Genomic DNA, 57,671 nt, shown 5'->3' with positions numbered 1-57,671 from the left:
CAGGTTGCAATTACAAAAATAATGGTGATTCTATGGAACCTAAAAATAAAGTAGAATCTAAAAAAGTTGATCCAATAGAAGAATCGATTAAGAAAATGACTCTTGAAGAAAAAATAGGACAATTAATTTTTGTAGGTATTGATGACACAGTGATAAGTGAAAAATCAAAAGAATTAATAAATAAGTATAAGGTAGGAGGTATAATACTATTTAAAAGAAATATAGTAGATTCGGAACAGACTATAAAGCTTATGAATTCTCTAAAAAATGAAAATTCTAAAAATCCGGTTCCTTTGTTTTTAGGTATTGATCAAGAGGGAGGAAAGGTTTCTAGAATTCCTGAAGAGTTTATAGTTACTCCGACAGGTAGAGAGATTGGTAGTACTAATGATAAAGACTTTGCTTTTAAGATAGGGAGTATTCTAGGAAAACAAGTAAGCTATTTAGGACTTAACTTAGATTTTGCTCCTGTCCTAGACATATATAGTAATGCTAAAAATACTGTAATTGGTGATAGAGCTTTTGGGAAGGATGAAAACGTAGTGAGTAATATAAGTACAGAAGTTATAAAGGGGATAAATTCTCAAAATATAATACCAGTAGTTAAGCATTTTCCGGGGCATGGAGATACAGTGGTAGATTCACATGTAGGTCTACCTAAGATTGATCATGACTATGAGAGGCTTAATAATTTTGAATTAGTTCCTTTCAAGAGAGCTATAGAAAATAATATAGATATGTTAATGGTAGGACATATATTATTAACTAAAGTAGATAGTGAAAATCCAGCGACAATGTCTAAAACTATAATTAGTGATATACTTAGAGGAGATCTAGGATTTAAAGGGGTAGTTATAACTGATGATATGGTAATGGGAGCTATAGTGGAAAACTATAGTATCGAAGATGCATCGATAAAGTCTATACAATCAGGTAGTGATATAGTACTAATTGGACATGGATATGAAACAGTGGTAAAAGTTGTAGACAATTTAAGGAAAGCTGTACATGATGGAAATATATCTGAGGAAAGGGTTAATGAGAGTGTATATAGGATTCTTAAGGTTAAAGACAAGTATAATTTAAACAACAATAATACATTGAGTGACGTAAATAGAATTAAAGATATAAACAATGAATTAAATAATACCCTTAAAGAAGTAAGGTAGAGGTATAGATGATAGTATCTACTAATAAATTAGTAAATATATCTTGTACAAAAAATGCAAATAGTTTAGTATATTAAATAGATATAGACTAAGTATATTAAAATAATAAATAAGGGGAGAATTTAAAATGAAAGTAGAAAGTTTTGAATTAGATCATACTAAAGTAGTAGCACCTTATATAAGAAAAGCTGCACTCTATAATGGACCAAAAGGTGATGTAGTATCAAAGTTTGATTTAAGATTCATTCAACCAAACAAAGGTGGTATGAATATGTCAGGAATACATACACTAGAGCATCTATTAGCAGTATATTTAAGAGAAGAAGCATTAGGAGAAGATATAATAGATCTTTCACCTATGGGATGTAGAACAGGATTTTATCTAACTACATGGGGAGATAAAAGTGAGAATGACATAAAAGTACCACTAGTAAATTCTTTAAAGAAAGTATTAGAGACTAAAGAGATACCAGCAGCAAATGAAATACAATGTGGTAACTATAAAGAGCATTCGTTAGAAGAAGCTATTGAATATGCAGAAAGCTTTGTAAAAAACATATAAGGAATAATTATTCACAACATAAATTATAAAGCCGGGAAAACATGATACATTTATACAACGATTGTAATAATTATTCATAATTATATAGTTTGTAAAAATACTAAAAAGGGTAGATTATAGAATTTATTTATAATCTACCCTTTTGTTACATATTAGAAATCATATTTTTTAGTATATTACTAGAATTCTCAACAGCAATATATTTAAATTTTTCAAAATCCATATGAGCTCCTGTATTTGCATTGTCGGAAATGGAACGTATAACTATGAAAGGTATATTGTTTAAATAACAAGTATGAGCTATACTTCCTCCTTCCATTTCACAAGCAAGAGCATTAAATTCTTCTGATAACCATTTTATTTTTTCAACATCAGCAACAAACTGATCACCAGTTGCTATTCTACCTATGTATGACTTATGCTCTGTTATAGATTCACATACTCCTTTAGCTAAATCTACTAATAATTTATCCGATTTGAAATCAAAAGTATCTAATCTAGGAATTTGACCAACTTTATCTCCAAAAGCAGTAGCATCCATATCATGTTGAACTAGGCTATCCCCAATTACGATGTCTCCTGGAACAATATCTTTGCCTATACCTCCAGCAATACCTATATTAACAATTTTTGAAACTCCATATTCTGATATTAGTACTTGAGTACATATTGCCGAGTTCACTTTACCTATTCCACAAACTACAGCAACAATTTTTTTACCTAAAAGATCTCCAACATGAAACTCCATGTTAGCACGAACTTCTGTTTTTTCTTTTTGCATTTCTCTAAGAATTACTTCTAATTCTTCATTCATGGCAACTATAATTCCTATGCTCATATTAATTCCTCCATAAAAGTTATTGTAAAAGCTATTTTTAATTATAACAGATATAGAATGAAAGAACTAACTATTTTTAATAACCCAAGCAGTGCACCATTCATTAGAAGTACAATGATCATTAAGTTTATATCCGTGAGACTCAATAAAACTTATAACTTTATCAAAACTCCAAGAAACCAGCCCAGATACTAATAGCTTACCGTTTTTACTAAGCTTAGAATCTATAAATTCCATCATAGATTGAGTTTCCTGACCACCTATATTTATAAACACATAATCGTAAATGTTATCAATTTTAATATCTTCTTCTATAACATCTCCTACTATAATCTCTATATTATTTAAATCATTGAGACTTGCATTAAATTCAATTTCATCTCTTACATCTCTTATATCAATTGAAGTTACCTTTGATGCCCCTTTAATAGAGGCAGCTATAGAGAGTATTCCTGAACCTGTACCAATATCTAAGACCGTTTTATTTGAAAAGTCTTCTTTTAATATATATCTTAGGCAATCCTGAGTAGTTTCATGAAGACCGCTTCCAAAAGCTCCTTTGTGTACAAAATTAATTTTGTTATTATTATCTTCATTCTTACAATCGTTAGGGTGGCCTATTATCCAGCCATTATTTAAATCTATAGCTTCAATTTTAGGTTCAAAATCTATAGGATCAGACTTTTTTACTTTTAACTCATCTATATTCAAGTCTAAGATATCCTTTATTAAAATAACCTGAGAATCAACTAAATCTTTATCGTCAGAATCAACTACTATGACTAAATCTACTAGCTCACCACTTTTTTCTTTGTAGTCATATCCGTATTCATCGGTAACTATAACTATAGGTGAATTATAATATACATTATATATTTCATTGATCTGAAGTTTTTCTATATTATCATCCACTATACTTAGAGGACATTTGATCGATATTTCGTACATGAAAACACTCCTAACATAAGTTATTAGATTCGAAAGCTAAATTATTTCATAATTTATATACACGATTAAATATTACCATGATCAATTTTTATACTACATTTAAATATTATACACTACTCAACTATGTAAAGAAACGTACAAGGAAAAAATTATAGATTTCAATTGTTTATCTAATTACTGGTAATAACGAGAATATCACATAGGGGAGATAGAACCAAAAAATAATATCAAAGAATTAAAAAGCACTAGTACAGATGAGATAATTGGAACTCTATATGGACAATAGTATAGTGATAAGAAACATCTTTGCTATAAAAAGATAAAACTTATTTTAGCATAATAGGATATATGAATTTAATTTTACTATGGATTGATTTATCATAGTTAACATAATATAATTATGATAAATTATATTAAAAAGTAAAAGTTAAGTATGTATTACAAATACTTAACTTTTACTTTTTATATTGTATTCATTATAAAATTAATTAACTCTTACAGCTTTAACAAAATTGTTAGAGAAGTAATAGTCACTTCTACTAGTAATTACGATTTTCTTTTTAGAATAACTAGCATGTATGTACTTATTATCATCTAAAGCAATACCAACATGTCCTACTAGTCCCGGTGTATTTTCGAAAAATACTAGATCACCGGCTTGAATATCTTCTTTATTAACTACAACTACCTTGTCTTTATGAGAAGCAAGCTTGTCCATAATAGCCTGATCCTTAGCAATTCTAGGAATATCAACTCCTACGTTGTTTAATACATACTTAGTAAATCCTGAACAATCAAATCCATTTGGACTGATTCCTCCATTTACATAAGGAACATTTATATACTTAAGAGCTTCTTCTTGAACTTTAAATCCAAGTGGAGTTTCTTCCTCTTGAACAGGTTGTACTATTTCTTGTTGTTCCATAGGTTCATTAGTAGTAGCATATGACGATGTACCACTAATTACAGAGCAAGCCACTATAGATATACAAGCCATCGAAAGCCCTAATACTTTTTTATATGATTTTACTTTATTGTCTTTAGTATTTTTAAAATTAACATTAATCAAATTGTTTACCTCCTAAGGTATTAATATTTGTAAAAAGTTATTGTTTATAATTATAACAGAAGGTTAAAAAAAATTCAATAGAATTGTTACAAAAAAGAAACAAAGATATAATAATTATTACAAAATGATAAAAAGTGATTTCAGAAAAACATCGTATTCACAATAAAGTGGGATAAGGCTATATATGAATATGTAAAAGTATATTATAGTTATTAGACTTTAAAAAACATGTAACTTAAATCATAAAATGATTTGAGATAGCAGCATTATGAATGTAAGTTAACATAATAAAATTACAGGCAATAAAACCTGAAAAAAGGATAGGGAATAGAGGGGAAGAGTTTAATTAAAAAACGACAGTATTCTCTAAAGTGATATAAGAAATAAATGTAAATGAGAAACATTTTTTCGCTTGGGAAAATAAAGGAGTATTGGTACTGAAAATATCAGATCGAGTCTAATTGCATGTTAAATATACATAATTAGATAATGATTTCATTTAGACATTGTAGATACATAATGGAATGTCGATTCAAATCGCTATAAATGTACTGTATTTAAGTTTTAATATGCGAATCATGTATTTATATGTATTAATAAAAACAAGCCATATATAGTTAAAACTAGAGCTTATTTTTTTGAAGAGATTAAACAGAAAATAATTTTGGCTTAAAAAAGAGGAAATTAGGACATAAATATAGAAATCTAATTAAACAAAATGTATATTTTGTTTAATTAGAGCATAAAAATAGAGTAATAGTATAGAAAGGATGATTGTAAATGATAGATATGTATGAACTACCCCTTGTACTTGAAGATTTCTTAAACTATATAGATACTATTAGAGGCAAGTCTGAAAATACTGTAAAAGAATATCACTATGATCTAAGAACATTTTTAAGATTCTTAAAGATTAGATATAGGTTAGTAAAAAGGGATATTCCCTTTCAAGAAATTGATATTACAGATATAGATATAGACATTTTGAAAAAAGTTAATATCCAAGACCTTCATGCCTTTATATCTTTTGTAGATAGAGAGATGGATAACGGAAACCATGCTAAGGCTAGAAAAGTTGCAAGCTTAAAATCTTTTTTTAAATATTTAAATGGTACAGTAAAATTAATAGATGAAAATCCAGCTCAAAATTTAGAATCACCAAAAATAGACTATAGACATCCAATATATCTAAGATTAGATGAAGCAAAGGATTTTTTAGACTCTATAGATGGAGAGTTTAAAGAAAGAGATTATGCTATTATGACTCTATTCTTGAACTGTGGGCTTCGTCTTTCTGAATTAGTTAGCATAGATATAGATAAAATTAGAGGTGACACTTTAACTGTAATAGGTAAAGGTAATAAGGAAAGAACTGTATACTTGAATGATGCTTGCATAAATGCTCTTAATAAATACATTCAAGTTAGACCAAATGAAAACTTAAGAGATGAAAAAGCATTGTTTATTAGCAAAAGAAAAAATAGAATCAGTACACAAACAGTACAGTATGCAGTTAAAAAATATATAGAGAAAATAGGACTTGATAAAAGTAAGTTTTCACCCCATAAGTTAAGACATACTGCTGCTACTTTAATGTATAAGCATGGAAATGTAGATATAAGAGCTTTGCAGCAAATATTAGGACATGAAAATGTATCTACTACACAAATATATACTCACGTAGATGATGAAGTTCTCAGAAAAGCTGTTAAAAAGCAATCCTTTATCAGAAAATTAATTAACCATAAAAACATTATGTAAATATGAAATTAATTAAGAGCACTTTCGTGAAATAATAATAGGATTTTACAGTATTCTTAATTAATTTTTAAAACCTCTCTAACTTACCTGATTTTACAGTTTCTATAGTAAGACCATAGACTTTCTTACAGTGAGTTTTCCCTCTATTGATATTAAAAAGAATTTAGTAGTCCCACCTATTATCTTTCCTTCTGCGTTTATACCTACAGTTCGTATTAGTTTACATGTGAAAATTATGATATCTAGTTCTACTTCCCTATCTCTAATTTCTAATAATATATATAATTCAACCTTAGTGGCTAATTAGGATAAATATTTATAAAACTAGGTATGATACTTTAACTGTTAAGTTAAGCGAATAAAAAACAGAAATTTATTCAAATAAAAAAGAGCCCTAATTAGGACTCTTTTTTATTACCTTAATCTGTTGAATATTACTTAATGTTATTTTTATAAAATTGATATAATCCATCGATATCAGAACTTGACAATAAGTCAATTGCACTTTTAATATCTTCTTCTGGCCATTCCCACCATTTCATTTCTAACAGAAGCTCAATATCAGATTCTTCAAATCTTTTTTTGATAAATCTAGCAGGATTACCACCTACAATTGTATATGATTCAACATCTTTTGTAACGACTGATCTCGAGGCAATAATTGCACCATCACCAACTTTTATTCCTGGCATAATCATAGCTTCAGATCCAATCCATACGTCATTTCCTATAATTGTGTCACCCTTTGGTTTATAGGATTCAAGAAATTTTTCTTTAAAAGGATATACTGTAATCCAATTCGGATTATGGTTATGATTTCCACCCATCATAAATACAACTCCACTAGCAAAACAACAGTATTTTCCTATCTTTATCTTATCTAAAACCCATCCATAGTCTTCTATTGGATTATACATCTTTTGAGATTTTTCATCGCCCCAAATATATCGAACACAGATATCTTCAAACTCTCCACCTGCATAGTAACCAGAATAATAAGAATAATCTCCAACTTCAATAAGCGGATTTTTCACCTTGTCTTTCAGATATTGCATTTCAGTCCAATGCTTAAAAGGATTTTCTAACATAATCAAATACCTCATTCCTAAATAAAATTTTAACACTAAAAATTATTTAAGAATAATATTAAACAGCCACATTTTTAAACTTTTTTAATCTTTTATACATTTAAATCGGCCTCCTATAAAAAATTATATCTTATATTATGTATTTTGGCAACTTCATCATGCTTTTGACTTTTAAGTTTTGACTTATAGATTATTAAGATACTATATAAAAAAATCAAGTAAAGTATTCATTTTAACGAAAGTATACACTGAATAAATTTTAACATAAAGGCGTCTATAAAAATATTATGTAAAGCAACGATGATTAATTAAGAGTACTTAAAAACAATAGTACTCTTAATTAATCATTTAATTTCTAGTTATCTTTGAATCTTAAAAAAACGTACCTGATTTTATAGCCTCTACAGTAAGATCATCCGCTTCTCCATAATGATCTCTTTCTTTTATAGTTGTTAGAAAGAACTCTCCAACTTTATCTAGTATCTTCCCCTCTTCTTCAGAAAGATTGAATTCAGCTATAGTTTGTTCCCTAGAAGCTTTTTGCGCTCCTTCATATATGAATATTGGAAGATCTGTTACATCACCCGGCATCATATCAAGTCTATGGTGACATTCAACTCTAAAATTTAACATGTATTCTAATAAAATATCAGTATTAACCACTATAATAGCTCTCCTCTCTTTAATTTAGTTTAAATCACAATATATATAATTTATCAAATAATTTCAATCTATTCAACTACTTTTATACTAGATAGATTTCGTAGCTATTAAATTCATACTATAATTTCAAAATTTTCTGAAAACTATCATAAATTATGTTATTATATATTCTAAGTACAATTATTTAGAAATGGAGGAATTGCAAATATGAGTTTTAAATATATAAATAAAATACCAAGTCCTGAAGAAATAATAAATGCTATACCTTTAGAAAAATCACTAGTAGATATAAAATCTAAAAGAGATAAGGAAATAAGAGAGGTTTTTGAGGGAAAAAGCAACAAATTTATACTTGTAATAGGCCCTTGCTCCGCTGATTTCGAGGACTCAGTTTGTGAATATGTAAATAAATTATCACTAGTTCAAGATAAGGTAAAAGATAAGATATTAATGATACCAAGGATATATACGAATAAGCCTAGAACCACAGGAGAGGGTTATAAAGGAATGATGCATCAGCCTGATCCTAATGAAAAACCTAATGTAACAGAAGGTATAAAATCTATAAGAAAAATTCATATAAGAGCAATAAAAGAATCTGGTCTTACTTCTGCTGATGAAATGCTTTATCCAGAGAATTATCCTTATGTTGCTGATCTTTTAAGTTATGTAGCAATTGGAGCTAGGTCTGTAGAAAATCAACAACATAGACTAACTGTAAGTGGCATGGATATTCCTGCTGGTATGAAGAATCCAACTAGTGGAGATATAAGTGTAATGTTTAACTCTATAAAAGCGGCACAAATATCTCATAATTTCATATATAATGGATACGAAGTTGAGACGTCTGGAAACCTACTAGCTCATGCTATTCTTCGTGGTGCAGTTAATCAACATGGTGATTGCATACCAAATTATCACTATGAAAATCTAGCACTAGTTGCTGAGGAATATGAGAAAAGAGGTTACATAAATCCTGCAATTATAATTGATACAAATCATTCTAATTCAATGAAAAAATTCGATGAACAAACTAGAATAGCTAGCGAAGTTATTCATAGTAAACTTCACTCTCCAGCGTTAAATAAATTAGTAAAAGGACTTATGATAGAAAGCTATTTAGTTGATGGAAGACAAGACTCTCCGGACGTTTATGGTAAATCTATAACAGACCCTTGTCTAGGATGGGAAAAAACAGAAAAATTAATATATGACATAGCTGAAAAATTATAGTGAAAAATTTATAAATTTCACAACAAAAGAAGACCAATTATTAAATTGATCTTCTTTTGTTGTTTCGGGGATGTAAAGGGGATGTGTATATATAACATATATAACATGTTATATCCTTTATTTATAAAACTATAAATACGAATGAAATTTTCAGAACCTATGTTCGTATTTATATCAATTATAATAAAAGTATAAGCTGATGTCAATGAATTTAAAAAATTAAAATCGAACAAGTGTTTTGAACATTGCTTGAATATATGTTATAATGATATAAATTATAATTGTGAGGTGCTGATACTATGTGTGATGATTTGTCTTTTAAACAAATAGAAATATTAGAATTTATAAAAAAAGAAACTCGGACTAAGGGCTATCCTCCATCAGTGAGAGAAATATGTACAGCTGTAGACTTAAAGTCAACATCTAGTGTTCATGGACATTTAGAGAAAATTGAAAAAAGAGGATACATAAGAAGAGATCCTACTAAACCAAGAGCAATAGAAATTTTAGATAAGAATACAGACCTCACTTTATATGCTAAAAAAGAAGTTGTAGATGTTCCAATTGTAGGATCTGTAACTGCGGGAGAGCCTATTCTGGCTATAGAAAATATAGAAGATACATTTCCTTTGCCTGCTAATTTTCTAAAGGGAGCTAATAATCCTTTTATGCTAAGGGTAAAAGGAGAGAGTATGATAAATGCGGGTATATTTGATGGAGATTTTATTTTAGTTCATCAGCAAAATACAGCTGATAATGGAGATATAGTTATAGCTCTATTAAATCAAGAAGCTACAGTTAAAAGATTTTTTAAAGAAAAAGATTTTGTAAGGTTGCAGCCTGAAAATGACCAAATGGCACCTATATTAACCAAAGAAGTTACTATTTTAGGTAAGGTTATAGGATTGTTTAGAAAATTATAATAAAAAACATAACTATAGATTAGCATCTCGCTAAACTAGGGTTATGTTTTTTATTAGCTTTGTCAAATTTAAATTATGTTTACAAGTCCACTGGTATATAGATTATTTAAACTTTTCATTACACCTAACTTACAATGCTCATAAGTAAGTCCACCCTGATAGTATGCAAAGAAAGGATCTCTAACAGGACCATCAGCACTAAGTTCTATAGATGACCCTTGAACGAATGCTCCTGCTGCCATTATAACTTCATCTTTATACCCAGGCATTTCAGAAGGTATAGGTGCAAAATAAGAGTCTACTGGTGATGCACTTTGAATTCCTTGACAAAATTTAATCATTTTTTCACTAGATTCAAATTCTATACCCTGTATTATATCACTTCTTTTGTCATAGAGATCTGGTACAACTCTAAAGCCTAATCCTTTATATACTGCTGCTGTTAATAAAGAGCCTTTTAAAGATTCTGAAACTACATGAGGGGCTAAAAATAAGCCTTGTAAAACAGTTCTAGTCATTCCAAAGGTAAGACCACATTCTTTTCCAATACCAGGTGCAGTACTTCGATTGGCTACCAATTCAATTAAATCTTTTCTTCCAACAACATATCCTCCTGTTAGTGCAAGGCCTCCACCAGGATTTTTAATCAGGGATCCAGCCATTATATCTGCTCCTATGTTAGAAGGTTCTAGTTTCTCTATAAATTCACCATAGCAATTATCTATAAAAACTATAATATCTTCATTGTATCTTTTTACTGCATCTATAGATTTCTTTATTTGATCTATAGTAAAAGCATTTCTATCACTATAACCGGTTGACCTTTGAATAGCTATCATTTTAGTATCTTCAGATATAGAGTTAATTATAGCGTCTATGTCCATTTCATTGTTTTTAGTTAAAGGAACTTCTTTGTACTTTATACCATAATCAATTAAAGTTCCACTCATGTCACCTTCTATGCCTATGACTTTTTTTAAAGTATCATAAGGGCTCCCTGTTATGTATATAAGCTCATCATTAGGCTTCAATATACCAGAAAGAGTTAATGTAATGGCATGGGTTCCAGATACAATAGTAGGTCTTACTAAGGCATCTTCAGTATCAAATACATAAGAGTATACTTCTTCTACTTTATCTCTACCTATATCGTCATATCCATAGCCTGTAGTCCATCCGAAGTGCGAAGAGTTTAACTTAGCTTTTTGCATAGCAATTATAACTTTATATTGATTGTATTCTTTTACATCATCAATATCTGAAAAAAAATCTTTTTTTATTAGTTGTTCTTTATCATTTATATAATTTATGACTTCTTTTTCTATCTCAAATTGTTTACATAATATATTTATAGTATCCTTATTCAAAATATCCACCTCTGCTACTGTTTTTTCTTCTGTATTGTATCATATAGAAAAATTATATTCAATTGTCTTTATTACATATAGGGCACTTGCTCATATTAAGCATATCTTTTTAAATTTCAAAGGAGCTAATGCTAAACCTTCTTCTATTCCTTGTTTAACACCTATTCTTCTGCCTATAGCATAGCCTAACAATAATGACAGTAATATATATATATTAACTATTTCTAGTTCCATTTAAACTCCTCCATATTATAAAGTTTTCAATAAACTGAAAAACTCCAAATACTAAAAATGAAATTATAGTTTTGTTTGGAGACATAAATAGAGCTATTAAAAATAGTATAATGGTAGCTATAGATACCTCTACTATTCCATATTTTAATGCATAATTTTTATTTTGAGTAATTCTATCTTTATCCATATCAATCAGATCGTCTATCAATTGAATAGATGATATTACTAATATAGAAGATATCATATCATTAAATCCTATAAATAGAATACCTAAAATAGCTACTATGATAGATTCTTGATATCCCTTTAGACTAAATAAAAAGGTCATATTTAAGTTTTCAAACATACCCACAATATAGGCACTAAATATTAAAGATACTGTAATATTTATATTTAGCATACTAGCAACACCCATCATAATAACTACATATGGAAGTATTCCTTTTTCGGGTAAAAGTTTACTTTCATCTACATACCCTTCATTGTCAACTACATTATCAATTATTTTAATAATAATTGATATTATAGATATACAAACTAATAGCTTTAAATTATATATATTTAAAAACAAAATCTTTCACCTCCTTAAATCCTTTTTTATATAAGGCAGAAACAGGTATTATCTTTACCTTAGGGAAAAACTTACTTAAATTATTAAGCCCATCTTCATTTTCATCCAAATCAATTTTATTAGCCAATAATAAATATTTATACTTTGGTATTCCATAGTCAGCTAGTTGTCGATCAATAATATTATTGTTCCAAAGATTATTGCTATCTAAATAATCAGTCACATCAACTATATGTATTATAATATCTGAACTAAATAGCATTTCTAAAGTTTGGATCATGCTGTTTCTTACACTTATATCAGGATGTATTCCATCTGCAAGACCACTAGAATCAACTACTTTGATTTCTTTCTTTCCTTTATATACAGGTAGTTTTATATCTAGAGATTGTAATGCTCGAGTTTTATAATCTTTACTTGATGATAGATATTTTTTAGCAAGCTCCGTAGACATTTGCTTATTAAGTTTTTTTCCGTCTGGATACTCTATGGTAATATATACTTTTTCATAGCCTAAATATTCAGCAAAATTAACGAGAAACAAAGATTTACCTACATTAGTTTTTCCTATTATAATAGCATTTTTCAATATACGTCATCTCCTTGTATATCATCGTCTATAATTAACATTAAATCTTCTCTATTAAGATTCTTTTTATTTTGTAATCTTACAGCCTGCTTTCTAAAAGATCTTTCAATAATATTCCTAACTAATCTTGCGTTTCCATTGGTTCTAGAATCCGGCTTCTGTGCTAATACACGTTTCAGTTTATTTATTGCTTCATCCGTTAATTTGTATTCTTTTTCACATGATATTTTTTTTGCTATTTCTATTAACTCACTTATACTATAATCTTTAAAGTCTAGATTAATAGGAAAACGAGATCTAAGACCAGGATTGCTATCTAAGAATAAATCCATCTCATCACCGTAACCTGCTAGAATAAGTATTAATTCATCTTTATGATCTTCCATAGCCTTAACTAAAGCATCTATAGCTTCTTTTCCAAAATCTTTTTCACCACCCCTAGCTAGTGAATATGCTTCATCTATGAAAAGAATACCTCCTAGCGCTCTTTTAATTTCTTTTTTTACTTTACCGGCTGTATGACCTATATACTCTCCAACCAAATTTGCTCTTTCAATTTCAACCAAGTGTCCATTTTTTAGTAATCCCATCTCTTTAAACATTTTTCCTATTATTCTAGCTACAGTAGTTTTACCAGTGCCAGGATTTCCTCTAAATATCATATGTAAAACAACTGGTTCTGCGATTAATTGCTCATTCTCACGTTTTCGTTGTATTTCTATAAATGCTTGAATTTCCTTAACTAATGATTTTACATTTGTAAGACCTATAAGACTATCAAATTCTAATGTAATTGATTTTAACTTTTCTTTTTCAATATCTATTTTAGATTTCTCCATTGTTTTAACTTTAGATTCATTTTTATCGTAATATTTATTATTTGAAGACATACTCTCTAACACTTCGTTTAAAGAAACTTTACCTGCTCTATATAAGTTTAAAACTTCATTGTCCATAATAATCACCTCTGAAACTACTATAATATATATTAGTTGTCATCCAAAAAAATACTCAAATAAAAAAAGTCTTAACTTTAAATTTAAAGTTAAGACTTTTTAGAATCTTCATAGAGAAATAATTTTGTTTTAAATTATTGGAAATCTACGTTTCTAGCAGGTGACATAGTTAAAATAGCATGCTTATATATAACTTGTTGTTTACCATCAATATCAAGGACTATTGTATAATTATCAAAACCTTGAACTCGACCTTTTAATTGATATCCATTAGATAAATAGATAGTAATAATTATATTTTCTTTTCTTACTTTGTTTAAAAAAGTAGTTTGTAAGTTGACTATATTTTTCAAAGTTATTCCCCCCAATTAATTATCTATATTCTACTTATATTTAAACTCTCCTTTATATAATTGATAATATTATTTAATATTTCATCTTTAGTTTTGAATTCATCTATATTGATCCAATACATATCTTTTTCTCTCCTGAACCACGTTAATTGCCTTTTAGCATATCTCCTAGATTCTCTTTTCAAAGTATCTATAGCTTCTTCTAGTGAATATTCTCCGTTCAAATATTTTATAATTTCTTTATAACCTATTCCTTTCATAGACGTTAACTTTTCGCTATAACCCTTATCTAGGAGAACTTTCACCTCATTTATAAGTCCATCAGATATCATGATGTCAACTCTTTTGTTTATTCGATTGTATAGTTCATCTCTATCCATATTTAGCCCAACCATAACTATTTTAAATTTATTGCTAGGCTGTCTAAAATCCTTATAAAATTCAGACATAGGTTTTCCAGTTTCATGATATATTTCTAACGCTCTTATAATTCTCTTAGTATCGTTTATATGCAGTCTTTGTGCGGACTCAGGGTCTACTTTTTTCAACTCATCAAATATATATTTATTACCATATACACTAGCCTTATTAGTATACTCTTCTCTTAAGCTCCAGTTTGACACAGCATTAGAAAAATCCAAGTCATAAATTAGTGAATTTATATATAATCCAGTACCACCAACTACCATTGGAAGTTTGTTTTTCTGTGAGATTATCTCAATATAATTACAAGCTCTATCTTGAAAATCAGAAACAGAAAATTCTTCATCTGGACATACTTCATCTATTAAGTAATGATCTATGCCTTCTTTTTCCTCATCTTTTATTTTTGCAGTTCCAATATCCATATACTTATATATTTGCATAGAGTCAGCAGATATAATTTCACCATTTAGTCTTTTAGCAAGCTCTATGGATAAGCTAGTTTTTCCAATAGCGGTTGGACCTACCAAAATAAATAATGGTTTTTTATTTTCCATATAATCATCCTTTATTAAGTTCTTTTAAATTTCTTTTCTAATTCGTAATTTGTTATTTCTATAATTATAGGTCTTCCATGAGGACAAGTAAAAGGCTCTTCTGTAAGCTCTAAGTCTTCCATGAGTTTTTCAATTTCTATATCTTCTATATTATCTTTTGCCTTTATGGCACTCGTACAGGCTAATTTCATTATTTTTTCTAATAGTAAGTCATAGTTGCTTTTCACTCCATCTTCTAAATTATCTATTATATCCAATAGCAAGGTTTTAGAATTTGGATTTCCAAATACTAGAGGAACACCTCTAAGAATTATAGCGTTATTACCGAATTCCTCCATATTGAAACCTAATTTTGTAAAAGTACTTAGATTTTCTCTTACTAAATCTATTTCTTTTTGACTTAAGTTTATTACTTCTGGTAACATTAGGCTTTGTATATAAACATCTTGATTTTCTAGCTGATATTTAAATTTTTCGTACATAATTCTTTCATGAGCAGCATGTTGGTCTATTAAATAAAGTGTATTTTTTACTTTATCTTCCCCTAATATATACGTATCAAATAATCTACCTATTATTTTAAGTTTTGGTATTCTTCTATTTTGGGTATTATTTGTTTTTATATGATAGCTTTTATTACAGCTACAATTTTCATAACTATCGCATTGATTTTCATTTATTTTGTCTTCATTGCTTTCTGTCATATTAAAATCTACAATTTTTAAATTTTCATTTATATTTTTTATATCCACCTTCGTATTAGTACTTTGCTCATATAAAGATAAATTGTCTTTAATTATGTTGGAATTTTTTTTAAATGAATTATGTGCATCGATATTTGAAGCTGTTTTTATACTATCATCAATTATGTCTAATATAACTTGTTCTTCTTTCAATGATTTATTCTTATTCTCCGGAATTTTATTTGAAAAAGATACCTTAGGTATAAGATTATTTGAAAGTAGAGTGTCTTTTACACTATTATATAAGAACTTATTTATTATATCTTTATTTGAAAATCTAACCTCTGTTTTAGTAGGATGTACATTTACGTCTAAATTAATAGAATCTATATCTATAAAAATTAAAAATACAGGATATCTATTTGAAGGTATTACAGTTCTATAACTATCTTCTACAGATCTAGATATATTTTCATCTTTAATATATCTTCCATTCACAAAAATATATTGAGAACTCCTATTTCCTCTAGTAAAAGAGGTGTTAGATATTAGTCCATGAATCTTTATTCCATTAGCTTCACTACATAGCTCAAAAGTAGAATCTAAAAAGCTTTTACCTAAAAGACTATAAACTGTTGATTTCATATCTCCATTTCCTGGTGTTTTTACAATCTGTTTATTATCTTTTATATAGTTAAAAGAAATTGCAGGATTGCTTAGAGCGAGCTTATATACAATATCACTTATATATGATGCTTCTGTACCTTCACTCTTCAAAAACTTTTGTCTTACAGGAACGTTATAGAATAGATTTCTGACTATTAGAGTTGTTCCTTTTGGACAACCTACATCTAATTTCTCTCTTACTACTCCACCATTTATTATAGCTTTAACTCCACTTAAATCACTAGATGTTTTAGTTATTACTTCAAGCTGAGATACAGCTGAAATACTCGCGAGTGCTTCACCCCTAAATCCTAAGGTATTAACACTACCTAAGTCCTCAACTTTAGATATTTTACTAGTAGAGTGTCTTAAAAATGCTAACTCAATATCTTTCTTACTTATACCTACACCATTGTCCGTTACTCTAATGTATTTCTTTCCACCGCTTATGATTTCTATTGTTATGGATGTTGATTGAGCATCTATAGAATTCTCTACTAGTTCTTTTACAACAGAAGAAGGTCTCTCTACAACTTCTCCTGCTGCTATTTTATTTATAGTTTTTTCATCCAGAAGTTTTATTAATTTACTCATAGTATCACCGCCAAAGTATACTTAAATATATATCTAATCGTTAGATAGTTTGTTAGAATCTTCCCATAGTTTATACAATATATTTATTGCATCTAATGGACTTATTTTCATTATATCCAATGACTTTATTTTTTTAATGAACTCTTCTTTTTTATTATTTTCATCTTCAAGTTTATTATTAATAGCTATAAGTTCTAAAGGAACTTCAATGTTAGAATCCTTTTCTATTGTTCTATTCACTTTAGTCATTTCATTAAAGCTTTGATGAGAACTCTTAGACCTATTTATATCATTTTCTTCTAGGCTTTGTAGTATTTCATATGCTCTTTTAACAACATCTTCTCTAACTCCTGCTAATTTTGCTACTTCGATACCGTAACTTCTATCAGCTCCGCCTCTAACTATTTTTCTTAAGAATATTATATCGTCATTCTCATTTTCCTGAACTAGTATCTTATAGTTTTTTACTCCACTTAGTTTATCTTCAAGTTCAGTTAATTCATGATAATGTGTAGCAAATAAAGTTTTTGAGCCCATCTTAGATTTATCACTTATATATTCAGACACCGCCCAAGCTATGCTAAGACCGTCATAAGTACTAGTACCTCTTCCTATTTCATCAAGTATTATTAAACTATTTTTAGTTCCATTATTTAATATGTTCGCAACTTCACTCATTTCTACCATAAAAGTACTTTGGCCCTGTGAAAGGTCATCGGATGCCCCTATTCTAGTAAAGATTCTATCTACTATACTTATATTTGCTTCATCTGCGGGAACAAAACTTCCCAACTGAGTCATAAGAGTTATTAAAGCAACTTGTCTCATATAAGTAGACTTTCCAGCCATATTAGGACCAGTTATTATAGAGAGTCTATTGTCATCACAATCTAGAAGAGTGTCATTTGGAACAAATGACTCGTTGCTTAGCACTTTTTCTACAACTGGATGTCTACCATTTCTTATATCAATTACTCCATTACTATTAATTGTAGGTCTTTTGTAGTCATTCTCATAGGCTGAATAAGATAAGGAATTCATGACATCTATCTCAGAGATTATTTTACTGGTATTTTGAATTCTAATTACATTAGCTCTTATTTTATCTCTTATATTTAAAAATATGTTATATTCTAGCTCTACCATTTTTTCTTCAGAACCTAATATCTTTTCTTCCATTTCTTTAAGCTCATCTGTTATATATCTCTCTGCATTCGCTAGGGTTTGTTTTCTTATAAAGTAATCTGGAACTAGTTTAACGTTCGACTTAGAAACTTCGATAAAATATCCAAATACTCTATTAAATCCTATTTTTAAGTTTTTAATACCAGTATTATTTTTTTCTTTTTCTTCAAGTTTTGAAAGCCACTCTTTACCTTTTATAGAAGCTTCTTTTAAGAGTGATAGTTCTTCATCATACTCAGGTTTTATCAAATTTCCTTCTTTTATAGCTATAGGAGGTTCTTCAACTATAGCTAAATCTATAAGTTCATGTATATCATCAAGACAGTCTACTTCCCTACCTAATTTTATAAGTTCTTTACTATCACAAGTCTCTAGTATGGACTTTAACTCTGGAACCTTACTTATAGAACTTTTTAGTGATATCAGATCTCTACCGTTACAGTTTCCATAAACTATTCTTCCCATTAGTCTTTCAATGTCATATACATTTTTAAGAATTTCCTTTATATCATTCATCAATATTATATTTTCTGTAAAATATTCTACTATATCTAGTCTATATTCTATTTTCTCTTTATCTATTAAGGGTTCTTCTATCCATTTCTTTAATAGTCTAGCTCCCATAGACGTAGAGGTTCTATCTAATACACTTAATAGGGAACCTTTTTTGCTTTTTCCTCTAATGGTTTCTGTTAACTCTAGGTTTCTTCTAGTGTTTATATCTAATATCATATAGCTTTCTAGAGAGTAAATATTTATATTATTTATGTGTTTTAAAGAAGTTTTTTGAGTTTCATTTAGATATTCTAAGAGAGCTCCTGTTGATATAATAGAATAGCTTTTATCAGCGAGACCAAGTCCATTTAAACTCATTGTTGAAAATTGGCGTTTAATATTATCTATAGCCAAAGGATTCTCAAAAGCCCAGTCATGATAAGGATTTATAAATATACTAAATTTTTTCCTAATTGTATCTATTATCATATTTTCATTAATAAGTAGATTATTTACTATTAATTCAGTAGGTCTAATTTTAGCAAGTTCATCTATTATAGAGTTTACTAAAGTATCTTTTTTGCTAGCTATTTGAGTGGTGTATAGTTCACCTGTTGATATGTCTACATATGAAATACCTGCACAGCTATCATTAGAATCAAAGTAAATACAGCATAAGTAGTTATTAGTTTTTTCGTCTAGAGCTTTAGTGTCTATTATAGTTCCAGGTGTTACTACCCTTACCACATCTCTCTCCACTATTCCGACAGCTTCAGAAGGATCCTCAACTTGTTCACATATAGCAACTTTATACCCCTTATCTACAAGAGTAGCTATGTAAGAATCTGCTGAATGGAAAGGCACTCCGCACATAGGAGCTTTTTCTTCTTGTCCCCATTCTCTCCCTGTTAATGTGATCTCTAGTTCTCTTGATGCAATTAATGCATCATCAAAAAACATCTCATAAAAGTCACCAAGTCTAAAAAAAAGAATACAGTCGGTATATTTTTCTTTTATTTCAAAGTATTGTTTCATCATAGGTGTTAGTTTTGCCAAATTAGTTACCTCCAAACTGGTTTACTGAATACTATTATAACATATTAAATATGAACAATAAAATAGACTAGTTTAACTAGTCTATTTTTTACAACAGCCTGAACAACCATTACAGCCCCTTTTTTCATGGACTGTATCTATTGAAGTTCTTTCACTTTCGTTTGTTATAAATTTTATTATGTTATCTATATTAGTTAAAAGTTTATTATATCTATTTTTACATTGATAAAGATTTTGTATAGCTGTATTATTCTCAATAGCTTGTTGCAATTTGTTAATCTCATTTTCTTTATCAGACTTATCATCTAGTAAATTATACTCAGATTTTTTATCATTTAATCTTTTAACTAGCAATGTGGCATCAGGATCATTATAATAATCTTCTTCTGCTTTAATTAAATTTTCATACTCTACTGATTGAAGAATAGCATACCCTAGCTCTCTAGCTTTATCTAGAGGATTCACTTTACTGCTCATCTTCTACAATATGACCTTCTAATGACCAGGTCTTCACAGTATCTATTTTAACGTTGACTATACTTCCAATTAAGTCTTTCTCACCTTTAAAGTGAACTAATTTGCTAGTTTCTGTTCTACCACTTAACATCGATTCGTCTGATTTACTTGCTTCTTCTACAAGTATCTTTTGAACTGTATCTTTAAATTTTAAATTGTTTTCATAAATAATAGGGTTTAAGGTATCCAAAAGTCTTCTAAATCTATTATGTTTAACATCATCAGGTACTTGATTATCCATTGTAGCAGCCGGTGTCCCTTCCCTTATAGAATAAAGAAATGTATATGCTGAATCAAATTTTACCTCTTTAACTACGTCTAAAGTATCTTCAAAGTCTTCTTCTGTCTCACCTGGAAATCCAACTATAATATCTGTTGTTAGAGATATGTCTGGGACTTCTTGCTTCAATTTTTTTACTAGTGATAAATACTGCTCTTTTGTATACCTTCTATTCATAGCTTTTAAGATGCTATTGCTTCCTGCCTGGAAAGGTAAATGTACATGATTACACACCTTGTCACAATCTCTAATAGCATATATTAATTCATCTGATAAGTCTTTGGGGTGTGAAGTCATAAATCTAATCCTTTCTAAGCCATCTATTTCATTAATCATTCTTAAAAGTTCTGCAAATGAGATTTGTTCTTTCAATGTTTTTCCGTACGAATTAACATTTTGACCCAAAAGAGTAACCTCTTCACAATTATTTTTTACTAACTCTTTAATTTCTTTTAATATATCTTCAGGTTCTCTACTTCTTTCCCTACCCCTTGTATATGGAACTATACAATAAGTACAGAAATTGTTACATCCATAAGTTATATTTACAAGAGCTTTATAATCAAATTTTCTTTTAGAAGGAACCCCTTCTATTATATCTGATCCGTCTTCCCACACATCTACAATAGTTTTTGTTGACTTCCTATTACTTGATATTAGGTCAGGTAGCTTATGAAGATTATGAGTACCAAATATAAGATCTACAAATCTATACTTTTCTTTTATTAAGTTTCTAACTTCTTCTTTTTGCATCATGCACCCACAAATACCAATTAGAAGATTAGGATTTTGTCTTTTTAAGGACTTTAGCTCTCCTAGATTACCGTAAACTTTTAACTCGGCATTTTCTCTAATTAGACAAGTATTAAAGATTATTATATCGGCTTCATCTCTGTTGTTGGCAGGTAAATATCCTAAAGACTCTAATATCCCTGATATTTTCTCAGAGTCATGTTCATTAGCTTGACATCCCCATGTAGCAACATGATACATACCTATAACATTCTTATATTCAACGTTTGCAACGTTTTGTTCATTCATTAGCTTTTCCTCCTTGTACATAAATCAATCTCTATTTATTATAGCAGAATTATTGGGATTTAATTAGAGTATTTTTAATATAATTAGAAAACAAAAATATCAATAGAATCGGATAAATGAAGGGATAGTAAAAAACAAGCTAGATTATAGATTAACTTTATGGTATAGCTTGTTGCTACTTATATATTGGGGGCATAAATTGGATTTTCTAACATCAATCTTCCTATATAGCACCATTTGCAATTATAGATAAAAAGGAGTTTGATTAACTCCTTAGTTTATTTTATGACATATACCTATTGGTATTGTTTTTAACCTCCTTAAAACTAAAGCTAGGAGGTCATTTTTAGATATCAATATTTCAACTGTTTAATAAACTAGTTCCTTTTACAGTTATCCTGATAGATCTAGGTAAAGTTTATATGCTCCTATGATAATGCGCTACTTTCTAATACTTGATACTCCGTTGCCCACTCCTCTAAGGCTGTAAGAACTGGTAAAAATTTAATTCCAGTCTCTGTTAATGAATATTCTACTTTTGGTGGAACTTGTTTATAAATTTCTCGATGAACCATTTTATATTCTTCCAATAACCTTAATTGTTTTGTTAATGCTGCTTGTGTAACACCGGGAAGCTTTCTTTGCAATTCGCCAAAACGCATTACCCCTTGACTTAAAAAATATATAATGACCATATTCCACTTTCCACTAATTACTTTTTGAACAGGTGCTATAGGGCATTGTGTTATATCTATTTCATAATTCTCATTTTTCATGTAATCACCTCAAAGTATACTTTTTGATAGTATATATGTTTTTTTATCGTACTTCTATTTTTTTATTATACCAGTTATACTATGAGTAAGCAACAAACTATATCTTATAAAATTAGAAAGAGAGGAATGTTTATATTATGAGAAAAATTCTTATGCGTGATTACGGTTCTGAAGATGTTCTATTTGAGGTTAATGAAAACATACCATCTATTACTGCAAACCAATTATTAATCAAAATGGTGGCAACAAGTGTCAATCATATTGATGTAGTGATGCGAAAAGGCGGGATGCAAGCAACAATGCCCCCAGAATTGCAACCTAAGTTTCCACATTTGCTAGGTCAGGACTTTTCTGGAATCGTTACCCAGATTGGTGAAACCGTCACAAAATTTCAAGTTGGAGATTACGTTACAGGTGTGACTCTTACGGGAACATATTCGGAATACATTGCTGTAGATGAAAGTAGCTTTGTTGCTAAAGTACCAAGTGATATCGATTTGGTGCCTCTTGGTGGCTTAGGAGTAGTTACTTGTACAGCATGGAGTGCTGTTATCGGTCATGGTCAAGTTAAGCCTAATCAAAGAGTCTTGATACATGGTGGAGCAGGTGGTGTTGGCAGTATGGCTATACAACTTGCAAAGAATGCAGGTGTCTATGTGATTACAACAGCAACTGAAAGTAACAAGGATTTTCTTAAAGAACTTGGTGCCGATGAAATAGTTGATTATACAACAGTAAATTTTGAAGAAGTCCTTCAAGATATTGATTTGGTAATAGACACTATCGGCGGGACGACTCAGGAGAAGAGCTATAGAGTAATGAAACCTGCTGGCAAGATGTTTTCTACTGCTGGAGTACCTGACCAAAAAAAGGCCGTTGAATATGGCGTCGAAGCACAATTTATAAGAGGTGACATCAGACCAGAGACATTACATTCAATTGTTAGTTTATATACCGATAAGAAGCTAAAAATCCATGTTGATAAAATATATCATTTTACATTAGATGATATCAAAAATTCACACAAAGATTTTGAGAATGGCCCAAATCGTGGAAAGAGAATTATTTCATTTAGTATGTAAGTATGAAACTTACTTTACAAACAAATTTAGTTTGGTCTATTGTACACTTTGAATTTTAGTCGCAAGTTAAAAAACATTAGTGTCTAGATGAAACTGAATAGCGTAGTATAAGCATAATCTACAGTAAGCTTAATGCACAACATTCCTTTTTTCCGAACAAAAAGCAGTCACAAGACATTAAAATAGTAGATAATGTCTTGTGGCTGCCTTTTACGGATCGTTACCGTATCCCTACATACTATGAATACCCAATCTTAGAGTATCTCAAAATGTTGATTTTGAGATTTTTATTCCCTTAGCGTATAAAAATGTTAAATTGCTGGCGACACCCCTAATAGCTTTTACTATAAATATATTGAATCTAGATGAACGAAACTCTATTATACTATGTACATCAATTGTATCTTCTTTAATACTAACATCATTCTTATTAACAATAAAACGTGAGAGTTAGTATATAGGACTTAAAAAGAACAATAAAGAAGCATACAAATAATTAAATAAAAACAGGGTAGGCTATAGAAATCAATCTATAACCTACCCTTTAATTTAAACCTTCTATTTTCAGTTTTAAAGAGTTTTAAAGCGTAACCATATATTTATATCAAAAATTATTTTAAAACTGACTATGGCTTTAAATTGCCATTTCTTATCTATTTTTTAACTCTGCTGCCACCTGAAAAGAAGCAATGTAAAACAATACTGGTAAAGCCAATGCTTGTATAATATTTAAAACTATTAACTTATTGTTTTTAGATACCAGACCCGTCATTACTCCAAACATACCTATTGGTACAGTTATCAAAATTTCTCCATAAGGCATTCTGCCTAATATTATAATAGTTACAATATACCATACCCAAACAGCTATACCTGATAATAATAAAACTAATGAAATATACTTAAATACGTTTTGAGTTTTATTAGTCATGTATAACACCCCTTCTAGTTTGTAGCTTATAACCTATGATACGGCATAGTATTTTAAGGAAAGAAAATAATTGAAGTAATGATTAGAACCATCCATCCTATAATGTGAATGATAGAATAACTTCTTTTTTGGTCCAATATATCTTCTCTTTCGAAAAGATACGCTGGAGTGAAGCACAAAATCCAAAGCAAAAGATTTTCAGTGTCATATCCTAGTTTTTTCAATTTTCTTTCATCAAGAATACATAAGCTAAGGTTGATACTAATTATACTAAATCTTAACAACTTACCAGAAATACTGTTTGTATCAAATATTAATATATATATTAGACACAATATCATAATCATAATTGGTAAAAATGCTAAAGTCCATGCTAAAGTATTGTCAACATCATTATTCTTTGACTGTAATTTATTCACTATAGATCTCCTTCCGTTTTTAATAACGATTGTGAATCAAATTATAGGACAATTTACTCTAAACTCAATCTCAACTCATATTAAGCTTCTATAAATAAAGTATTTAAGTTACACTATATCTTAATTGATTTATTATACCATATTTTCCAACTATTTGACATGATTTAAACTAAATCGCAATTTAAGGTCGCAATTAAAAAATAGGCTAGACTATAGATTAATTCCATAGCCTAGCCTTTATTTTTAAACATTAATTCAATTTTTCTTTTAACTCTTCTACTGCTAACTCTATTAAACTGTCTAGTTCTTTTTCAGATAAAAAGATTTTCAGTATAGGAGCTTTCTTATAAAACTCTTTTATAACATACTGTCTCTTTCTTTTACCTTGTCCATTCGTATAATGTTCTTCTGCTTTTGTTACTAGATCTCTCAATACTCTTTTAACTAATACTTTCTTACCTTTCTTATATAAATAAAATAGCACTAATGTAGTGGTTGCTATTAGTGCTAATGAGTTGATGTTTTCAGTTATTAAGTTCATTATTTATCCTCCTTATTTACTAATACCATGTTATTAGCTTCATTCCACTCTACTTTAAATCCTAGACTTTCAAAGATGTCTCTAACTGGAATGTAAGCACCGTCTATCTTGACGCAATTCTTATTTTCATGCTTGATTGTATCTACACTAATTTTATTTCTTAATAAAAGAACATCTATTGAGTTATCAGTAGATTTATATTCTTTATTAATATCTGCAGTAATTAATCTAAGATCATTATCCCATCCAACCGTTAGGCCTAGGCTCTCAAATATCTGTCTTATGCTTATATAGTTATCATTTATATCAACGTAAGTAACTCCATCTTTTATAAAGCCATCTATTGTAATGTGTTCAGATAGCAGCATGATATTAATTTTATCATCTACAAGTACAATATCTTTTATGGAAGATGCTGAAATCTCTTGTTTAGGTGGAATATACTTAACTCCATGATACTCCACTATGGCTTTAGTAATTGCTTGAACATACTTATCATAGTTATTTATGAAAAATTTAATATCTTCAGCATTATTTATAAAGCAAACTTCTAATAAAGATGATGTCATTGTTGTTTCCCTTAACACTGCAAAGTTGGCTGATTTTACACCCCTATTAGCTAAGTATAGATTTGCATTAACTAGTTCAGATTGTATTTTACTAGCTAACTCATGACCTTTAGTACTATTAGGATAGTGATATATTTCTAATCCTTTAGCATTTACATTATTAGCTGAATTAAAATGTATTGAAACAAAAGAATCTACTTTTAAGTTATTAGCAATTTTACTCCTATCTTTTAATGAAACATATCTATCATCTGTCCTAGTAAGATGTACTCCTAAACCATGTCTATTTACTTCCGTTTTAACATCTAGGCATAATTTTAATGTTAAATCTTTTTCTTTATATCCATTGCCTGTAGCACCTGGATCAATTCCTCCGTGTCCAGGATCCAACATTGTTGTTTTCATAAATAAAACCTCCTTAGTTTCTATTTTCTTCTCATTTCATCTTTTAAATTATCTAGCTTATTTCCTATGCCAGACATTTCTGTTCTAATTTCTTGAACCAAGATAGAGTTTGTCTTTACAATTTCTTCGTTAGTTTGCACCAGGTTATCATTAGTGTCATTTACTTTACTTAACTCGGTAAGTATCCTACTCTCTCTTTCTTCTGTACTATCCATAGCCTTGGTTATAATTTTGTTTATAAATAACCCCAGTCCCACACAAGCTACTATGGGAAAGCCTAGTGTTGCTACCATATTTGTTATATCCATCTCACACCTCGCCTTTGAATTAAAAAAAGGCAAAATAAAAAACACTATCTCTAGTGCCTACTTTGCTTTGTTAATAATAGTATTTTTTCTTCCTCTGTTATGAATTTCGCTTGTACGAAAGTGTCTAGCGCTTCAGGTTTATAACATCCACTATCATATAAGTTTTTAATTCTAATAAACCAATTGATTTCCATTACCTCACCCCTTCTAGTAAATCAAGTCGGCTTTTGATATTCTTTAATTCATTCTCTATATTTGTAATCCTTATATCCTGACTAGCAATTGCTAGGATTAAGTCAGCACTTGTCATTTCTGCATTACTAATCTTACTAACACCATCAAGCCCAACATCTCCTGATTCGTTTAATCCGAGTTCGTTACTAATGTTCTCTAAGGCTATTTGTTTTTTGCAACTTGTAAGATTAAATCAGCCACCGTACTATTTGTATCCTTTTTAAAATTCATACTTTGGATTACTGCTTGATTCTTAATTACTGCCATCTAAATTCACCCTTTTACTAGTTGGTGACACCGTATACAATATCATCAACTATCATATTTGAACCTTTAATTGAAACATCAACATCGTTTATAGACAAGCTATCAACTTCAAACTCAACCCCATATGTTCCTTCTAAGTTAATAGTCGCATTAATATTATTACTCGAAACTTCTAAATCCAACGAATTGTATTTACCATTTAAAACGTGATTACCAACATCTAAGGTATAATTATCATATGCAATATTTGAACCTGTAAATTTCATTAAACTGCCCTCGTGTTGCTCCCTACCATCTTTGTCAAATATAACAAATGGTGGAATAGAATCATCATTAGTATAATTAGTCGTTACTATAGTGTCACCAATGGTTTCTATCGGAGATTTACTCCAAATATCTGTTTCTCAATCATAATACATGCTCCTTATTACATTACCATCTTTATATAGCAATCGTAATGGTAATGTGTCAGAAGGTGTAAGCTTAGGGGAAACACCTTTACCTATAACTATACTTTTTAATATTTGCTTAGGGTTGGGAATAAACTCAGTATAAACCATATCTCCATCAGAATTTACATACACCACTTTAATCGTGTCACCGTCTACAATTACATCAAAGTCAATAGTTTTAGTGTTAATGTTATCATCAATCACTGTCGAATTAATTATCGAACTATAAGTTATACTGGAAGTTGGTAAATTATGCAGAACATATATAAGTGATGATTGTGTTTCACTTATATATCTTGAGAACACTGTAACCGTATGAGTCTGCCTATTGTAAACGTAAGGAACACTCTTTACGGCATTATCCCCAACAGTACCTGATGTGGGTGTAGTATGGGACTCAATAACAGCATTACGAACATTAATGAGAGTGTAACCATCTGCTTGTACAGAATATACGTATAAGTAAACCTTCTTAGTGCTACCGTTCTTGAGTCCAAGTGTGAAGTATACGTGTCCATTTGCAAAGAATGAGTTGTAATTACTAGTTGTCACATCACCCGGAACGTTATACAAGTTTACTTGTTGTAAATAGTTCGAGCTATTTAAGTTTAAACTTCTCCACGTAGCTGATGTATCAGTGCTTATATTGGTAACTGCGAACCCAATATTACCATTATATTCAACAACATCCATTGTAAAGTTTTCACTACCCACTGCTACACCCCCAATCCTCAACGCTGATGGATGTAAAGTCCAAGTTATTCCACTGTCCCTACTATATATAACAGTGGAATCCCAACCAGTGCCCAGTTGGTACACTATTGGGACTACAATTGTACCATCACTAGTAACTGTCAATCTACCAACGTATGAAACACTAGGAAGGTTAGTCATTAACCTGTCAGTGACACCTTTATAATTTAAACTTCCACTCACACTATTAATGTCGAACGAATCTGAACCTGATAATATCTTCATATTACCCGTTATAGGATAGTTAGAGTTCACAACCTCGTTATTGACAACATTTACGCTATTATTAGAGTTAACTGTCAGATAACCCAAGAGGTTCCTGACTGTAATACCATAATTTTGACTTGCCATGTCCAAAGTATACCTGTCAGGAGTGAAAACAGGAATTGACTCATACTTATTAAACGAAACCGTCTTATCCAATGTGTAAGTATCAATATTATAATCGACAGTGTAATCACATTGGTACTGTGCTATACCGTCAGTCTCCAAATAATAATTTGGAGGTATAACAATGTCGAAATACGGATATTCCCCAGAGGCAGTAATCATCACCCCAGATGTTTTAGTACCAGTTACCATTTGAGGTTCAGTCCAATTGTCAGTTGAAGTTGTTAAGTTGGTATAGATTCTACGATTTAAAATCCCACCACTAACTCGGGGAAACATTGAAGTTAAGCGTTGATTCGAGTCTATAGTTAATGATGGAGTGCTAACACTATTATTTGAACCATCAAGTGTGGAATAAGCGTGCCACGAATTACCTTCATCAATAGACCTTAAGCAGTGCATACCTGTACCCGTTGAACTTATTCTACTACAATAGGCTATTAAGTAGTAATTTCCAACACTGTCCCGTACTATTGGTGAAAGCGACCTGACAAACGACGCACCTTGGACATCGTTAGAGGCTACACCCCTATTCACTGTTGTAACACTGTACTTACCTTCTGAATCATTATATCTAAATTTATAATCAAATGCTTGGAATTGTGAAGCTCTTAAAAATAAAATAGACACTTTATTCATGTTAGACCCAATTAGTATTCTAGGAGAATTTATTGGCGATGTAAGTTCCCAAGTTTGTGAGTACATTTGAGAATAATTAACATTTATAACTCCGTCGACAACCCTATGTAACGTGGTAGTTACACTCTCAACATTGGCCTCGGGCGACCTTCTAGTTATAGTAGTCCACGCTATCATATTATCAGTGTATACAATATCGATATTTGAAACACTTGACAGTGTTATCACTTTGTAAGTACCTAAAGTACCGTTAGTCTCTGATATATAATTGCTAGATGTCAATGTAGTACCATCCACTATAGATTCGGGGTCTATAGCAAATAGTTTTAAATTACTAGTTGATGTGAATATAAGTACGAATATATATTTACCATCAGTGGTTAAATGTACTGGGTAACCTGTGTTATTAGTACCGATTACACACTTTGTAGTGATGACACCGTTCTTAATATAATATAAATTATATTGATTGCTGTTTGATGAACTCCTAACTGCGAAATAATTCATACCATCATCACATATTACTGATGACCTAACTGAACTGCTAGCAACGTTGAGACTAGAGTCGGAATCTATAACGTGAGATATTTCCCCATTGATGTGATTAGAATCTACTGATAATATCTTAGCACCGTCTTTAGTTGAACTTCCAATCGCTATGTTGTCAGTGGAAACCAATGTATTGTTATTAGTATCTTCATGTACACTGATAACACTGTCATTTATAGCAAATGAAAAATTATCTCCCAGTGAATTATACTTAGCAGTTGTAGTTGACATATCTACATATTCAGTAGTGTTAAAGGTGTCAAACATCCCTAAACCACTCACATTTTGAACAATTAAGTTTAAATCCTTTTCCCTCTCCCTAGCAAGTTGAGACTCCAATCTTAATAATTCCCTTCGAACCTCAATATCACTAGCACTTATGTTTTCTACTTTGTTTGCAATATCAGTTACTTGAGATTCAATCTCTTCTACTTTGATATTTACTTGAGAGCTAATTTCTTCTATAGTAATATTCATTTTTCTTTTATCTACAATGCTATCAGAAGTAATAGCTGTTGCATTAGCTGCTACATTTATTTCTGCCAACAAGAGAGATCCTATAGGTGGAGCAGGTGCTACTGGACTAGGTGATGGTATTCCTTCTAAATATTCTATATTTCCATTTGCATCTATATACACTATGTCAATTCTTGGATTAGTTATATCTGCTGCATTAACAGTTAAAGAAATGTCTTCACTTAATTCCACTTTTGTTCCATCTGGCATATAAACTACACCACTAGAAATGTTAACTGTCATATCTGGAATAGCCTGTGGCTTTACATCTAATCCATAATCAACTCCATATCCAATAGAATTAACTATCTTATCATTTAATTCTTTTAGTCTGTTATCTATCTTTTTATTATCATCTACAAAGTCCTGTCGCTTAGGTTTATCGCTTCCCACCCATTGGTTTAGACCTAAAAACCCCGTCTTTTCTGTACTAGCCATTTAATCACCTCTATCTTTCATATATTTCAAATTCATTCCACGTTAAATTAAGACTTTCAAATTCATCCCAAGTCATATCGTAAGAATCAAACTCATTCCATGAAATTGAGTTAAATGTCCATTCTTTTCCGACATGTGCTCTACATACTTCCTCAACAAATGCTTGTATATGTTCAAGATTATCCGGAACCCCATAGGGTTTAAGTATGTTAAGTTTCATTAAATGTTGTGTACTAACATTAGTGATTGAGACTTCTATTCCAAAAGCTCTAAGAGCGTTTATTAGTTCCTCTTTGGTTATTGATCCATCACTTTTTCTTTTATGTGCAAGAATGTTGGCTCTTCTTAACTCTATAGATAAAGAAGTATCAGAAACTATCCCTGCTTCTTCTTCTCTTGCCGAAATAGAATAAGTTGCAGTAGATATATCTGACTCTTTTTTAACTTGAATAACTAACTTTTCTATATAATTAAAAACATTTGATAGCTTACCAAAGAATCGTATATTGTTAGGGTGATCAGGGTCTATCGATCTATGAGGAAAGAAGCTTAGTAAAAAGTCCTTAAAAGCCATAATATCACCCCTTTATGTTATTAGTATTTGTCCTACAACTGCTGTTTGCATATCTTCTAATGTGATGTTAGAAGTAGGAGTAATTATTGTAAAGTCACTTAGTATAGGCTTTCTATCTATGTCTGATTCTAAATAAGTTGATTTTGCTATAGCTATGATATCTATAAACTTCACAACTCTTTCTTGATTAGCTTGACGATTAATATACTTTCTTAATGCATCTTCTATGATTGGTTTTCCTGATAATAAATCATAGCCATTTGCCCAAATACAATTAGATAATGTAATATCTATAGGTAAGGGAGTTCCACCAGTAACTAATATTGCCCCATCTGCAAGATCAGCAGGAGTTTTAGTTGCTATTTCACTTTCTGTTTTACTTATTAGTTCTGCTGTAGGCATTCCATCTATATCATTAATAAGTATATCTACAGTTCCATTACCTCTTAATCTGGGGTACACTGTCGCACTTAATACTCCCTCCACGCTTTCAGCCCACATTTTATAATCTTTACTAGTTCCTCCACCAGATAACTTCTTCTTTTTATCTAGTACTCTTTTTCTATATACTTCTATATCCTCTATATCAAGCCCATAATACACAACCCTAGAGTCCAATACTTCATCAAGACCCGCTTGTGCTATAAGATTTATAGCTCCACTTGGAACATTTCCTATACTTCCATATTCAGTACATTCGACTAGGACATCAGTAACATTAGATTGTCCAGCTAATATCCTTTTACCTTGACCAGGCTTAACTCTAAATTGAATAGGTGGAGTACTACCTATAGGTGTAGTAGTAAGTAAGAAATTATCTGCTATAGGATAATCATTCGTAACAGGAGAACTCTTTTGCAAAGTCACAGAATGAATAGTTTTAGTAGGTTCTTTTCTATACACACCTTCTTCGATTCCTATCTCTTCAAGTTTTTCTCCAGTTGCACTTATAGCTGTTAGATTGTCGTAAACAAACTTAAGCATGACTACCAGCATATATATAGTTTCTCTTAAAGCTATAATTAAGTGCTTTATAAACCATTGATTTCTTAAATCATCTATTTTTTTATCTGAACCTACTAAATTACTTACTAAGACTTGCGTTAATTCTTCTTTACTTGGAAAGTTAATTTTAAACACCTCCCATATTAAAATTCATTTCTAATGGATCATCTTCTCCATTTACAGTATATTTTATATACAACGACCTAACTGTTTTATCATTTACTTGGGCTATAGTATACTTGCATTCTATAACTTCTTTGATCCAAGCCTTTCCGTACTCAATACCAACTCTTAAAAGTATCTCTCTAGCTTCTGTTTCTACTTTTTTATGTCCTCAGGAGTATAGGGTTTGGCTAGATATTCATGTAGCTTACCACTAATGGAAGATTACTAAAGGTAACCTCCGATTTAAGTCTATCTTCTTTAGAGCCTGAGATAGCTACTTTAGTAACAAAGTAAGTTTGACTAAGGCCAAATCTCACTCCTAAAATATTAATCTTTCTATCATTATTCAACTCTAAAAACCAGTCAGTATTAAAACATCCATACAGTTGTTTTTTTGATAAATCCTTTAGTATACTTTGAGCTTTTCTCTGACACTGATCTCTAGTAAGATTAGGATAGTAATATCTCATAGTATATTTATTACCGACAGTATGTTGACGGGTGGATTTTCCCGTGAAGCTTGCTTTTTCAACTATCCTTTGACCACTTTAAGTTTTCTTACCTACTTTTTTACCTGGTATCCATGAGATAACTTCTACTATTAAGTTTCTCGCAGCATTTGGCGCTCTTTCCATTCTAAAAGGTTCTTCTATGTTATAGCCCCAAGTAAAGTTTAAAGATTCCTTATCGTAATTAGGTAAATATTCTTGTGGTTCAAAGAACCAATCTTTGCCTATTATCCTAGTTGTAAAACCTTCGTTTTGTACTAGATATAATACAAAATCCCAATGTGATACCTCTCTTTTTACTCTTTTTACGTCAACATGATCCTCTTTCTCATATTCTCCTATAAGGGTTCCTGTTTCAATTGGAACTATGGGGTTTAAGCCATGTTGCTGTGCTATTTGTTTAAATGCATTTGTGGAAGTTGTATTTTGACATTTAATGGTAAGGTTATATCAAAAGAATTCACTGCTCCAAGTCCATTAAGTTCAACTCTGAAAGAACTCCAATCTACAACTCTTTTATCATTCATATATATTTACTATAGGATCGCCAAAAGATCTAAAAGAACCACCTCTATTTACTAAATTAGCATCAAACAATTTTTATCACATCCTTTCAAGGCATAAAAAAAGACACTTATAAAAGTGTCTGCTATAAGTATCTATATTTTCATTATGTTGCATGCATAGACATTTCCTTTAATTAAGTCTATACTATATTCTATAGCATTCCTTAGGCATGAAGGGAGGGTTGCTATATCTTCAACATCGTATTACTGATGATCTCTATAATAATAGAGCTTTTAGCTGTTTTTGTGACTAGTGAAGAAGCTCAATTAGTTGTAGGGGTAATCAGAGTTATGGTGCTTTGTATTAATCTTGGCTATTTATTAGCGAGATTAAGCAAGGCATCGTAACTACTTAATCAGCATCCTAAAAACAAATAGATATGTTTTGTAGTTTCTCTCTTTCTAATCAAAAGAGAGTTCGTAATTCTCGAAAAAACTAAGAGTAATGCTATAGCTATGAACATATCACAAGAACCACAAAAGCACTGTGCGTCAACACAGTGCTTTTACAATATAATGTGGCTTTTAATTGAGAGTAATCAACTCTCTGTAACTTAGAGAATTCTCACTTCTCTAGGTCACTATATCTTCAACATCGTACTTACATTATATAGTATAGGCAATTAAACGTCACTTATACATCCACGGAAAAAACAGCCTTAAATCTTGATTTGTATCATATAAGTGATACTTTCCTTTGTTTTTCACTAAATATTATAATTTATAATATGTCATATATTCTATACTATAAATTGTATTACTTATGTACTTTAAGATTTACTCTTCTGTCATCTCTTCTTGAGTATCTTTTAATCTTTGCACTAAGTTTACCGAAGTAGCATTAGCAAAATTCTCATCAGGTACGATTAGCCATTTGCCTTCTTCAAACTTTAAATTAACACTATACTCATCAGAAAATACATACATATCATCTGATTCTGTTATTTTATTTAGCTTATTATACATATCGGTACATTATATTTTAATGCATGTAATAAAAACAAGTCATTTACATTTTTCTTCATTTAATCTATAAATGTTTTAGAATATACATAAAGACCAGTATTTGTTTTTATAATAATAAAGTAATATCTAATAGAGAAAGAAAGGAAGATGATAACATGAGTTTAGTTCTAAATTAAAAAATTAAGGATCTCTAGAAATTCATCTCAGGTTGATCTAGTAATAGCACTACGAGTAAGTCAAAAACTATTAGTAGCTATAAAGTTGATAAAAGAGAGCCTAATTTTGAAAGATTAAAGATTCTCCCTGATATGTTACGGTGCTCGATTGACTTTTTACCAGCCAAAGAAAGTCCACAAAATTTCCATTTAGCACTAGAGGAGTATATTAAAGAAACAGATGATGAAGCTGTTGACTTCTATATCCATTGCCCTGATAACTTAGTTATGGATAATAAAATCTTTGAACATATACAAGGTCTAATAAGTGAAGTTATTAAACAGAGTAGAAATAGAGGTGTAGATAAAAAGTATTAGTCATAATCCTAGGACTAGTTGCTTTTATTATTTCTATTGATCTGCTTTAGTTCATGTAAAGCCAATGATTATAAAAGAAAATCTATCTCTATTTTACAATACTCTTCTCCGTGATCTTCTATAACTATCCGTATACTTACTTTCTAAAGGATACTTCTTTATATACTCTACGGTTGTCTTTATACATATCCTATGGCTTTCATAGTATCTTGCTTGATATGGGTATTGATTTTAAATACTTTGCCACTTATTCTTGGGGTGATACCTGTTCCATCATCTCCAAACTTAGCAACGTCAACACCTAAGTGTAGTATAGTTTCGCTATTATCTATATTCGCTTTTGTTTCTTTATCTAACTCAGCAAACCCTAGAGGAATAAAAGCATCAGATTCACTTCTCCCTCAACTCTAACTCTTCATACGTTAGAACTTTCATGATATTTTCTTCTAATCATTTCTATATTATCTTTAGAAGTTCTTTTACTATCTAAGGATTATACTTTATGTGCTTTATATAAGTCTCTATCTTTATTATGAAAATCATAAAAAACCCCATTAGTTCTAGTCGGGCTACCACACATTAAAAGCTTATTTTTTTGCCCTGATAAAGTTCCTAGTATAGTTTCCATAATAGGAGCTGTTATTCCTGAAGCTTCATCTACTACAAATAACATATAATCTTCATGAAAGCCTTGCATATTTTCTGGTCTTGTTGCAGTCTTAGCAGTTGCAAACCATCTATCTTCATGCTTTTTCATATAGACTTCCGTTTTAGTCCACTCTAAAAGGTTTTTAACTTTAGAATCATTTAACCATCGTCAGGAATAAATCCGGTCTATCCCAGTAGGTATCCATTAAGTCAATTATTATATCTTGTGGTATACTACTCATTTTTATCTTCTTTCTTTTTTCTGCTACTTGTTTTAACGCAGATACCTATTCTTCAACCCATCACCTTTATTTCCTTAAACATTTTCTATGTCAAACTTTGATCTTTCTATCCTCAATTTTTGTTCTTTAGTTGCTAGTCCACTGTTAACTAACTCATCATAATTTTTAGTCATGTTTCTTAGTTCAGACATAGCTCTTGATTGAGCTTGTAGAAGCGTTGCATGTTTATCCCATGCAAATTGTACTTCATATTCCTTTTCTTCTGAAAAACTTATACTTTATGTACTTTATGCTTCTTTAAAAATTTCGTTATATCTTCCTGGTCTTTAACATACATAAGTCTTTGTGCTCTTATTATTGCAGCATATTGTATAGTTATGTTTTCCCAGAGAATATCTAGTGGATGTTTTTCTTCTATTTCCTGAACTAAGTTTAATGTTTTTTCTAGTAGATACTTAGAAAAGAAGACATGTGTTTCAGTATTTTTATTTCCTATAGGTGCTCCATACCCTAATGCATTCTTATTTCCATATCTGGCTTGATGATGTTATTTCGTGTTTGTTTTGAAACTCTGTTTTTTATCTTTGGTTACATTTGTTTTAGAGTTGCTATTATAAATAGTCTTATTATCTTTCTGCGTTGCATGTTGCAACACTATTATCTATTTCTTCATTCCATTCTTCTCTACTCTTTCTACTTCTTATAGTCCCTATCTTAACTCCATGATTTTCTGCTAACTCTTTTAATACTACCTTACCTTTACTTTCTATATACTCTTTCTTTATCTTATTCCAGTTTATACTCACATATCATCACCACATATCCAAACTATAATTTTAATTTTTGGAATGTTTTAAACCAGTGTTGATAAACAGTCATAAGTAAAATGGATAGGTTATATTGTCCGTTTTCTATCTAATTTGTATAATATTAATAAATCGAAATAATGACTATTCTAAAATCCATTCATATATACACTTTTGTCGTTCTCCCTCTTTATACATTGGTAAATCTATCATATCTTTAAGTTTAAGACCAATCTTTTCGCAAGTTTTTCTTGATGGAAAGTTATCTAGGTTGCAAGTTATTATAAGTTTCTTCATTTCATGTGCGATAGCTACGTCTTTTATAATTTTACAAGCCTTTACAGCATAACTATTTCCTCTATACATTTTTTCAATCATATAACCTATATTACCACAAAAATATATACCTTCGTTATAAACTATTCTGATATTAATTTCTCCTATCCTATCATCTGAATCGTGGATAGTAATTCTATATTTATATGTAGGTACATAGTCTTTTTCCTCATTATATGGTATTTTTTCTTCAATCTTTAAATCAATCTCACCATCAGTTAAGTAATCAAACTCTTTAAACTCAAACATATATAGACCCCCTTTATTTTCATAATATAATACAAGTATTCGTTAGTTTATATATTTTATTATACATAATTTCGGTGTACCTTCATATTCTAAAGTCTTGTCTTTATATATATATCTGTATATCATCTACATCACCCCTATATTATAGTTCTCATTAGTAGATACTTCCCAATCATCTTCAAACATATTAGATATAGTGAAGTCCACATATCTTCTGCTTCTCTTATATCTAATACTTTTTCATCTTTACAGTGCATTACTATAGTAATGTTTTCCCACTTTCAATAGTTACCCCATGACTTTCTCTTTAGGGTCTTCCCTCCTGTTTTTAGGTATTAAAAAAGAGCCTAGTTGTTTTGACAGGCTCTCAATATATTTTATTCAGCTTGTAAAGCTTCTTCTTTTTGCTCTAGTTCACTCTCTATAACATCTAGGACAATACTATAATATACAAGTTTTTTTGCTTTATATCTAATATTTAAAAATGCAGAAATACCATAGAAACCAATTACAATTAATATAATAATTAATATATTAGCAATTATCCTCCCATTATCAGGATAGAAGCTCCTGGCATTGCTAAATACAAAAGCTATGATACTAAATACTATTGCTATTGCAGATATACAAAGTGTGGAAAAGCTTTCGGTATTTGTAGACTCTAAAGCAGTCTTCCTATATTTATAGGTATCATGAAATTCTTTGAGCTCTCCTTCTGATTTTTCTTTGTATACTTCATTTAGAACTTCTTTTATTTCTGAGTAACTATTGTATCTTTCTTTGTGTATTTCTGAAGATATGAATTTAAAAATACTCTGTTCTCCTATTTCACTCACAAATATTTTTTTCCAACTCATATTCCTCACCTCCTTCTATATACAAAATTCTACATAAAAGGGAAATATCCTTTATTTCCTTATTAGATCAATAAGTTTAGTAGATAGGTATACAGATGCAGGAATGAATATGAAAAGTACCACAAAACCATGTAGAACATCCAATACACCACCAAAAGGAAGGGGCATAGTCATAAATACATATATTTTTATAATTCCTATAAATATGACTACGGAAAATACAGTAATTATTATTTTATCTTTCATAAAAATTTAATCTCCCCTGTTTTAAAATATAATCAATAATGTACGAATAAATTTTATATGTTTATTACTTCTATTTTTCTTTATATATCCCTTCCACTTGGAATTTTATCTTTGTCTTAATTCACCTCTGCATTTTTTATAAGTTGCTCTATTGACTCTCATGAGATTTTCTATATCCCTATCGGAGAAACCTTCCTGGTGTTTTTAGGATTCTTATGTTTCCTACCTAATTTATAATGTTTTATATGATATTTAGTGTTTTGATAGTTTTATTAAGTAGGATTATTGCTTTGATGTCTTCTGTAAATTAAAAAACTGTCTGTTTGGGTATTTAGTTTCTTTATCAATTATGATAACATCTTATTAAATAAGTATGTCAGATTTATATGACCCATTACATCAAGGGGTATCTGCTATATTATTCTCTTCCTTATCTATATATTTCTTCACATTAATAATCATCATGTGTTTTACCTATCTTTGTCCCATTTCTGTCTCACTTTTGTACCATTTTCATAGCAATTTCATCAATCTACTTATCACCTCTTTTTTCTTCTAGCATCTGTACTTTATAGCTCTTTCTAGTTCTCTAATAAGCATATCTATATTTCTTTCTAATTCCCTTTCTATTCCTGATACAACATCTCCACCCTGAACTATATCTTTTGAGTAATCAATAGCTTTTATAGTTGTATCCATGTTTATATTACATTATTTTATATCTCTTCTAATCTCTCTTTTTGAACTTCTAACTTTCTTAATGATGTATTCAGCCTCTTTTTATTTCTATAGTAACCTCTTATCATTCTCTCTGTTCTCTCCGTGTCAATTCCTCCCTATAGTTTCAACTTCTTAACTGTGTATTCATATAGCTTAATTGGATAAATTTTATGTTCCTCGTTGTTCTCTACATAATGCTATAACTTTCATTCCCACATGATTTATTTTTCTTCTATTCCTCCCCATCCCTATGACTTCATCATGATGTATATCTGCTTTCTTGCCACATATACAACACCTTCTGTTAATTAGACATCCATATAAATATCTATTAATATCATCAGTTCTATTTACTCCTAGATCCGTCAAAGATATATCATGATTGAGTGCAAAATCTATAAGTATATTAATCGTGTCTCTAGCTTGTGTTACAGTACAATCTGACATTGAGATTCTCTTATTTTCGTACACGTATCTATATATCATTTTAAAATAATCATGCATATCTTCCTGTAAGTTTCCTGTATAGTCTGCTATATCTTTAAGTGTTGCAAAACATTTCTTTTTTTGGTCATTTCTAATACGTCTATTATCATCTAGCCTTATCTCTGCAAATACCTTCCCATCTTCTTTAAATCTATCTATTGTATATCTTAGTTTCTCTTTTGGTACGAATATCTTTAAATATGTACCTTCTTCCACTTCTTTAATTGCCTTAATCTCTGAAAGGTAGTTCATGTTGCACCTCCCTTTTAAATAAAAAAGGCACCTTAAACTTAATGATTCTGTCTAAAGTGTCCGCCGGTATGTCCAGTAAGACTTATTTAGTTGCACAGTTCATTTGAGTTGTATTTGTATATTTAAATCAATTTTAAATTTAATTTTAACTTTTTAAATCATAAGAAAAATATTTCTTATTTTATATCACCCTTTGACCATAAGTGCGTATAATGTAATATAGTTTGTATATATCAAAAGCTCTTAGTTATATACAAGCCTATAAATTCAATAAGGATGTGGATATTTTGTCATATTGTTCAAGAAATATGAATAATCATTACGACAGAAGAAAAGAGCATGATTTTGATTTCGAATGCCATTGTAGAAAGAAAAAACATGAGCGTGATTTCAACTGTGACGACAGAAGAAAAGAGCATGATTTTGATTTCGAATGTCGTTGTAGAAGAAAAAAACATGAGCGTGATTTCGACTGTGACGACAGAAGAAAAGACATGATTTTGATTTCGAATGTCGTTGTAGAAGATGTAGATAACGAAAAGCATGTTTACTTTGTTAAGGCTAGAACCACTGGCCATTTCCATCAATTTATATTTACAACACTAATTCAGTATCCTATATCTTAGTATTATAATATAATGGCAAATCACCTTATGCTTATTAGCTAAGGCAATTTGCCTCTTATTTATAAAATTTAATTAATTTATCTATTAATAAACCTTAGATCTACTCTGTATAGTACTCTCTAAATGTAACTATCCTTTATTGTTTTTCATTTTTATTTTATAATAGTCCAATATCCTTCATTTTCTGCTAATTTAAGTATATTAGCTATATATTCATTCATTTGTTCTTTAAATTTTTCTTTCTTATCTTCTACATGTCACCTCTATTCTATAAACCTTATTGCTAGTCTTGTTTACTTTATACTTATCTTTTTATTTTAATTCGAATATAAAACACCGTAAAATTCTGAACTGAACCAATAAAAACAGACATTGAAAAAATACCTCTAATTGTAGGATAATAAAACTACGATTGGGGGTATTTTTATGTCAGGTAAAAAAGGTATGAAACATTTTGGAAAAACAATTATAAATGAAGTTAAACAAATGGTTAAGGACGGTAAAACACATAGAGAAATAGCAGAGTATTTTGGATTAAAAGATGGATTAGTAATTAATGAACTTCTAAAGCGTGAAAGGAGAAGAGAAAGACGTATTGCTGAAGGTATAATTCCTAAACCTAAAGGAAGACCAAGGAAATGTGATCTGTCTTCAGATCAAAATAAAGATGCAGAGATACGAAAACTAAAAATGGAAGTAGAACTATTACGTTCTTTTCTTCAAATCGCTGGAAGGAAGTGAGGCCATCAGTAAAATATTTAGCAATATATAGACACAAAAATAAATACTCTATATCTTTAATGTGTAAATTCTTTAATGTATCTCGTAGTGGATATTATGACTTTGTTAAGCGAATGGACAAGCCAAGTAAAAATGAACACTTGATAGAATTAATTAGACAATGTCAAGAGAAAACTAGAAGAACTTATGGCTATCGTAGAGTTAAAATATGGCTAGAACGTAATTATAATATAATCATAAATGCAAAAACAGTACTTAAAGTTATGAACCATAATAACCTACTTTCTCAAATTAGACGACGTAAAAAATATAAGCAGATGGGTAAGCAACTTCACAAATACGAGAACATTCTAAATCGCGACTTTAAAGCCAGTAAACCAAATCAAAAGTGGGTAACTGATATTTCATATATACATACAACTGAAGGTATACTTTATCTGTCTATGATTAAAGATCTATATGACAATAGTATAGTTGCATACAAAACTGGAACAGAACAAACAGTTAACCTTGTACTTAATACAATAAAACATGCCAAAAGAAAGGAAAAAGTCACTACAGAGCTGCAACTCCATAGTGACCAAGGGTTACAATACACTTCCAAAGGATATTTTAACCTACTAAAAGAATACGGTATAACTCCATCTATGTCAAGACGTGGAAACTGTTATGACAATGCATGTGCTGAGAACTTCTTTGGAATATTAAAATCTGAATGTATTTATAGAGCTAAGCCTAAAAGCATTTATGAAGCTCGCCAACTCATAGATGACTACATTTATTTCTACAATTATGAGCGTATACAACTAAAAACAAAGCTGACACCACATGAAAAACGGTGTCAGTTTGTATAAATGAAAGATATTCTACGATAGGGTTATTTTTTTGTGTATGTTAAGCTTGGTTCAGTTCATTCATTTCTGAATAATACGGTGTTTTTAATAATTATTTTATTTTGTAATCATTATGTCCAATAAATAAGATTGAAAAGTGACTAAAAAGTATATTTACTGTTTACTCTTAATAACCTATATCATCAACTTTCCAATCACATCCTGGACAAATATTCTTTCAATTAAAAACTGTTATGTTTTTAGCCTGTCCATAGAATACTCAAGACAGTGCATATTTCTTAAGTATTATTTGCTCTCCATCTACATAAGTTTCAAATGAAGCTCCTTCTGGCAGTTCAAGAGTATTTCTTAATTCCTTTAGTATAACTACCCTTCCTAACTCGTCTACTTTTCTTACTATTCCTGTTGATTTCATGTTTATCTCTTTTATAGTTTTTTGTATTTCTAATTAAATAATGCTTAACTGTTCACCTCCAGGTCTATAATTCATTAATATTAGTTCCGTTTTTATTGGTTGCTTTTCCCCATCTTTTCTAACTTTTATTTGACTGGTCGTATTATATTCTACTCTATGCAAACCTTCATATAGTTCATCTATTAATTCAGAACCATAGTAACAGATCATAGATTTATCCTCTATATTGTCTAATCTATTTTTCGTCCTTACATGATCTTCTTCTTTGAAATCTCCAAAATACAGATCTTCTCTTTTATGGTATGGTGGATCCAATAAAAACCATGTATCTGGACTATCGTAAAAGCTTATTACATCTTAAAAATCTCTATATAGTATATTCCAGATCTTTATCAAGTCGGCCATCTTTGGAATTAATTCTGTAGCTATTCTATATCGCTTTGCTTTATTAACTGACTTACTAAGCCCTATGCCATTTCTATATTTGTGACCTCCACCACAAAAGCAAACTCTCATCAGATAATAAAATCTAACTGCAGATTCAGCTTTATCTTCCCATTTATATTTTTCATATAACTTTTCTGAAAATGGAAGTGCTGAACACTCCTCATATAACCTTCCTAGATTTTCTTTAAGTACTATGTAATTCATTAACTTATCATTTATATCATTAATTATTGTTATGTTAGCCGGACTTACTGTCTCTTTATAAAGCGGTACTGCTCCACTTCCGAAGAAACAGTCTACAAAAATTTTATGTTCAGGCATTAGTGATACATAGTTTTTTCCTACCCATGCTTTCCCAAAGTCCACTTTATGTTAGATAAGTTCTTAAGTTTCAGGTTTCTTACTCCTTCACAATTTAGTTGTATTGGGACGCAAAAACACCGTAAAATTCAATTTTGAATAATACAGTGTTTTAAATAGTTATTTAGTTTTGTAATCGTTACGTCAAATAAAAATGTATTATAATCTTATTCATTTTAATATCTCAATTCACAATATAATAATTATGCGTCTTAACTTTTCATAAAACTCAATATAAAAGAGATGATGAAAAAGGTACTACTAAGGACAGGAATATACCAATATCTCTTTTCATTTCTTGTAGTATTTAGCCAATCTGACTTAAATACTACTACAAAATGTAACATTAAAAAAAGAAGTGGATATAAGAAGATTACTGTTTTCTTTGGTGATACACTGTAACTACCAGGTCCAAAATGACGTATTAACATTTCAGGCAATAAACTCCATAATATACTTCCTAACATAATTGGTAATACACAAATAAAGGAACTAATTATAATAGTTTTTTTCTTGCTCATAAATAACCATCCCCCTCAAATTTAAACACTATTTACTTCACAGTTTCTAACTGTTACGACTTAATTAATGTTAAAATTATACCATATTTTCTATCTATTTCATAATCACATGGAAAATGCACTGATTTTAAAACACCGTATTGTTCAGTTTTCAAAGAACAGTATTGACTTTTTATTTAAATTTAGATGCTTTGCAATATAATTAATTTATAAACTTCTATTTTACTGCGCTTATTTTGTCAAACATATTAACTTGAGTTGCTACACTCTCTAGCTCATTCCATTCAAACTGATTTTCTAGTAAATCTATTATGCTTGCTTGAGTTGTAGCCCAGTCTTTTCCCAATGTAGCTACTAAGTTATCCCAATCTTCTACATCACGTGAAGCTATCTCTCCATCCTTACCTATGTGTCTTAGCTAATGATATAAAAGTTCTATTATTTGTGATCTAGACGTTCTTTCTATAAAGTAATTTCTAGTTTCTATTACATAGTTATATCCAATTACTGTACTTAACTGCTTATTGGCTTTTGATGTTTTACCTACGCAATGTTCTTTAAGTCTGATACTATCAGATGGCTGCCAGTCTATTTCTTCTATGAAAAGTATTCTTACAGGTCATATGTTTCAACTCTGGATATTTCTTTACTAATTTTTCAGCTATAGGGTCTATAAATATAACTTTTAATCTAATGTTGGTCTCCAAACTTTCCATTGTCTAATCTTGTTAAAAAATGCAGGTTATATACTGTTTGATAAAATAAAATACAGGCAAGTTGTAAAAAAAGATACTCAAGCTCATAACCTGAAGTCTGAAAAAGAGAATGTTGAAAAAGCTTTAAGGAGACTTGAAGATCTATATATCTTCCCTGATGATATCATGTCAGAAAAAGATTATTTAATAAAAAGACAGGAGCTTAAAAAAAGAATTAGTTATCTTGAAGATGAAATAAGTAAAAGATATGCTGAACATTCAAAGACAATTCCAAAGCATGATCTTAGTTTCCTTAATAAAGCGAGTCAATATCTTCTCACTCATAACTTAGTAAGTGAGAATACTATTAAGTATAATGAATTAGTAAAAGTTATAGATAAGAAAATGTTACGAAGTTTTATGCAGCGTGTTATAAAGAAGATAACTATTGAAGAAAATAAACATATATTTTCTATTGAATTTGCAAATGATATGATTCATAGATTTGTATATAGAATTTAATAAGATTAGGAGGAATTAAAAACATCTCACTAAGTGGACTTGATATCCCTAAGTGGCAACAGGATACATACCTACAATATTCTCATATTCAGCGTTTTATTCATTAGCTTTTCCTCCTTGTACATAAATCAATTTCTATTTATTATAGCAGAATTATTGAGATTTAATTAGAGTATTTTTAATATAATTAGAAAACAAAAATATGAATAGAATAGAGTAATTTATATAGTGTTAAAATATATAAACAGAGAGTAGTCTTAGCTACTCTTTTTTTAATTTTTGTTTAATATTTTTATCTAATTTTTCTTTTATTATCATCATCGAAATACGAATTTCGTTAACCTCACTATCATTTAGTCCATTAAACAATTGATTTATTTGTTCATCTGACTTAATATGTATTTTACTTAATAGTTCCTCTCCCTTTCTCGTCAAAAAAAGAAAGTTTTTTCTACTGTCTATCTTTGAGCTTTTTTTCTCTATTAATTCTTCCCTCTCCAATTTACGTAAAATTCTGCTCATATAGCTCCTATCAATATTAAGTTCTTGCACGAGATTATTTGCAATACACTCAGTTCTCTCGCTTATTTCAAATAGTATTCGTGCCTCGGTTAATGAATAATCTGTATCTAGAAGTTGGTTATTAAATAAACCTAGTACCTTTGTATAAAATCGATTGAATTGTCTGATATCATAAATAATTTCTTTATCCATAGATTCTCCTTTAGTTGACTTAGTCCACATTTAGTGCTAATATAATTATATCCTTAAAGTGTAGACTAAGTCAACATCTTAGGGGTGTCATTTTCAAAAATCTGTCGCAATCTTTATTAAAACTTAACCTAAGGAGATAACATATGATTATTCGAGAAATCAAAAAAGAAGACAATGTAAAAATAAGAGAAATTATACAAGGTTCATTAAAATCGCTTGGATTAGCGATTCCTGGAACGGCTTATTTCGACCCTCAACTTAACAATCTTCACCAATATTATACTAATTTAAAACATGCCAACTATTGGGTAGTAGAAATGGAAGGAGAAGTTGTTGGTGGAATTGGCATAGCACCGTTTAACAAACATGACAAAGTTTGCGAATTGCAAAAGCTATACTTAAGTCCAAAAACACAAGGATTAGGATTTGGAAAGAAGCTAATGGAAACAGCTTTGGCATTTGCTTCTAAACACTATGCAAAGTGCTACTTAGAAACACACTATGAATTAAAAACTGCATGTATATTATATGAAAAGTTCGGATTTAAACTTTTACATGAACCATTATCATGTTCTGGCCATTCTGCTATGAATGCGTGGTATATAAAAGATTTGAATTAATTATAAGAAAAATTTTTTCTTATAATTAACAACTTTTCCTCAGCATATAGAAAATTGAATTTTTCTTTGTACAAATTTGATTAGCGTACGAAATTCGTGTTTTATTGATAGTGCCCCTATAGCTTAAAATTTAAGCCTATGCTATACTTTTAATCTTTCCTTTAACTCAGATACACTTTTCTCAATTAAATCATCTAGTTCTTTTTCAAATAGAAAGATTTTCAGCATAGGAACTTTTTTATAAAACTCTCTAATAACATACTATTTCTTTATTTTACCTTGTTCACTTTTATTATCTATCTCTAATTTTTCAACTAACTTTATTAATATTCTTTTAACTGATTTCTCTTGTACTTACAATTAAATACATTGATGATATTATAGATATTAATTGACAAGAAAATAAAAGGAGTATATCTGTGAATAAAAAGAAGTATGGTATTTTTATTTTAATATCTATAACTTTACTTTTTTCGTTGTAAAAAAATATCAATTTAATGAAGATTTTATAAAGACATTGCGTGATATATAAGTATCTAATGATTCGAATAAAATAAAAACTTTTATTAGTTACTATAGCTTTAATTCTAAAATAGATAAAAAGGAGATATTGATATCTGATGAAAGTATTCAAAATGTAGCTCCTAATGAAAAATTTAATATTAAATTTGATGATGCTCCTCATGAATATAATCTTTCAATTAATTTAGGTGAAGATAAACTAATGTGCCTACTAGTGATAATTTTTTTAGCACTCTGAAAAGTAAAGGTAAATACGAGTATATTTTAATAACTAGATGGTATGATAAAGGAACAATTACATATAAATCCACAGTGAATGTAGTTGAATAATTACTAGAAAAAATAGGATAAAACTATAGCAAGATGACGTACTTTAAGCTAATGCCATAGCTTTTGTTAATTTATTAATAAAAAATAATAAATATTTAATAATATAGTATTAGAATAACAATAGAAATATATATAGAAAAGAGATAGAACTAGTATTTATTCATTTTGAGTATTTTCATCAATGTCATTTATTATTTTTTCTTCTAAAACATATACTCCGTCTCTATATATTTTTCACAGGAAGAAAAAACTGTCATCTCCGCTCATTAATTCCATTGCTAGTCCGAGATTGCTATCTGCTTTCCCTAAGTACCTTATCTTTTCAGTGACGCTTTTATCTTTCCATTCATCATTTAAAGCAGAAATATTTTTAACTGCATCATCTATTGCTCTGTCACCACGAGCTAACATACCATGCTTTAAAGTTTTTATTTTCTTATTAACTTTATTTAGATTGTAAGCTAGGTATATATTTGATATATGTTGGTGGTTCTCTTTCATACTCTACTATGTCTTCTACGATTGCATGAATTTTTCTATTTTATTCTGGGGTTATAAATCTGTTATCCCAACTTGTATTTTGTTACTTTTGACCCACTTGCTGTATCTTTCAACTTCTCTTCAGGTATCTTTATAATAAGATCTGTACCTTCTTTTGTTTCTTTAATTCCCGTAATCTTAACTAAATAGTTCATCCATCACACTTCTTTTAAATAAAAAAGAACACTTTAAACATAGCTTTAATGGTTTTGTCTAAAGTGTCCACTGGTATGTCCGGTAGGACTTATTTAGTTGTATAGTTCATTTGAATTCTGTTTGTATATTTAAGTCAACTTTAAATTTAATTTTGTATCACCCTTTGACTATAAGTGCATATAATGTAATATAGCTTGTATATAACAAAAGTTCTTAGTTTTGTACAAGCCTATAAATTTAATAAGGATGTGAACATTTTGGTAATTACAAAAAATAAATCTCCTTGCCATAACCATTGTAATCGTAATGATAGAAGAGAGCGTGAGTGCGATTTCGAGTGTAATGAAAGAAGAAGAGAGCGTGAACGTGATTTCGAATGCCACGATAGAAGAAGAGAAGATGAGCGTGACTTCGAATGTCGTTGCAGAAGATGTAGATAACGGAAATAATATTCACTTTATTAATGCTAAAACCACTGGTCACTTCCATCAAATTATTTACAACACTAATTCAGTATCCTATATCTTAGTATTATAATATAATGGCAAATCGTCTTATGCTTAATTAGCTAAGGCAATTTGCCTCTTATTTATCACAATTTAATTAATTTATCTATTAATAAACCTTAGGTCTACTTTGTATAGTACTCTCTAAATGTAGTTGACGTTTATTATTTTTCATCTCTATCTTGAAGTAGTCCAGTGTTCCTTCATTTTCTGCTAGCTTAAGTACATTCTATATATATTCATTCATTTGTTCTTTAAAATTTTCTTTCTTATCTGCCATATATCATCTCCGTTTTATAAGCCTTTTTGCTAGTCTTTCTTACTTTATACTTATCTTTCTATTTGAAATTGAATATGAAAACACCGTAAAGTTCAATTTCTAATAATACGGTGTTTTTAATAATTATTTAATTTTGTAATTATTACGTCTAATAATATTATGAAATACTTTCACCAAATTTTATCCCTACTATAATTGCAATAGTTATTAAAAATATTATTATACCAAGTATAATAAATACTATCTTTTTCACTTTTTATCCCCCCATAACTCCAAGTTATAAAATTTCTAACTGATACATCATATCTAACTATTGTATCCCAAAGTAATAAGATTCTGAAATAATGCTACCACATATTAAATTCTGAATATATAGTAGCATTATTTTAATTTATCAGGAATTTCGGTTACTGTATCTGCTTTATATAAACTATAAACCGACATTATTATATCATAATATTCTATAACCCATTCATCAGATTAAAAGCCTTTTATCTCAAACCCTTATTAAGTTCTTGAAAACTGCCATTAATGTAATGATAGCTAACAGCATGGACAATTTCTTTATAACGATTTCCCTCTTCTGATTATATATCTAAACTTTACTTAACATTTTATAACTATATTGATTTAACACTCTTATTTATTATTATACCTAATCCACCTAAGACTGATAAAATTGAACCTATTAATCTGTATTTTTCAATAGATTTTTCTAAATAAATTAAATAAATGGCAGTATCCACACTACCTCCACTAATACTCACTATATTTGAGACTTCCTTTTCACCTAAGTTTATGCTTTTCATTAGTATTATTAGTCCTATTACAAAGATAGATATAAAGATTATTGATTTCTTATGATTTTTCTCCATATATCTCCTACCCCCTTTAAATTAGATCTGTTTAATCTCAATGCATAAAATAATAAATTTGTTCACTACCTAAATTGTTTTGTTTTTGTATATTTTTAACTATAACTTAATGAGAAGTATTAAAAATAATATTGTAATTAAAATAAAAATAATTTTAACTACAATACTATCAGCTTTAATCAAGAATGCAATAAACAATACAATTAGTCCAGAATAAAAAAGTGTAACAATACCAAAAATAGTTTTTCTAATAACAATACTAATTTTTTTATTAGAAATTATTTCAAAACAGTCATCAAGTAATAGAGTGTACAAAACCCTAAATATTATTTCCATTAACCCTCCACCTCAATATAATCCTGGTTTAAATTATTATACTATATTATGGTTCCATCAGGATATAACGGGAGTAATTTATATATTGTAGCCAACTTATTTTTATAATTATCACCGTATTATTCAGTTTTCAAAGAACATTTTCATTTATCAAGTTATCTCTTAAATAATTTATCTGTTAATAAACCTTAAACTTATTCTGTACAGTACTTGTGAAGTGCAATTTCCCTTTATTATTCTTGAATGTATAATATTATCATCGTAATATTTACAATATATGCAGTTTATTACTTTCCTCTTTTGTGCTATAATGAGTCTGATTTTTAATTTTCATTTTCACTTTTAGGAGAAGTGGTTTCAGACACTCTCCTATTCTTTTAACTCTTTCAGACAATCTGGACAAATGTTTTTTCCTTTGAAATTTATTACACACTTAGCCTGTCCACAAACGCACAAGATAATGCATATTTCTTAAATATTATTTGCTCTCCATCGATATAAATCTCTAGACGTGTTCCTTCTGGTAGTTCAAGAGTGTTTCTTAATTCCTTTGGAATAACTACTCTTCCTAACTTGTCTACTTTTCTTACTACTCTTGTTGATTTCATGTTTATCTTCTCCTCAATTATTTTAATTTAATAAATATTTCATCTCATGCTAGTCCGGAATTTTACAAATGAGAGCATTTATGGTACAATGAAAATATAATTATTAGAAAGGATGATTTATTATTTACAGAAAATATAACAAAGTACGTTTTTTATTGCTACAATATCTATGTTATTAAGCTATTTAATCTCAATTGTGTCTGCTTAGATACTCTTTTTCTTTTTATTACCCTTTTTAATTCTACAATTCTAACAACTAGATCCTGAGTATACTAATCTCTACTCTTGTTTTATCTGAGTAATATTTCTCTACTGCTACGCTTACTATTTGACTTATCATCTTTATAAGCTAGATTATTTAACGCATCTGTTATACTTTTAAGACAATTATCTAATCTGGTCTCTTAGTTGGTCTTAATTCTTTATTTAGCATTAGTTGCTTTCTTTTCGTACTTGTTGACTTCAGAATACCAAAGAATAGCTTTACTTTTATCTCTAGCTCACATTCCAATAACGTTTGTCCATGTTCTATTGCATATAGTTCTTTTATTAGAAGTTTTGTAGTTCTTGGTTTTCTAGGGATTATGTACTCCAAACTTAGTTACTCTTGGTCTAGTCTTTGCTACTGGCTCTCCTGGTATTTCAAGTTTAATTATTTCATCAATCCTTGCTTTATTTAGGTGCTAGACTTGTCTCCTAACACCTTGTATTTAGCTATTAAAAATTATCTTTATTTGATCTAATCCTTTTAGTTTCTGTTCAAAGTACTCTTTAATTCTTTTTGTAGTTTCTATTATTCACGCTTCACCATCTGCTTCAAATAGTGTAATTCTTGAACCTTCTTTCATTCTGAATATGAAGTTACTTTCAGGCTGTTCTATCTCTGGAAATCTCCTGTAGGATCTTGCCCAATTGATCCATTCTCTCTATCTGTATACTTTGAAATACTTCCACCTCCTATGTCCACTCCTCCGTTATTTTGCCAATTTCTTAAAACACCCTTAACAAATCTTAGATTTCTAACATTAGCTTCTATTGCAACTTTAAATGCTTGTATTATCCATTCAATTGGGTGTTCTTCTAGTAGTTCCTCTAGCAGCTCTTTTACTTTTATATTTATAGTTTCAAATCCACTTTGTTCAAATTTTTTTGCAATTGCAGAAAGATTTTTATCTATCTCTAATTTCTTATTTTCTGAACCACTATAATGGCAATTTTTATTTTCTTTGTCTATAGTAGTTGTAGTACTTTCTGATGTAATATCTATAATGGCCTCCGTAGTAATCTCTGATATTGCTCCGCCACCGTGCAAGTTAGAATCGTCATTATTATTGAAACTGCTATTGATCTGTCAATCATAATGTTAAAAATAAAAGGAATCAACCTACTTATACTACAATAGGTCGATTCCTTTTAATATTATTTTCATAATATGTACTTACTTTACTACTATAGATTTTACAATACTCTTAGCAATTGGTTCATACTCTTCCTTTTCTTCTTCTATACAGTTAAATGTCCCCATAACTAGTCTCCCATCTAGTTCAAACAAGAATATTAGGTTATATATCTTCGTATCAATTGCAGGAGTTAATAACTCTAGCACTGCAACGTTTTTTCCATTTATATTTTCCACTTTTTCATCATACCAAGTTGCTGATGGATATAATTGTTTGAAGGATGACTTAATAGAATCTTTTACTTCATTAATTTGATCATTAGTTGCTTCATTTTCAGTGTAATTGAATGCAACATTAGTTGTTCCACTTTCATTTGTATAGATTATTGTAGGTCTTGCTTCAGAAGGATACTTCATCTTTGCTGTTTCATCAGACATTATTTCAAACGTTTGTGGAATCAATACCTCTATTTTGTTATCAATTATTTCTTTCTTTTCTAAAGTAAACTTTTCACCGTTAACAGTAAATTCAGTCTGAACATCCTTCTTTTTAGATGTCGGTGGTTTAACATCTATTGATGATTTTTCACTATCACTCGAACAACCTGAAGCTATTACCATTAAAGTAAACGCTAAAAAAATAACAATATGTCTTCTCACTCTTTAATCTCTCCTTTTTATATGTATTGATGATTTTATTTATCTTAAACTAGACTATATATGTTTTATAAAGTCTATATTTAAAACTGCTTTATAATTGGCTTACCTATTTGTTTATCAATTCTCCATTATGTTGCTTTTTCATAGTCTCCCCAATATTCATTTAACACTTTTATTTTCCCGTTATTAAATTCAAAAAATGATGTTGCATGAAAGGACATATAACCATTTTTAAACTGTACCTTCACAACCGAAATAACTAATTTTTCAATGTATTCCAAACATTCAATTTTAGTATTCCAATCTCCTGGATATTCAGCATTGATTCTTACAAATTCTTTTACATTAAACATTTCGTTTATATTATTCCAGTTAATTATGAAATCGTCTTTAAAGTATCTACTTAGAACATTCCAATTCTGCTTGTCCACATCATCCCATAGAGCTATCACTTGCTCTTTATAATTCACTAGATATCACACCCCTACTTATATAACTCCGTTAATTGTTTTATACATACTATGTAGAACTCTTTATCATTACTTGTATGCCTATATCCCTTCTCATTTATCTTATTTCGAAACTATGCCGTAGCTATATAAACCATATTACCATAATATTTCATAAAAATACATATATTTTATTTTAATAAACTATTATCAACTTATCTACTTTTAAATTTATCTAATATCATATATACTATTATTATAGAGACATAAATATTGAGGAGGAATTATATGCATTACCTCTCCACTACTCTATTAAAATTTAATATATAAAAACACTTAGACTGTTCACTTATATGGTTTTTTAGTGCTGTCCTGTTTATGCAATATATCTATAGGAGTATCTATATAAATGCCTTTTTCCTCTCGCGTATTGTCTATAATTACAGAGAACTTACTTTTGTAGCTAAATAACTGTAAGTTGATTTTAAAGTCAAAATTATCTTTCATATTTTCCTCCTTTCCACTCTTAGCAATAAAAAAAGTGATGTATTTATATCAATTGCATCACCACCTTTCATAGCATTTAATTTTAATCTACTGGAAACCGGGTAACTCTACATCTTGGATGTGCAAGTCCTGGACGTTTATCTATGCTATATATACTTCCATGACGTTCCTTACACTTCGCACAAGCTTTATTATCTATTGTTTCTTTACATTGTACTCTAGTGAATCTAGCTTCTTTATAAGCCTTTATATTACTTCTTTCATATGCAAATCTTAACTCTAATTTAGCTATCATTTCAGCCCTCAGAAATAAGTCCAAGTATATCTTCGCAAAATAAATCTGTTCTATCTCAATATATATCCATTAAATCAATTATTTTATCTTGTGGTAAGTTACTCATTTTTTATCTTCTTTCTTTTTTCTGCTACTTCTCATAATGTAGATATCCATTCTTCTACTCCATCACCTTTATCTCCTTGAACTTTTTCTATATCGAGTTTTAATCTTTCTATCCTCAATCTTTGTTCTTGAGTTGATAATCCACTATTAACTCATCATAACTTTTAATCATATTCTTAGTTCAGACATATATCTTGATTGAGCTTGTAAAAGCGTTGCATTTTTATTCCATGCAAGCTGTACCTCATATTCCTTTTCTTCTGAAAACTCATACCTTTAGGCACTTTATGCTTTTTTAAAAATTTCGTCATATCTTCTTGGTATTTAACATACATGAGTCTTTGTGCTCTTATTATTGCAGCATATTGTATAGTTATGTTTTCCCAGACGATGTCTAGGGGATGTTTCTCTTCTATCTCCTGAACTAAGCTTAATGCTTATTACAGAAGATACTTAGAAAAGAAGCTATGCGTTTCAGCATTTTTATTCCCTATGGTTGCTCTATATCCTAATGCATTCTTATTTCTATATCTGGCTTGATGATATTATTTGGTATTTGTTTTGAAACTCTATTCTTTGTTTGGGATTGCATTTATTCTAGAGTTGCTATTATCTATCGTCTTATTATCTTTCTGCGTTGCGACGTTTTTTCTTTTCTTTCGCTGCGCTGCATGTTGCAACACTATTATCTATTTCTTTATCCCATTCTACTCTACTCTTTCTACTTCTTAGAGCACCTATCTTAACATTATGCTTTTCTGCTAACTCTTTTAATACTATCTTACCTTTACTGCCTATATACTCTTTTTTACATCATTCCAATTTATACTCACATATCATCACCACCTAACCCTTTATATATTTAAATTATCTGGCCGCATAAAAAAAGAGCTCTTATTTAAGCCCTCTTTTAAACCTATATTAAATTCTTTAGCTTTTTAATGGACTTCCTGTGACTTTGTAGTATCTCACCTGAAAGATCTCTTGATTTATCATCTAGCTTACCTCTCAAAACTTTTTCAGCCATATTAATTCCCTTAGTTTCACCTTCTATGGCCTTTTTTATAACTTCATTGTCATTAGCTTTTGAACCCAGATCTATATTAATCATAATTTCACCCATTGTACCCTTTATTCCTATATTCTCATGTGGCTGTCCCCCTATATCTTGAATATAGCTCGCCAATGTACTGATACTTTCTCTATGCTGTTTCTGAACATCTTGGAAGCAATCTTTCACATTTTCATCTTCTACTCTGGATATAAAGTTATTAAAACTTTCTATCGCCATATACTCTCCTTTTAAAAGTTCATTAAGTGATTCTATTGTTTCTAAGTTGTTAGACATTATGCTTCTCCTCTCTCATCATAAACTTATAATCTTCTGTTGCATTATTATCTTTCCACTAAATTATCAATTAATACAATCATTTGCTCTGGTCGTATTATGGTTCCTATAGTGAATACTTCTCAATTTCTCACTCCTAGTCTATATCTGCTAATTTTAATATTATGTTCACAATATCTAACTGTCGTATCGTAAAATGCTAAATTAATATATTACTTAACATCGTAATATTTACAATATATACATTTCATTACTTATATCTTCTAAGAACATCGAACTCTTAACTACCAATGAAATTAGTACTAAGACCTATATCTAGTCCATTAAAGAATCCATCAAACTTACCTTCTTAAAATTCAATATCTAGCATAATTATTACTGATAAAATACACTTAAAGCACCTTGACAACAGATGCAAAAAATGATTTTATGATGTTTCTAAAGGCTTCTAACTTTTTCATCATAGTTTCAAACGCTTTTGTTCCATTCTTTGTTTTGCAAGCAATTGATCAAATGCTACTAAAAAGCCTTCTATCTCTCAACTTAAAACTTCCTTTAATGAAAAGGCTGATCTCTATAATCCATTTCTTGCAGAGTCAAAAGCACTTAATCTATTTGCTAGATTGTTCAGTTTTGTTAAATGATCTGTGTTTTGTGTTACTGAAAAGAACGCTAGTGTTCCTTGAAATGCTTTATTAACATCTTGCCCTACTTCTAGTACATCAGCTTTAAGCTTATCAAACATGGCTGTACCAATTTCTCAATCACCAGTTCTAGCAATAAATATATCTTTCATCTCTTGCTATTCCATGTTTCCACCGACAGTTATCTCTCTAAACATTTTTTGGCTGTTTGTAATCCTATATAAACACTACAAGGCCTTTTATCTTCCTTGTAAAAGAATCAGTATCTTTATTTCCGTTTCTTAGAGTATTATTCATTCTTTCTTGTGCGTTCCTAGCTCTTTCTGTTTCTGATTCCATCTGTCTTAGATCTACCTCTGCGTTTCTTATTACTACTCTTTCACCTTCTAAATTTCTAGTAATATTTATATCTTTATTCGGTGAATTGCTTGAATTATCAATAGTACTTTATGTTGATCGTTCCCCCTCATACTCTGCTACAGTTGAATGAAATTTTCTATTTTGTTCTGGGAGTTATAAATCTGTTATCTCTCATTTCAACTTACAAATTCTTTATTTTCATCCTATCTACTGTATCTTTTAATTTCTCTCCAGTTATCTTTATAATAATATCTGTACCTTCTTTTGTTTCTCTAATTCCTGTAATTTTAGCTAAGTAGTTCATACATCATACTCCTTGTAAATAAAAAAGGACACCTTAAACTTAACCCTAATGATTTTGTCTAAAGTGTCCGCCGGTATGTCCGGTAGGACTTATTTAATTGTATAATTCATTTGTATTACAACGTAAAAACACTGTAAAATTCAGATTTGAATAATACGGTGTTCAAGTAAGTATTTAGCTTTTATCTTATTTGCAATATAATAGTATTGTATACATACATCTAATATTTATAAAAACTAATATTACATACCTCCCAATTGCTATGTTCATTAAACTCAAAACTAAGTCTTATCTTGTTATTTTTGTCTGCATAGGTTATAAAGTAACCATCACTACTTCCCATAAAATCACTATATTCTTTCTTTAGAAAATTGTTTCCGTAAGCTTTCTCAACGTCTTCACTCGAAATACCTTTAGTTATTCCTTTAGTTGTTTTTAAAGAAGTATCAATTTTCACTGTATAAATTCCTATAATATTATTATCTCTGTCTACTTTTAAGGATACTGGTGAATATATATAGTTACTGTAGTCTTTATCTTCACTCTTGCTAAATAATTCTCCAAATATATTCTCAATCTTAATTGCATCGTACTTTTGCATTAGATATACTCCATTAATATTTTCCTTACTTAAATTTGTACTCTTAATCTTTTTATATTTATCAATATTAATCTCTCTAAAA

At 29.5% G+C, this 57,671-nt stretch carries 71 protein-coding genes (2 of these 71 cut by a window edge); 14 read left to right on the top strand and 57 right to left on the bottom strand.

From position 1 onward, the window contains the following. Together nagZ and CURI_RS07670 are read left to right on the top strand one after the other, a co-directional pair. Positions 1-1,169, top strand: the 3' portion of a protein-coding gene (nagZ, locus tag CURI_RS07675; protein ID WP_014967679.1) for a beta-N-acetylhexosaminidase. It extends 52 nt beyond the left edge of the window; the window shows 1,169 of its 1,221 coding nt (coding positions 53-1,221); its start codon lies beyond the left edge, outside the window; the stop codon is at positions 1,167-1,169. A 127-nt stretch (positions 1,170-1,296) separates the two neighbouring features. Then, on the top strand, positions 1,297-1,731 hold the full coding sequence (locus CURI_RS07670) for an S-ribosylhomocysteine lyase (protein WP_014967678.1): 435 nt from the start codon (positions 1,297-1,299) through the stop codon (positions 1,729-1,731). A gap of 145 nt (positions 1,732-1,876) precedes the next feature. Here CURI_RS07670 and CURI_RS07665 read toward each other — a convergent pair whose 3' ends face one another. The 3 genes from CURI_RS07665 to CURI_RS07655 all read right to left on the bottom strand — a co-directional run bounded on the left by CURI_RS07665 (position 1,877) and on the right by CURI_RS07655 (position 4,586). Continuing rightward, positions 1,877-2,569: a 5'-methylthioadenosine/adenosylhomocysteine nucleosidase gene (locus CURI_RS07665; RefSeq protein WP_014967677.1), complete on the bottom strand. Its 693-nt coding sequence runs from the start codon at positions 2,567-2,569 to the stop codon at positions 1,877-1,879. Between the two features lie 66 nt (positions 2,570-2,635). After that, positions 2,636-3,517, bottom strand: a complete 882-nt coding sequence (locus tag CURI_RS07660) for a 50S ribosomal protein L11 methyltransferase (RefSeq protein WP_014967676.1) — start codon at positions 3,515-3,517, stop codon at positions 2,636-2,638. A gap of 484 nt (positions 3,518-4,001) precedes the next feature. After that, complete coding sequence (locus CURI_RS07655) at positions 4,002-4,586, bottom strand: C40 family peptidase (protein ID WP_014967675.1); 585 nt, start codon at positions 4,584-4,586, stop codon at positions 4,002-4,004. 780 nt (positions 4,587-5,366) lie between these two features. Here CURI_RS07655 and CURI_RS07650 point away from each other — a divergent pair. After that, complete coding sequence (locus tag CURI_RS07650; protein ID WP_014967674.1) at positions 5,367-6,347, top strand: tyrosine recombinase XerC; 981 nt, start codon at positions 5,367-5,369, stop codon at positions 6,345-6,347. Between the two features lie 434 nt (positions 6,348-6,781). Here CURI_RS07650 and CURI_RS07645 read toward each other — a convergent pair whose 3' ends face one another. Beyond that, positions 6,782-7,435 carry a CatB-related O-acetyltransferase gene (locus CURI_RS07645; protein WP_014967673.1) on the bottom strand — a complete coding sequence of 218 codons (654 nt, stop codon included), beginning with the start codon at positions 7,433-7,435 and terminating at the stop codon, positions 6,782-6,784. 372 nt (positions 7,436-7,807) lie between these two features. Continuing rightward, positions 7,808-8,098: a hypothetical protein gene (locus CURI_RS07640; RefSeq protein WP_014967672.1), complete on the bottom strand. Its 291-nt coding sequence runs from the start codon at positions 8,096-8,098 to the stop codon at positions 7,808-7,810. 207 nt (positions 8,099-8,305) lie between these two features. Here CURI_RS07640 and CURI_RS07635 point away from each other — a divergent pair, with 207 nt between their 5' ends. Further along, on the top strand, positions 8,306-9,331 hold the full coding sequence (locus CURI_RS07635; protein WP_014967671.1) for a 3-deoxy-7-phosphoheptulonate synthase: 1,026 nt from the start codon (positions 8,306-8,308) through the stop codon (positions 9,329-9,331). Between the two features lie 299 nt (positions 9,332-9,630). Continuing rightward, complete coding sequence (gene lexA, locus CURI_RS07630) at positions 9,631-10,254, top strand: transcriptional repressor LexA (RefSeq protein WP_014967670.1); 624 nt, start codon at positions 9,631-9,633, stop codon at positions 10,252-10,254. A gap of 68 nt (positions 10,255-10,322) precedes the next feature. Here the strand turns inward: lexA and CURI_RS07625 are convergent, their stop codons facing one another. The 12 genes from CURI_RS07625 to CURI_RS07575 form a co-directional block, all read right to left on the bottom strand. After that, complete coding sequence (locus tag CURI_RS07625; RefSeq protein WP_014967669.1) at positions 10,323-11,621, bottom strand: methionine gamma-lyase family protein; 1,299 nt, start codon at positions 11,619-11,621, stop codon at positions 10,323-10,325. Between the two features lie 90 nt (positions 11,622-11,711). After that, positions 11,712-11,855, bottom strand: coding sequence for a hypothetical protein (locus tag CURI_RS15850; protein ID WP_187287390.1), 144 nt, complete (start codon positions 11,853-11,855; stop codon positions 11,712-11,714). Next, the gene (locus tag CURI_RS07620) at positions 11,836-12,426 is read right to left on the bottom strand and encodes a hypothetical protein (RefSeq protein WP_014967668.1); all 591 of its coding nucleotides are present in this window, start codon (positions 12,424-12,426) and stop codon (positions 11,836-11,838) included. Before CURI_RS07620 ends, CURI_RS15850 begins: the two co-directional genes overlap by 20 nt. Further along, complete coding sequence (locus tag CURI_RS07615; protein ID WP_014967667.1) at positions 12,407-13,015, bottom strand: GTPase domain-containing protein; 609 nt, start codon at positions 13,013-13,015, stop codon at positions 12,407-12,409. The genes CURI_RS07620 and CURI_RS07615 overlap by 20 nt, the downstream gene beginning before the upstream one ends. Beyond that, entirely contained in the window at positions 13,012-13,971 is a 960-nt protein-coding gene (locus tag CURI_RS07610; RefSeq protein ID WP_014967666.1) for an AAA family ATPase, read from the bottom strand. The genes CURI_RS07615 and CURI_RS07610 overlap by 4 nt, the downstream gene beginning before the upstream one ends. A gap of 134 nt (positions 13,972-14,105) precedes the next feature. Beyond that, positions 14,106-14,324, bottom strand: a complete 219-nt coding sequence (hfq, locus tag CURI_RS07605; protein WP_041701662.1) for an RNA chaperone Hfq — start codon at positions 14,322-14,324, stop codon at positions 14,106-14,108. Positions 14,325-14,347: 23 nt separating this feature from the next. Further along, complete coding sequence (gene miaA, locus CURI_RS07600) at positions 14,348-15,304, bottom strand: tRNA (adenosine(37)-N6)-dimethylallyltransferase MiaA (RefSeq protein ID WP_014967664.1); 957 nt, start codon at positions 15,302-15,304, stop codon at positions 14,348-14,350. Positions 15,305-15,318: 14 nt separating this feature from the next. Further along, a complete protein-coding gene (mutL, locus tag CURI_RS07595; RefSeq protein ID WP_014967663.1) occupies positions 15,319-17,247 on the bottom strand; it encodes a DNA mismatch repair endonuclease MutL in 1,929 nt (642 codons plus the stop codon). A 33-nt stretch (positions 17,248-17,280) separates the two neighbouring features. After that, positions 17,281-19,983 carry a DNA mismatch repair protein MutS gene (gene mutS / locus CURI_RS07590; protein ID WP_014967662.1) on the bottom strand — a complete coding sequence of 901 codons (2,703 nt, stop codon included), beginning with the start codon at positions 19,981-19,983 and terminating at the stop codon, positions 17,281-17,283. A gap of 81 nt (positions 19,984-20,064) precedes the next feature. Next, complete coding sequence (locus CURI_RS07585; protein WP_014967661.1) at positions 20,065-20,460, bottom strand: YlbF/YmcA family competence regulator; 396 nt, start codon at positions 20,458-20,460, stop codon at positions 20,065-20,067. Beyond that, positions 20,450-21,820 (bottom strand): tRNA (N6-isopentenyl adenosine(37)-C2)-methylthiotransferase MiaB, encoded by a 1,371-nt coding sequence (gene miaB / locus CURI_RS07580; RefSeq protein WP_014967660.1) that lies wholly within the window; start codon positions 21,818-21,820, stop codon positions 20,450-20,452. Before miaB ends, CURI_RS07585 begins: the two co-directional genes overlap by 11 nt. 428 nt (positions 21,821-22,248) lie before the next feature. Beyond that, positions 22,249-22,596 carry a winged helix-turn-helix transcriptional regulator gene (locus tag CURI_RS07575; protein WP_014967659.1) on the bottom strand — a complete coding sequence of 116 codons (348 nt, stop codon included), beginning with the start codon at positions 22,594-22,596 and terminating at the stop codon, positions 22,249-22,251. Positions 22,597-22,733: 137 nt separating this feature from the next. On the opposite strand from CURI_RS07575, the gene CURI_RS07570 reads away from it, so the two are divergent. Beyond that, positions 22,734-23,678: an NADP-dependent oxidoreductase gene (locus CURI_RS07570; RefSeq protein WP_014967658.1), complete on the top strand. Its 945-nt coding sequence runs from the start codon at positions 22,734-22,736 to the stop codon at positions 23,676-23,678. A 649-nt stretch (positions 23,679-24,327) separates the two neighbouring features. Here the strand turns inward: CURI_RS07570 and CURI_RS07565 are convergent. From CURI_RS07565 to CURI_RS07515, 13 genes are all read right to left on the bottom strand, one after another. Next, positions 24,328-24,609: a hypothetical protein gene (locus CURI_RS07565; protein ID WP_014967657.1), complete on the bottom strand. Its 282-nt coding sequence runs from the start codon at positions 24,607-24,609 to the stop codon at positions 24,328-24,330. 53 nt (positions 24,610-24,662) lie between these two features. After that, positions 24,663-25,028: a hypothetical protein gene (locus CURI_RS15845; RefSeq protein WP_014967656.1), complete on the bottom strand. Its 366-nt coding sequence runs from the start codon at positions 25,026-25,028 to the stop codon at positions 24,663-24,665. Between the two features lie 250 nt (positions 25,029-25,278). Then, positions 25,279-25,569, bottom strand: coding sequence for a phage holin, LLH family (locus tag CURI_RS07555; protein WP_014967655.1), 291 nt, complete (start codon positions 25,567-25,569; stop codon positions 25,279-25,281). Then, complete coding sequence (locus CURI_RS15040; protein WP_014967654.1) at positions 25,569-26,543, bottom strand: N-acetylmuramoyl-L-alanine amidase; 975 nt, start codon at positions 26,541-26,543, stop codon at positions 25,569-25,571. The genes CURI_RS07555 and CURI_RS15040 overlap by 1 nt, the downstream gene beginning before the upstream one ends. Before the next feature lie 20 nt (positions 26,544-26,563). Beyond that, positions 26,564-26,851 (bottom strand): hypothetical protein, encoded by a 288-nt coding sequence (locus tag CURI_RS07545; RefSeq protein WP_014967653.1) that lies wholly within the window; start codon positions 26,849-26,851, stop codon positions 26,564-26,566. 50 nt (positions 26,852-26,901) lie between these two features. Next, the gene (locus CURI_RS15365; protein ID WP_081580427.1) at positions 26,902-27,045 is read right to left on the bottom strand and encodes an XkdX family protein; all 144 of its coding nucleotides are present in this window, start codon (positions 27,043-27,045) and stop codon (positions 26,902-26,904) included. A 324-nt stretch (positions 27,046-27,369) separates the two neighbouring features. Beyond that, the gene (locus CURI_RS07540; protein ID WP_014967652.1) at positions 27,370-27,618 is read right to left on the bottom strand and encodes a hypothetical protein; all 249 of its coding nucleotides are present in this window, start codon (positions 27,616-27,618) and stop codon (positions 27,370-27,372) included. Between the two features lie 138 nt (positions 27,619-27,756). Continuing rightward, positions 27,757-31,089, bottom strand: coding sequence for a sialidase family protein (locus tag CURI_RS07535; RefSeq protein ID WP_014967651.1), 3,333 nt, complete (start codon positions 31,087-31,089; stop codon positions 27,757-27,759). Positions 31,090-31,099: 10 nt separating this feature from the next. After that, complete coding sequence (locus tag CURI_RS07530; RefSeq protein ID WP_014967650.1) at positions 31,100-31,663, bottom strand: putative phage tail protein; 564 nt, start codon at positions 31,661-31,663, stop codon at positions 31,100-31,102. 12 nt (positions 31,664-31,675) lie between these two features. Continuing rightward, positions 31,676-32,803: a baseplate J/gp47 family protein gene (locus CURI_RS07525; protein WP_014967649.1), complete on the bottom strand. Its 1,128-nt coding sequence runs from the start codon at positions 32,801-32,803 to the stop codon at positions 31,676-31,678. A 218-nt stretch (positions 32,804-33,021) separates the two neighbouring features. Then, positions 33,022-33,303, bottom strand: a complete 282-nt coding sequence (locus tag CURI_RS16135; RefSeq protein ID WP_014967648.1) for a hypothetical protein — start codon at positions 33,301-33,303, stop codon at positions 33,022-33,024. A gap of 431 nt (positions 33,304-33,734) precedes the next feature. Then, complete coding sequence (locus CURI_RS16365; protein ID WP_014967647.1) at positions 33,735-33,869, bottom strand: hypothetical protein; 135 nt, start codon at positions 33,867-33,869, stop codon at positions 33,735-33,737. Between the two features lie 816 nt (positions 33,870-34,685). Further along, positions 34,686-34,874: a hypothetical protein gene (locus CURI_RS07515; RefSeq protein ID WP_014967646.1), complete on the bottom strand. Its 189-nt coding sequence runs from the start codon at positions 34,872-34,874 to the stop codon at positions 34,686-34,688. Positions 34,875-35,182: 308 nt separating this feature from the next. Here CURI_RS07515 and CURI_RS07510 point away from each other — a divergent pair, with 308 nt between their 5' ends. After that, on the top strand, positions 35,183-35,407 hold the full coding sequence (locus CURI_RS07510) for a hypothetical protein (protein ID WP_014967645.1): 225 nt from the start codon (positions 35,183-35,185) through the stop codon (positions 35,405-35,407). 493 nt (positions 35,408-35,900) lie between these two features. Here CURI_RS07510 and CURI_RS16130 read toward each other — a convergent pair whose 3' ends face one another. The 7 genes from CURI_RS16130 to CURI_RS07470 all read right to left on the bottom strand — a co-directional run bounded on the left by CURI_RS16130 (position 35,901) and on the right by CURI_RS07470 (position 40,249). After that, the gene (locus CURI_RS16130) at positions 35,901-36,164 is read right to left on the bottom strand and encodes a hypothetical protein (protein ID WP_014967643.1); all 264 of its coding nucleotides are present in this window, start codon (positions 36,162-36,164) and stop codon (positions 35,901-35,903) included. 759 nt (positions 36,165-36,923) lie between these two features. Then, positions 36,924-37,103: a phage terminase small subunit-related protein gene (locus CURI_RS07495; RefSeq protein ID WP_014967642.1), complete on the bottom strand. Its 180-nt coding sequence runs from the start codon at positions 37,101-37,103 to the stop codon at positions 36,924-36,926. A gap of 144 nt (positions 37,104-37,247) precedes the next feature. After that, complete coding sequence (locus CURI_RS07490) at positions 37,248-37,688, bottom strand: GNAT family N-acetyltransferase (protein WP_014967641.1); 441 nt, start codon at positions 37,686-37,688, stop codon at positions 37,248-37,250. 377 nt (positions 37,689-38,065) lie between these two features. Beyond that, positions 38,066-38,545: a hypothetical protein gene (locus CURI_RS07480; RefSeq protein WP_014967640.1), complete on the bottom strand. Its 480-nt coding sequence runs from the start codon at positions 38,543-38,545 to the stop codon at positions 38,066-38,068. A gap of 51 nt (positions 38,546-38,596) precedes the next feature. Then, complete coding sequence (locus CURI_RS07475; protein ID WP_041701654.1) at positions 38,597-38,791, bottom strand: hypothetical protein; 195 nt, start codon at positions 38,789-38,791, stop codon at positions 38,597-38,599. Positions 38,792-39,346: 555 nt separating this feature from the next. Then, on the bottom strand, positions 39,347-39,490 hold the full coding sequence (locus tag CURI_RS15840) for a hypothetical protein (RefSeq protein ID WP_014967638.1): 144 nt from the start codon (positions 39,488-39,490) through the stop codon (positions 39,347-39,349). Between the two features lie 189 nt (positions 39,491-39,679). After that, a complete protein-coding gene (locus CURI_RS07470; RefSeq protein ID WP_014967637.1) occupies positions 39,680-40,249 on the bottom strand; it encodes a putative HNHc nuclease in 570 nt (189 codons plus the stop codon). Between the two features lie 287 nt (positions 40,250-40,536). Between CURI_RS07470 and CURI_RS15835 the strand changes: the two genes are divergently transcribed. The 3 genes from CURI_RS15835 (at position 40,537) to CURI_RS07455 (ending at position 42,470) form a co-directional block, all read left to right on the top strand. Then, positions 40,537-40,875 carry a hypothetical protein gene (locus tag CURI_RS15835; RefSeq protein WP_014967636.1) on the top strand — a complete coding sequence of 113 codons (339 nt, stop codon included), beginning with the start codon at positions 40,537-40,539 and terminating at the stop codon, positions 40,873-40,875. Between the two features lie 426 nt (positions 40,876-41,301). Then, positions 41,302-41,616 (top strand): hypothetical protein, encoded by a 315-nt coding sequence (locus tag CURI_RS07460; protein WP_014966252.1) that lies wholly within the window; start codon positions 41,302-41,304, stop codon positions 41,614-41,616. Next, a complete protein-coding gene (locus CURI_RS07455) occupies positions 41,613-42,470 on the top strand; it encodes an IS3 family transposase (RefSeq protein WP_014966251.1) in 858 nt (285 codons plus the stop codon). The genes CURI_RS07460 and CURI_RS07455 overlap by 4 nt, the downstream gene beginning before the upstream one ends. Positions 42,471-42,729: 259 nt before the next feature. Here CURI_RS07455 and CURI_RS07450 read toward each other — a convergent pair whose 3' ends face one another. The 5 genes from CURI_RS07450 to CURI_RS16360 all read right to left on the bottom strand — a co-directional run bounded on the left by CURI_RS07450 (position 42,730) and on the right by CURI_RS16360 (position 44,559). Continuing rightward, positions 42,730-42,885: an AbrB/MazE/SpoVT family DNA-binding domain-containing protein gene (locus CURI_RS07450; protein ID WP_014967634.1), complete on the bottom strand. Its 156-nt coding sequence runs from the start codon at positions 42,883-42,885 to the stop codon at positions 42,730-42,732. A gap of 33 nt (positions 42,886-42,918) precedes the next feature. Next, the gene (locus CURI_RS16125) at positions 42,919-43,200 is read right to left on the bottom strand and encodes a hypothetical protein (protein ID WP_228370403.1); all 282 of its coding nucleotides are present in this window, start codon (positions 43,198-43,200) and stop codon (positions 42,919-42,921) included. Between the two features lie 42 nt (positions 43,201-43,242). Beyond that, positions 43,243-43,698: a DNA adenine methylase gene (locus tag CURI_RS16120; protein WP_228370402.1), complete on the bottom strand. Its 456-nt coding sequence runs from the start codon at positions 43,696-43,698 to the stop codon at positions 43,243-43,245. A gap of 206 nt (positions 43,699-43,904) precedes the next feature. Further along, positions 43,905-44,213 carry an SdpI family protein gene (locus tag CURI_RS07440; protein ID WP_014967633.1) on the bottom strand — a complete coding sequence of 103 codons (309 nt, stop codon included), beginning with the start codon at positions 44,211-44,213 and terminating at the stop codon, positions 43,905-43,907. A 217-nt stretch (positions 44,214-44,430) separates the two neighbouring features. After that, positions 44,431-44,559, bottom strand: coding sequence for a hypothetical protein (locus CURI_RS16360; RefSeq protein ID WP_266353294.1), 129 nt, complete (start codon positions 44,557-44,559; stop codon positions 44,431-44,433). A gap of 379 nt (positions 44,560-44,938) precedes the next feature. On the opposite strand from CURI_RS16360, the gene CURI_RS07435 reads away from it, so the two are divergent. After that, positions 44,939-45,430 carry a hypothetical protein gene (locus tag CURI_RS07435; RefSeq protein WP_014967631.1) on the top strand — a complete coding sequence of 164 codons (492 nt, stop codon included), beginning with the start codon at positions 44,939-44,941 and terminating at the stop codon, positions 45,428-45,430. Positions 45,431-45,691: 261 nt separating this feature from the next. On the opposite strand, the gene CURI_RS07430 is transcribed toward CURI_RS07435, so the two are convergent. Continuing rightward, positions 45,692-46,144: a MarR family winged helix-turn-helix transcriptional regulator gene (locus CURI_RS07430; RefSeq protein WP_014967630.1), complete on the bottom strand. Its 453-nt coding sequence runs from the start codon at positions 46,142-46,144 to the stop codon at positions 45,692-45,694. Positions 46,145-46,287: 143 nt separating this feature from the next. Between CURI_RS07430 and CURI_RS07425 the strand changes: the two genes are divergently transcribed. Continuing rightward, the gene (locus tag CURI_RS07425; protein WP_014967629.1) at positions 46,288-46,764 is read left to right on the top strand and encodes a GNAT family N-acetyltransferase; all 477 of its coding nucleotides are present in this window, start codon (positions 46,288-46,290) and stop codon (positions 46,762-46,764) included. Between the two features lie 610 nt (positions 46,765-47,374). Continuing rightward, positions 47,375-47,524: a hypothetical protein gene (locus tag CURI_RS16115; RefSeq protein ID WP_014967628.1), complete on the top strand. Its 150-nt coding sequence runs from the start codon at positions 47,375-47,377 to the stop codon at positions 47,522-47,524. Between the two features lie 326 nt (positions 47,525-47,850). Here the strand turns inward: CURI_RS16115 and CURI_RS07420 are convergent, their stop codons facing one another. Continuing rightward, complete coding sequence (locus CURI_RS07420; RefSeq protein WP_014967627.1) at positions 47,851-48,117, bottom strand: hypothetical protein; 267 nt, start codon at positions 48,115-48,117, stop codon at positions 47,851-47,853. A 62-nt stretch (positions 48,118-48,179) separates the two neighbouring features. Then, positions 48,180-48,311 carry a hypothetical protein gene (locus tag CURI_RS16355; RefSeq protein ID WP_266353288.1) on the bottom strand — a complete coding sequence of 44 codons (132 nt, stop codon included), beginning with the start codon at positions 48,309-48,311 and terminating at the stop codon, positions 48,180-48,182. Positions 48,312-48,569: 258 nt separating this feature from the next. On the opposite strand from CURI_RS16355, the gene CURI_RS15650 reads away from it, so the two are divergent. Next, positions 48,570-48,752 (top strand): hypothetical protein, encoded by a 183-nt coding sequence (locus tag CURI_RS15650; RefSeq protein WP_144276009.1) that lies wholly within the window; start codon positions 48,570-48,572, stop codon positions 48,750-48,752. A gap of 966 nt (positions 48,753-49,718) precedes the next feature. Here the strand turns inward: CURI_RS15650 and CURI_RS07415 are convergent. From CURI_RS07415 to CURI_RS07370, 12 genes are all read right to left on the bottom strand, one after another. Then, entirely contained in the window at positions 49,719-49,973 is a 255-nt protein-coding gene (locus CURI_RS07415; RefSeq protein WP_014967625.1) for a hypothetical protein, read from the bottom strand. A 761-nt stretch (positions 49,974-50,734) separates the two neighbouring features. Next, positions 50,735-50,917 carry an AbrB/MazE/SpoVT family DNA-binding domain-containing protein gene (locus tag CURI_RS07405; RefSeq protein WP_014967623.1) on the bottom strand — a complete coding sequence of 61 codons (183 nt, stop codon included), beginning with the start codon at positions 50,915-50,917 and terminating at the stop codon, positions 50,735-50,737. A gap of 391 nt (positions 50,918-51,308) precedes the next feature. Beyond that, positions 51,309-51,512, bottom strand: a complete 204-nt coding sequence (locus CURI_RS07400) for a RusA family crossover junction endodeoxyribonuclease (RefSeq protein ID WP_014967622.1) — start codon at positions 51,510-51,512, stop codon at positions 51,309-51,311. 282 nt (positions 51,513-51,794) lie between these two features. Then, the gene (locus tag CURI_RS07395; RefSeq protein WP_014967621.1) at positions 51,795-52,229 is read right to left on the bottom strand and encodes a DnaD domain protein; all 435 of its coding nucleotides are present in this window, start codon (positions 52,227-52,229) and stop codon (positions 51,795-51,797) included. Between the two features lie 126 nt (positions 52,230-52,355). Further along, entirely contained in the window at positions 52,356-52,976 is a 621-nt protein-coding gene (locus CURI_RS07390; protein WP_041701650.1) for a hypothetical protein, read from the bottom strand. A 128-nt stretch (positions 52,977-53,104) separates the two neighbouring features. Beyond that, positions 53,105-53,446: a hypothetical protein gene (locus tag CURI_RS07385; protein ID WP_014967619.1), complete on the bottom strand. Its 342-nt coding sequence runs from the start codon at positions 53,444-53,446 to the stop codon at positions 53,105-53,107. 568 nt (positions 53,447-54,014) lie between these two features. Continuing rightward, the gene (locus tag CURI_RS07380) at positions 54,015-54,227 is read right to left on the bottom strand and encodes a structural protein (RefSeq protein WP_014967617.1); all 213 of its coding nucleotides are present in this window, start codon (positions 54,225-54,227) and stop codon (positions 54,015-54,017) included. Between the two features lie 1,021 nt (positions 54,228-55,248). Beyond that, the gene (locus CURI_RS07375) at positions 55,249-55,680 is read right to left on the bottom strand and encodes a DUF2383 domain-containing protein (protein WP_014967616.1); all 432 of its coding nucleotides are present in this window, start codon (positions 55,678-55,680) and stop codon (positions 55,249-55,251) included. A 574-nt stretch (positions 55,681-56,254) separates the two neighbouring features. Further along, entirely contained in the window at positions 56,255-56,425 is a 171-nt protein-coding gene (locus CURI_RS15830) for a hypothetical protein (RefSeq protein ID WP_014967615.1), read from the bottom strand. 115 nt (positions 56,426-56,540) lie between these two features. Continuing rightward, complete coding sequence (locus tag CURI_RS16350; protein ID WP_266353283.1) at positions 56,541-56,663, bottom strand: hypothetical protein; 123 nt, start codon at positions 56,661-56,663, stop codon at positions 56,541-56,543. 202 nt (positions 56,664-56,865) lie between these two features. Next, positions 56,866-56,988 carry a hypothetical protein gene (locus CURI_RS16345; RefSeq protein ID WP_266353281.1) on the bottom strand — a complete coding sequence of 41 codons (123 nt, stop codon included), beginning with the start codon at positions 56,986-56,988 and terminating at the stop codon, positions 56,866-56,868. 220 nt (positions 56,989-57,208) lie between these two features. Next, positions 57,209-57,671 carry the 3' portion of a hypothetical protein gene (locus CURI_RS07370; protein WP_014967614.1) on the bottom strand. 62 nt of this gene lie beyond the right edge of the window, so the window shows 463 of its 525 coding nt (coding positions 63-525); its start codon lies off the right edge, out of view — the gene reads right to left on this strand; its stop codon occupies positions 57,209-57,211.

Source organism: Gottschalkia acidurici 9a, assembly GCF_000299355.1.
In the GTDB taxonomy this organism is placed as follows: Bacteria; Bacillota; Clostridia; order Tissierellales; family Gottschalkiaceae; genus Gottschalkia; species Gottschalkia acidurici.
This window is presented reverse-complemented; position numbering and strand designations above follow the sequence as displayed.

What these genes read in the sequence shown, in the direction of transcription:
- CURI_RS07430 (WP_014967630.1), bottom strand. Translation starts at nt 46,144, where the DNA reads ATGGATAAAGAAATTATTTATGATATCAGACAATTCAATCGATTTTAT.
- CURI_RS15365 (WP_081580427.1), bottom strand. Translation starts at nt 27,045, where the DNA reads ATGGAAATCAATTGGTTTATTAGAATTAAAAACTTATATGATAGTGGA.
- CURI_RS07545 (WP_014967653.1), bottom strand. Translation starts at nt 26,851, where the DNA reads ATGGATATAACAAATATGGTAGCAACACTAGGCTTTCCCATAGTAGCT.
- CURI_RS07375 (WP_014967616.1), bottom strand. Translation starts at nt 55,680, where the DNA reads ATGTCTAACAACTTAGAAACAATAGAATCACTTAATGAACTTTTAAAA.
- CURI_RS07670 (WP_014967678.1), top strand. Translation starts at nt 1,297, where the DNA reads ATGAAAGTAGAAAGTTTTGAATTAGATCATACTAAAGTAGTAGCACCT.
- CURI_RS07480 (WP_014967640.1), bottom strand. Translation starts at nt 38,545, where the DNA reads ATGAGTTGGAAAAAAATATTTGTGAGTGAAATAGGAGAACAGAGTATT.
- CURI_RS15850 (WP_187287390.1), bottom strand. Translation starts at nt 11,855, where the DNA reads ATGGAACTAGAAATAGTTAATATATATATATTACTGTCATTATTGTTA.
- CURI_RS07555 (WP_014967655.1), bottom strand. Translation starts at nt 25,569, where the DNA reads ATGAACTTAATAACTGAAAACATCAACTCATTAGCACTAATAGCAACC.
- CURI_RS16350 (WP_266353283.1), bottom strand. Translation starts at nt 56,663, where the DNA reads ATGGAATCAGAAACAGAAAGAGCTAGGAACGCACAAGAAAGAATGAAT.
- CURI_RS07585 (WP_014967661.1), bottom strand. Translation starts at nt 20,460, where the DNA reads ATGAGCAGTAAAGTGAATCCTCTAGATAAAGCTAGAGAGCTAGGGTAT.
- CURI_RS16345 (WP_266353281.1), bottom strand. Translation starts at nt 56,988, where the DNA reads ATGAACTACTTAGCTAAAATTACAGGAATTAGAGAAACAAAAGAAGGT.
- CURI_RS07475 (WP_041701654.1), bottom strand. Translation starts at nt 38,791, where the DNA reads ATGAAAGATAAAATAATAATTACTGTATTTTCCGTAGTCATATTTATA.
- CURI_RS07490 (WP_014967641.1), bottom strand. Translation starts at nt 37,688, where the DNA reads ATGTTTGAGTTTAAAGAGTTTGATTACTTAACTGATGGTGAGATTGAT.
- CURI_RS07540 (WP_014967652.1), bottom strand. Translation starts at nt 27,618, where the DNA reads ATGAAATTTACAGGTTCAAATATTGCATATGATAATTATACCTTAGAT.
- CURI_RS07460 (WP_014966252.1), top strand. Translation starts at nt 41,302, where the DNA reads ATGTCAGGTAAAAAAGGTATGAAACATTTTGGAAAAACAATTATAAAT.
- CURI_RS07570 (WP_014967658.1), top strand. Translation starts at nt 22,734, where the DNA reads ATGAGAAAAATTCTTATGCGTGATTACGGTTCTGAAGATGTTCTATTT.
- CURI_RS07665 (WP_014967677.1), bottom strand. Translation starts at nt 2,569, where the DNA reads ATGAGCATAGGAATTATAGTTGCCATGAATGAAGAATTAGAAGTAATT.
- CURI_RS16130 (WP_014967643.1), bottom strand. Translation starts at nt 36,164, where the DNA reads ATGAAAAAGCATGAAGATAGATGGTTTGCAACTGCTAAGACTGCAACA.
- CURI_RS07420 (WP_014967627.1), bottom strand. Translation starts at nt 48,117, where the DNA reads ATGAAAGAGAACCACCAACATATATCAAATATATACCTAGCTTACAAT.
- CURI_RS07515 (WP_014967646.1), bottom strand. Translation starts at nt 34,874, where the DNA reads ATGTATAATAAGCTAAATAAAATAACAGAATCAGATGATATGTATGTA.
- CURI_RS07645 (WP_014967673.1), bottom strand. Translation starts at nt 7,435, where the DNA reads ATGTTAGAAAATCCTTTTAAGCATTGGACTGAAATGCAATATCTGAAA.
- lexA (WP_014967670.1), top strand. Translation starts at nt 9,631, where the DNA reads ATGTGTGATGATTTGTCTTTTAAACAAATAGAAATATTAGAATTTATA.
- CURI_RS07660 (WP_014967676.1), bottom strand. Translation starts at nt 3,517, where the DNA reads ATGTACGAAATATCGATCAAATGTCCTCTAAGTATAGTGGATGATAAT.
- CURI_RS07565 (WP_014967657.1), bottom strand. Translation starts at nt 24,609, where the DNA reads ATGACTAATAAAACTCAAAACGTATTTAAGTATATTTCATTAGTTTTA.
- CURI_RS07530 (WP_014967650.1), bottom strand. Translation starts at nt 31,663, where the DNA reads ATGGCTTTTAAGGACTTTTTACTAAGCTTCTTTCCTCATAGATCGATA.
- CURI_RS07575 (WP_014967659.1), bottom strand. Translation starts at nt 22,596, where the DNA reads ATGAAAAATGAGAATTATGAAATAGATATAACACAATGCCCTATAGCA.
- CURI_RS07440 (WP_014967633.1), bottom strand. Translation starts at nt 44,213, where the DNA reads ATGAGCAAGAAAAAAACTATTATAATTAGTTCCTTTATTTGTGTATTA.
- miaA (WP_014967664.1), bottom strand. Translation starts at nt 15,304, where the DNA reads ATGGAAAATAAAAAACCATTATTTATTTTGGTAGGTCCAACCGCTATT.
- CURI_RS07535 (WP_014967651.1), bottom strand. Translation starts at nt 31,089, where the DNA reads ATGGCTAGTACAGAAAAGACGGGGTTTTTAGGTCTAAACCAATGGGTG.
- CURI_RS15840 (WP_014967638.1), bottom strand. Translation starts at nt 39,490, where the DNA reads ATGGATACAACTATAAAAGCTATTGATTACTCAAAAGATATAGTTCAG.
- CURI_RS07380 (WP_014967617.1), bottom strand. Translation starts at nt 54,227, where the DNA reads ATGATAGCTAAATTAGAGTTAAGATTTGCATATGAAAGAAGTAATATA.
- CURI_RS16135 (WP_014967648.1), bottom strand. Translation starts at nt 33,303, where the DNA reads ATGAGATATTACTATCCTAATCTTACTAGAGATCAGTGTCAGAGAAAA.
- miaB (WP_014967660.1), bottom strand. Translation starts at nt 21,820, where the DNA reads ATGAATGAACAAAACGTTGCAAACGTTGAATATAAGAATGTTATAGGT.
- CURI_RS07635 (WP_014967671.1), top strand. Translation starts at nt 8,306, where the DNA reads ATGAGTTTTAAATATATAAATAAAATACCAAGTCCTGAAGAAATAATA.
- CURI_RS07610 (WP_014967666.1), bottom strand. Translation starts at nt 13,971, where the DNA reads ATGGACAATGAAGTTTTAAACTTATATAGAGCAGGTAAAGTTTCTTTA.
- CURI_RS07450 (WP_014967634.1), bottom strand. Translation starts at nt 42,885, where the DNA reads ATGAAATCAACAGGAATAGTAAGAAAAGTAGACGAGTTAGGAAGGGTA.
- CURI_RS07405 (WP_014967623.1), bottom strand. Translation starts at nt 50,917, where the DNA reads ATGAAATCAACAAGAGTAGTAAGAAAAGTAGACAAGTTAGGAAGAGTA.
- CURI_RS07425 (WP_014967629.1), top strand. Translation starts at nt 46,288, where the DNA reads ATGATTATTCGAGAAATCAAAAAAGAAGACAATGTAAAAATAAGAGAA.
- CURI_RS16365 (WP_014967647.1), bottom strand. Translation starts at nt 33,869, where the DNA reads ATGAATGATAAAAGAGTTGTAGATTGGAGTTCTTTCAGAGTTGAACTT.
- CURI_RS07470 (WP_014967637.1), bottom strand. Translation starts at nt 40,249, where the DNA reads ATGAACTACCTTTCAGAGATTAAGGCAATTAAAGAAGTGGAAGAAGGT.
- CURI_RS07510 (WP_014967645.1), top strand. Translation starts at nt 35,183, where the DNA reads ATGTTACGGTGCTCGATTGACTTTTTACCAGCCAAAGAAAGTCCACAA.
- CURI_RS16355 (WP_266353288.1), bottom strand. Translation starts at nt 48,311, where the DNA reads ATGAACTATTTAGTTAAGATTACGGGAATTAAAGAAACAAAAGAAGGT.
- CURI_RS15040 (WP_014967654.1), bottom strand. Translation starts at nt 26,543, where the DNA reads ATGAAAACAACAATGTTGGATCCTGGACACGGAGGAATTGATCCAGGT.
- CURI_RS07415 (WP_014967625.1), bottom strand. Translation starts at nt 49,973, where the DNA reads ATGGAGAAAAATCATAAGAAATCAATAATCTTTATATCTATCTTTGTA.
- CURI_RS07650 (WP_014967674.1), top strand. Translation starts at nt 5,367, where the DNA reads ATGATAGATATGTATGAACTACCCCTTGTACTTGAAGATTTCTTAAAC.
- mutL (WP_014967663.1), bottom strand. Translation starts at nt 17,247, where the DNA reads ATGAGTAAATTAATAAAACTTCTGGATGAAAAAACTATAAATAAAATA.
- CURI_RS15830 (WP_014967615.1), bottom strand. Translation starts at nt 56,425, where the DNA reads ATGTTTGATAAGCTTAAAGCTGATGTACTAGAAGTAGGGCAAGATGTT.